Source organism: Psychrobacter sp. TWR1-1-1 (assembly GCF_049895865.1).
GTDB classification, from domain to species: Bacteria; Pseudomonadota; Gammaproteobacteria; order Pseudomonadales; family Moraxellaceae; genus Psychrobacter; species Psychrobacter immobilis_A.
Window position 1 is genome coordinate 57672 of the sequence record NZ_JAFCTE010000010.1, and the last position, 49418, is coordinate 107089.

The 49418-nt window shown below is 43.3% G+C and carries 44 protein-coding genes (1 of these 44 only partly in view); 22 read left to right on the plus strand and 22 right to left on the minus strand.

Annotated elements, in window-relative coordinates; all coding sequences use genetic code 11:
- A protein-coding gene (locus ACP69U_RS10440) for an ATP-binding protein (RefSeq protein WP_426138496.1) crosses the window boundary here: on the minus strand, window positions 1–50 show its beginning. Its footprint begins 1429 nt before the window's first position; 50 of the gene's 1479 nt are visible here — the first part of the coding sequence; it begins with the start codon at window positions 48–50; its stop codon lies off the left edge, out of view.
- Between the two features lie 494 nt (window positions 51–544).
- Here ACP69U_RS10440 and rpsP point away from each other — a divergent pair, with 494 nt between their 5' ends.
- The 4 genes from rpsP to rplS all read left to right on the plus strand — a co-directional run bounded on the left by rpsP (window position 545) and on the right by rplS (window position 2966).
- Entirely contained in the window at window positions 545–814 is a 270-nt protein-coding gene (gene rpsP, locus ACP69U_RS10445; RefSeq protein WP_193008852.1) for a 30S ribosomal protein S16, read from the plus strand.
- Window positions 815–999: 185 nt separating this feature from the next.
- Window positions 1000–1533 carry a ribosome maturation factor RimM gene (rimM, locus tag ACP69U_RS10450; RefSeq protein ID WP_045445903.1) on the plus strand — a complete coding sequence of 178 codons (534 nt, stop codon included), beginning with the start codon at window positions 1000–1002 and terminating at the stop codon, window positions 1531–1533.
- Window positions 1534–1620: 87 nt separating this feature from the next.
- Window positions 1621–2391: a tRNA (guanosine(37)-N1)-methyltransferase TrmD gene (trmD, locus tag ACP69U_RS10455; protein ID WP_193008853.1), complete on the plus strand. Its 771-nt coding sequence runs from the start codon at window positions 1621–1623 to the stop codon at window positions 2389–2391.
- 182 nt (window positions 2392–2573) lie between these two features.
- Window positions 2574–2966, plus strand: coding sequence for a 50S ribosomal protein L19 (rplS, locus tag ACP69U_RS10460; protein ID WP_045445905.1), 393 nt, complete (start codon window positions 2574–2576; stop codon window positions 2964–2966).
- 275 nt (window positions 2967–3241) lie between these two features.
- Here the strand turns inward: rplS and ACP69U_RS10465 are convergent, their stop codons facing one another.
- Window positions 3242–3799 (minus strand): DUF4442 domain-containing protein, encoded by a 558-nt coding sequence (locus ACP69U_RS10465; RefSeq protein ID WP_193008854.1) that lies wholly within the window; start codon window positions 3797–3799, stop codon window positions 3242–3244.
- 515 nt (window positions 3800–4314) lie between these two features.
- Here ACP69U_RS10465 and ACP69U_RS10470 point away from each other — a divergent pair.
- Together ACP69U_RS10470 and uvrC are read left to right on the plus strand one after the other, a co-directional pair.
- Entirely contained in the window at window positions 4315–5841 is a 1527-nt protein-coding gene (locus tag ACP69U_RS10470; RefSeq protein WP_045452432.1) for a DUF3360 family protein, read from the plus strand.
- Window positions 5842–5983: 142 nt separating this feature from the next.
- Window positions 5984–7828, plus strand: a complete 1845-nt coding sequence (gene uvrC, locus ACP69U_RS10475; protein WP_426138517.1) for an excinuclease ABC subunit UvrC — start codon at window positions 5984–5986, stop codon at window positions 7826–7828.
- A gap of 459 nt (window positions 7829–8287) precedes the next feature.
- Here uvrC and ACP69U_RS10480 read toward each other — a convergent pair whose 3' ends face one another.
- The 3 genes from ACP69U_RS10480 to lgt all read right to left on the minus strand — a co-directional run bounded on the left by ACP69U_RS10480 (window position 8288) and on the right by lgt (window position 10780).
- Entirely contained in the window at window positions 8288–8854 is a 567-nt protein-coding gene (locus tag ACP69U_RS10480) for a dihydrofolate reductase (protein ID WP_426138497.1), read from the minus strand.
- A 76-nt stretch (window positions 8855–8930) separates the two neighbouring features.
- The gene (locus tag ACP69U_RS10485) at window positions 8931–9821 is read right to left on the minus strand and encodes a thymidylate synthase (protein ID WP_426138498.1); all 891 of its coding nucleotides are present in this window, start codon (window positions 9819–9821) and stop codon (window positions 8931–8933) included.
- Between the two features lie 74 nt (window positions 9822–9895).
- Complete coding sequence (gene lgt, locus ACP69U_RS10490) at window positions 9896–10780, minus strand: prolipoprotein diacylglyceryl transferase (RefSeq protein WP_426138499.1); 885 nt, start codon at window positions 10778–10780, stop codon at window positions 9896–9898.
- 277 nt (window positions 10781–11057) lie between these two features.
- On the opposite strand from lgt, the gene ACP69U_RS10495 reads away from it, so the two are divergent.
- From ACP69U_RS10495 to ACP69U_RS10505, 3 genes are all read left to right on the plus strand, one after another.
- Entirely contained in the window at window positions 11058–12689 is a 1632-nt protein-coding gene (locus ACP69U_RS10495; RefSeq protein WP_227676698.1) for a DUF4139 domain-containing protein, read from the plus strand.
- Window positions 12690–12767: 78 nt separating this feature from the next.
- Window positions 12768–13652: an NRDE family protein gene (locus ACP69U_RS10500; RefSeq protein ID WP_426138500.1), complete on the plus strand. Its 885-nt coding sequence runs from the start codon at window positions 12768–12770 to the stop codon at window positions 13650–13652.
- 232 nt (window positions 13653–13884) lie between these two features.
- The gene (locus ACP69U_RS10505; protein WP_426138501.1) at window positions 13885–14979 is read left to right on the plus strand and encodes an NAD(P)-dependent alcohol dehydrogenase; all 1095 of its coding nucleotides are present in this window, start codon (window positions 13885–13887) and stop codon (window positions 14977–14979) included.
- Between the two features lie 96 nt (window positions 14980–15075).
- Here ACP69U_RS10505 and ACP69U_RS10510 read toward each other — a convergent pair whose 3' ends face one another.
- Entirely contained in the window at window positions 15076–15597 is a 522-nt protein-coding gene (locus ACP69U_RS10510) for an RNA pyrophosphohydrolase (protein WP_045452438.1), read from the minus strand.
- A gap of 519 nt (window positions 15598–16116) precedes the next feature.
- On the opposite strand from ACP69U_RS10510, the gene ACP69U_RS10515 reads away from it, so the two are divergent.
- Both ACP69U_RS10515 and ACP69U_RS10520 read left to right on the plus strand, forming a co-directional pair.
- On the plus strand, window positions 16117–16530 hold the full coding sequence (locus tag ACP69U_RS10515; protein WP_055125345.1) for an OsmC family protein: 414 nt from the start codon (window positions 16117–16119) through the stop codon (window positions 16528–16530).
- A gap of 14 nt (window positions 16531–16544) precedes the next feature.
- On the plus strand, window positions 16545–16970 hold the full coding sequence (locus tag ACP69U_RS10520; RefSeq protein ID WP_426138502.1) for an MAPEG family protein: 426 nt from the start codon (window positions 16545–16547) through the stop codon (window positions 16968–16970).
- Window positions 16971–17012: 42 nt separating this feature from the next.
- Here the strand turns inward: ACP69U_RS10520 and ACP69U_RS10525 are convergent, their stop codons facing one another.
- The 7 genes from ACP69U_RS10525 to ACP69U_RS10555 form a co-directional block, all read right to left on the minus strand.
- Window positions 17013–18038: a tRNA dihydrouridine synthase gene (locus tag ACP69U_RS10525; RefSeq protein WP_426138503.1), complete on the minus strand. Its 1026-nt coding sequence runs from the start codon at window positions 18036–18038 to the stop codon at window positions 17013–17015.
- Window positions 18039–18142: 104 nt separating this feature from the next.
- Window positions 18143–19642 (minus strand): UvrD-helicase domain-containing protein, encoded by a 1500-nt coding sequence (locus ACP69U_RS10530; RefSeq protein WP_055125342.1) that lies wholly within the window; start codon window positions 19640–19642, stop codon window positions 18143–18145.
- Window positions 19643–19860: 218 nt separating this feature from the next.
- Entirely contained in the window at window positions 19861–20745 is an 885-nt protein-coding gene (gene tatC / locus ACP69U_RS10535; RefSeq protein ID WP_426138504.1) for a twin-arginine translocase subunit TatC, read from the minus strand.
- A complete protein-coding gene (gene tatB / locus ACP69U_RS10540; RefSeq protein WP_426138505.1) occupies window positions 20745–21440 on the minus strand; it encodes a Sec-independent protein translocase protein TatB in 696 nt (231 codons plus the stop codon). The genes tatC and tatB overlap by 1 nt, the downstream gene beginning before the upstream one ends.
- 41 nt (window positions 21441–21481) lie before the next feature.
- The gene (tatA, locus tag ACP69U_RS10545) at window positions 21482–21724 is read right to left on the minus strand and encodes a Sec-independent protein translocase subunit TatA (protein ID WP_060491960.1); all 243 of its coding nucleotides are present in this window, start codon (window positions 21722–21724) and stop codon (window positions 21482–21484) included.
- A 209-nt stretch (window positions 21725–21933) separates the two neighbouring features.
- Window positions 21934–22782: a bifunctional phosphoribosyl-AMP cyclohydrolase/phosphoribosyl-ATP diphosphatase HisIE gene (hisIE, locus tag ACP69U_RS10550; protein WP_426138506.1), complete on the minus strand. Its 849-nt coding sequence runs from the start codon at window positions 22780–22782 to the stop codon at window positions 21934–21936.
- Window positions 22783–22895: 113 nt separating this feature from the next.
- Window positions 22896–23339 (minus strand): acyl-CoA thioesterase, encoded by a 444-nt coding sequence (locus tag ACP69U_RS10555; RefSeq protein ID WP_426138507.1) that lies wholly within the window; start codon window positions 23337–23339, stop codon window positions 22896–22898.
- A 598-nt stretch (window positions 23340–23937) separates the two neighbouring features.
- Here ACP69U_RS10555 and rpmI point away from each other — a divergent pair.
- The 5 genes from rpmI to ACP69U_RS10580 all read left to right on the plus strand — a co-directional run bounded on the left by rpmI (window position 23938) and on the right by ACP69U_RS10580 (window position 29075).
- Window positions 23938–24135, plus strand: a complete 198-nt coding sequence (gene rpmI / locus ACP69U_RS10560; protein ID WP_010197866.1) for a 50S ribosomal protein L35 — start codon at window positions 23938–23940, stop codon at window positions 24133–24135.
- Between the two features lie 150 nt (window positions 24136–24285).
- Complete coding sequence (gene rplT / locus ACP69U_RS10565; protein WP_025651520.1) at window positions 24286–24642, plus strand: 50S ribosomal protein L20; 357 nt, start codon at window positions 24286–24288, stop codon at window positions 24640–24642.
- A 344-nt stretch (window positions 24643–24986) separates the two neighbouring features.
- Entirely contained in the window at window positions 24987–26042 is a 1056-nt protein-coding gene (pheS, locus tag ACP69U_RS10570) for a phenylalanine--tRNA ligase subunit alpha (RefSeq protein ID WP_045452443.1), read from the plus strand.
- Between the two features lie 71 nt (window positions 26043–26113).
- The gene (pheT, locus tag ACP69U_RS10575; protein ID WP_426138508.1) at window positions 26114–28528 is read left to right on the plus strand and encodes a phenylalanine--tRNA ligase subunit beta; all 2415 of its coding nucleotides are present in this window, start codon (window positions 26114–26116) and stop codon (window positions 28526–28528) included.
- A 247-nt stretch (window positions 28529–28775) separates the two neighbouring features.
- On the plus strand, window positions 28776–29075 hold the full coding sequence (locus ACP69U_RS10580) for an integration host factor subunit alpha (protein WP_045445928.1): 300 nt from the start codon (window positions 28776–28778) through the stop codon (window positions 29073–29075).
- A gap of 234 nt (window positions 29076–29309) precedes the next feature.
- Here the strand turns inward: ACP69U_RS10580 and ACP69U_RS10585 are convergent, their stop codons facing one another.
- Complete coding sequence (locus ACP69U_RS10585; RefSeq protein ID WP_426138509.1) at window positions 29310–29666, minus strand: hypothetical protein; 357 nt, start codon at window positions 29664–29666, stop codon at window positions 29310–29312.
- 520 nt (window positions 29667–30186) lie between these two features.
- Between ACP69U_RS10585 and ypfJ the strand changes: the two genes are divergently transcribed.
- On the plus strand, window positions 30187–31077 hold the full coding sequence (gene ypfJ / locus ACP69U_RS10590) for a KPN_02809 family neutral zinc metallopeptidase (protein ID WP_201502829.1): 891 nt from the start codon (window positions 30187–30189) through the stop codon (window positions 31075–31077).
- A 184-nt stretch (window positions 31078–31261) separates the two neighbouring features.
- On the opposite strand, the gene ACP69U_RS10595 is transcribed toward ypfJ, so the two are convergent.
- From ACP69U_RS10595 to trxA, 3 genes are all read right to left on the minus strand, one after another.
- Window positions 31262–31501 (minus strand): hypothetical protein, encoded by a 240-nt coding sequence (locus ACP69U_RS10595; RefSeq protein WP_055125335.1) that lies wholly within the window; start codon window positions 31499–31501, stop codon window positions 31262–31264.
- Between the two features lie 579 nt (window positions 31502–32080).
- Complete coding sequence (gene rho / locus ACP69U_RS10600) at window positions 32081–33349, minus strand: transcription termination factor Rho (protein WP_055125334.1); 1269 nt, start codon at window positions 33347–33349, stop codon at window positions 32081–32083.
- A 526-nt stretch (window positions 33350–33875) separates the two neighbouring features.
- Complete coding sequence (gene trxA / locus ACP69U_RS10605) at window positions 33876–34202, minus strand: thioredoxin (protein ID WP_426138510.1); 327 nt, start codon at window positions 34200–34202, stop codon at window positions 33876–33878.
- A 424-nt stretch (window positions 34203–34626) separates the two neighbouring features.
- Between trxA and ACP69U_RS10610 the strand changes: the two genes are divergently transcribed.
- Together ACP69U_RS10610 and ACP69U_RS10615 are read left to right on the plus strand one after the other, a co-directional pair.
- Complete coding sequence (locus ACP69U_RS10610; protein ID WP_426138511.1) at window positions 34627–35340, plus strand: RluA family pseudouridine synthase; 714 nt, start codon at window positions 34627–34629, stop codon at window positions 35338–35340.
- 53 nt (window positions 35341–35393) lie between these two features.
- Window positions 35394–37034, plus strand: a complete 1641-nt coding sequence (locus ACP69U_RS10615) for a flavin-containing monooxygenase (protein ID WP_426138512.1) — start codon at window positions 35394–35396, stop codon at window positions 37032–37034.
- A 9-nt stretch (window positions 37035–37043) separates the two neighbouring features.
- Here ACP69U_RS10615 and ACP69U_RS10620 read toward each other — a convergent pair whose 3' ends face one another.
- The 3 genes from ACP69U_RS10620 to ACP69U_RS10630 all read right to left on the minus strand — a co-directional run bounded on the left by ACP69U_RS10620 (window position 37044) and on the right by ACP69U_RS10630 (window position 41533).
- The gene (locus ACP69U_RS10620) at window positions 37044–37985 is read right to left on the minus strand and encodes a D-2-hydroxyacid dehydrogenase (RefSeq protein ID WP_426138513.1); all 942 of its coding nucleotides are present in this window, start codon (window positions 37983–37985) and stop codon (window positions 37044–37046) included.
- 199 nt (window positions 37986–38184) lie between these two features.
- Window positions 38185–39141, minus strand: coding sequence for a response regulator (locus ACP69U_RS10625; protein ID WP_045445938.1), 957 nt, complete (start codon window positions 39139–39141; stop codon window positions 38185–38187).
- A gap of 79 nt (window positions 39142–39220) precedes the next feature.
- Window positions 39221–41533, minus strand: a complete 2313-nt coding sequence (locus ACP69U_RS10630) for an ATP-binding protein (protein WP_426138514.1) — start codon at window positions 41531–41533, stop codon at window positions 39221–39223.
- A gap of 655 nt (window positions 41534–42188) precedes the next feature.
- Between ACP69U_RS10630 and rapA the strand changes: the two genes are divergently transcribed.
- The gene (gene rapA, locus ACP69U_RS10635; protein WP_426138515.1) at window positions 42189–45077 is read left to right on the plus strand and encodes an RNA polymerase-associated protein RapA; all 2889 of its coding nucleotides are present in this window, start codon (window positions 42189–42191) and stop codon (window positions 45075–45077) included.
- A gap of 496 nt (window positions 45078–45573) precedes the next feature.
- The gene (locus tag ACP69U_RS10640; protein ID WP_045452453.1) at window positions 45574–46476 is read left to right on the plus strand and encodes an acyl-CoA thioesterase; all 903 of its coding nucleotides are present in this window, start codon (window positions 45574–45576) and stop codon (window positions 46474–46476) included.
- 115 nt (window positions 46477–46591) lie between these two features.
- Here ACP69U_RS10640 and mutY read toward each other — a convergent pair whose 3' ends face one another.
- On the minus strand, window positions 46592–47860 hold the full coding sequence (mutY, locus tag ACP69U_RS10645; protein ID WP_314885792.1) for an A/G-specific adenine glycosylase: 1269 nt from the start codon (window positions 47858–47860) through the stop codon (window positions 46592–46594).
- Between the two features lie 378 nt (window positions 47861–48238).
- On the opposite strand from mutY, the gene ACP69U_RS10650 reads away from it, so the two are divergent.
- On the plus strand, window positions 48239–48754 hold the full coding sequence (locus tag ACP69U_RS10650) for a GlcG/HbpS family heme-binding protein (RefSeq protein ID WP_201554934.1): 516 nt from the start codon (window positions 48239–48241) through the stop codon (window positions 48752–48754).
- A gap of 149 nt (window positions 48755–48903) precedes the next feature.
- Here ACP69U_RS10650 and ACP69U_RS10655 read toward each other — a convergent pair whose 3' ends face one another.
- On the minus strand, window positions 48904–49350 hold the full coding sequence (locus tag ACP69U_RS10655; RefSeq protein ID WP_426138516.1) for a hypothetical protein: 447 nt from the start codon (window positions 49348–49350) through the stop codon (window positions 48904–48906).
- Window positions 49351–49418: the final 68 nt, after the last annotated feature.

Here is a 49418-nt window from a genome sequence, read left to right on the forward strand (position 1 = left end):
GAGCGCGTGAACTGCCCTTTGCGACGTGGTTGCGATTTTGGTGTGGTCATATGGATCCAACATATTAAAAGATGCTTTATTGAGTTTAGTGTAAAAATGGTGCTTTCTTATGTCGTTCAAAAACAACGTGCCATACTTATGAGTAGCATAATGGTTGCGATTCTTGAGCGATGGCGCAATTCGGTAGGCGATAGCATCATTCACTCGCTGACTATGTCATAGAGTAGCATAATCAATGAATGACACGGATGGCTTTAAAACAGTAGGCAACAATTGAATACTCAAATTTGCACTAATATATTACTGAGTAATATAGCACCGAATAATACAGCGCTGAATAATATAGCAACGAGCCACTTGGACATGATGTAGAGACAGTATCTTCAGTTAAAAATCAGTGGTGATGATCAATTGTATTTTACATCGATGGGCATTTAAGCTATTGTTAATAAATAATTAAATAAGCGCAGTTTATGTTTTCAATAAATCAAGACTGTGATATAATTATGCCCTTTTTGGTATACCTGCGAAAGAGAGAATTCACATGGTTGTTATTCGTTTAGCACGGGGCGGTGCCAAGAAACGCCCATTTTATCAAGTAGTTGTTGCTGATCAACGCCGCGCGCGTGACGGTCGCTATATTGAAAACATCGGCTTTTTTAACCCACTCGCTAAAGAGTCTGAAGAAGCAGTACGCCTAAATATGGAAGCGTACAATGCGTGGATCGCAAAAGGTGCACAACCTTCAGATCGCGTTGCTTCATTGGTAAAAGCTTTCAACAAGTCTGTCTCGCAAACTGAAGCAACTGCTTAAGTTTTGTGGTCACTGAGACGCTGATAGCATGTCTATAAGCAGTCTCGATAGACTTTAGTAAAAAACATAGCGTAACTGGTCTAACTAGGTACGCCATTAACTGTTTATCGCTTTTAACTGCGTTTATCGTTTTTAATTGCTTTTTATTTATCTTCGTTGTGTTCATCATTGTTAGGTTAGCCGTTATGTCCTCTGCTCCAAACGCTAGTGCCCTTATGAAAATTGGTCAGCTCAAAAAGCCTTATGGCATCAAAGGTTGGCTTTGGGTATTTAGCGAGACAGATGATCGTACGGCGATATTTGACATTAAACCTTGGTGGATGAAAACCGCTACCGGCATGAAACCTTTAACCGTTAAGGCTTGGCGTGAGCAAGGCACAGGAATTGTGGCTCAGTTTGAGCAGATTCCTGATCGCAATGTTGCTGAGACTATGAACGGGGTAACTCTTTGGGTCGAGCAAGACATCTTGCCAGAACCAGCTGAAGATGAATATTACTGGTCGGATTTGGTCAGCCTGCGCGTTGTAAATGAGCAGGATGAGTATCTAGGCGACATTACTGAGATGTTTGAGACTGGCGCTCACGCTATTATGCGGGTTGCGGCAAACTCAGACAGCTTAGATGCCGATGAGCGCCTGATTCCATGGCACAAGCAAACTGTAGTACAGGTCAGTCTGACTGAAAAAACAGTGCTGGTGGCATGGCCGAGTGATTATTGATAATAATTTTAACTTTGCGGTTAAGCTTTATCAGTAATAACACCGACTTATTTAGCCAATATTAGCCACTGCGCAAGTAGACACCTAATGTATTTTGCCGTTATTAGTATTTTTCCTGAGATGTTTGCCACGATTCGTGAGTTTGGAATCACGGGTCGAGCAGTCACTCAGAAACAAGTGACGATTGAATGCATTAATCCGCGTGATTTTACCAGTGATAATTATCGCCGTATTGATGAACGTCCGTATGGTGGCGGTCCTGGCATGGTGATGATGGCTGAGCCATTATCCCAAGCGATTGAGGATGCGCGCCTACGAGCGATTCAGCACGGCTGCCGTGTCGACAAAGCGCACTGTCCGGTGATTTATATGTCGCCACAAGGACAGACGCTGAGTGAGAGTAGTGTGGTCGATATGACTGAGTATGACGGCATGATTATATTATGTGGTCGTTACGAAGGTATTGATGAGCGCCTACTGTCGCAATATGTCGACATGGAAATATCGCTTGGTGATTACGTACTTACCGGTGGTGAGCTACCAGCAATGGTGCTAATGGATAGTGTGATACGTCGTCTGCCTGATATTATGGGTGATGATAAGTCAGCTGAGCAAGACTCGTTCGTCGATGGCTTGCTTGATTGTCCACATTATACTAAGCCGCATGAGTTTGCGGGTATGGCAGTGCCTGAAGTGTTACTTTCAGGTCACCATGCCAATATCGCGAAGTGGCGCTTTAGTCAGCAAGTCGAACGTACGCAAGCGCGTCGTCCAGACTTATGGCAAGCGTTTACGCCAACGGTAGAGCAAGCAAAGTGGCTAAAAGCATTGGCAAAAGCAGATAAAAAACAGCGTTGATAGCGGCTAAAAAGATAAACAGTTAAGCAACAGAATTTTGAGCAACAACAAAACGAGTCATAGCATAATGGCCGTTTGTCATAACCCACTTACGTTGTGTCTCATTAAAAAGATACGATCCATTATTACAAACAGGTGATATGCGTCAAGCCTCTATTATCTAATGTGAGGAGATAACTCTCATGAGCAACAAGCATCCATTGGTTCAGGTCATCGAAAATGCTCAATTGATTGAGCGCCCAAGCTTTGCACCCGGCGATACCGTTGTGGTTCAAGTAAAAGTACGTGAAGGTGAGCGTGAGCGTTTACAGGCTTTTGAAGGCGTTGTAATTGCTAAACGTAACCGCGGTTTAAACTCAGCGTTTACCGTACGTAAAATCTCAAGCGGTGTTGGCGTTGAGCGTGCATTCCAATTGCATTCACCAATTATCGATAGCATCGAAGTGAAACGCCGTGGTGCTGTTCGCCGTGCGAAACTATACTACTTACGTGAGCGCTCTGGTAAATCAGCACGTATCCGCGAGAAGCTTGCTCCGCGTGCACCTAAAGCTGTTAAGCCAAAAGCTAACGCTTAGATTATATCCAGTATCTGCTTTTAAGCATTGTGCTTAATATCGCTTTATTGCTGAACTGTCTATTATGCGATTCGGCAATAGCGAAAAGCCAGATACAAGCCCTTATTCATAGGTTTATCATATAAATAAGCGGGTAGTACCAAAAAAGACAAAATCCCAATCTGTGCGTATGCCAGATTGGGGTTTTTGTTTCTGTTGTTTTAATTAATGCGCTTTAATTAATATGCTTTAAATCACAAATCTAGAGAAACGTTTTAAAAATTGCCTTTAAAGTTCTAACCATCGAGATTTTCGATACGGCTATTTTGGTCTTTAGATTTGCTGTACTTACGCAAGCGTATATAGAGCGTTTTAGTGACGGTAGCGACAATTTTTTGTTGATCATCGACGATATCTGCTTGGTATTCCCGAAATACCGGCTCGCCGTCTTTTGCTAATTCCTGAATCGTGGTGATTTCATTGCTAGGAATTTTTAGGCGTGCAGTGACTTTGCTATTACCAGGGGCAATAAACTCAATATGTGAGCTTTTGTCCCAGACCACGTAACTGCTGCCCAGTTGGTGCATCAGCATTATCATATAGAATGGGTCCACCATCGAATACAGGCTGCCGCCAAACTGAGTGCCCACGATGTTTTTGTTCAGCGTATTCAGTCCCATACTTACCACACACAAACCTTGATCGAGATTGAGGTGATCGATTCTGATACCAGCGCCTACGTACGGTGCATAAGTATTGATACGCAGCTTCAGTAGGTGGGGTGTCAATAAGGGCATGATACTTTGTTTGGCTCTGCGTTTTAGCGTCTCAAAATTGGTAGGTAGCAAACTCATAAATTCGTCCTATTGCTTCTTTTATATTTTTTAGTGATACCGTTTGAGTCAAATTTTTTAGTGTACTTCTATCAAAGAGCAGTCACGAAAGGGCATTTATCATAAGTAAAAAATATCAAAACCGCTAGGCTTAAAGCGTAACTGACATGGATTTTCTATAGTTACTTAAAAGTTATAATAAAATATTTATTATAACTATCTTTAATATTTAGTTATGTGATAACAAATATCTAGATACAGATAATTATTAAGAAAAAGGTCATTTATTATGATTTAAAGCCTATATTAAGTGTGTTTTTTCCTCATGGTTTTCTATTAAGTTAAATTTTGTATTAAATGGAAACTTTAATTTATATATTATAATGGTGTATGGACTTTTTTAGTGATTCTAAGTTCGCATTTCGAGTTCTCATGTCATACAATGGCTTGCAATTTTTAATGGACGCTTTAGTCACATTAAATTTCACTATCAAATTATCAGTTAAATAAAGCCTCAGTCGACATAAGGAAATGTGATGAGTAACACTCAGATCCCTTCTTCAGGGTCTAATCAGCAGTCATCAAATCCATCTAATTACGACAGCGAGCCATCAGGTAGCTACCTTGATTTACACAAACCAAGCGCAAGCTTTGACAGTCGTGACGCTTATCTAAATCATGAATTACAAATCATGCAGCCAAAACGCTGGCGTCCCAATTTGCCATTTCGTGATTATCGCTTTGAGTATGAAGATACTATTCCTGCAATGGCGGCAACGATTGGTAAAGTGGTTATGGTGGGTGCGATTGCTGCAACATTTGCAGGTCCACTTGGTTTGGGTGATGCGTTCGTTTTAGAAAACGTTCGTTATGAGCTATTAATCGTTTCATTCTTTATCATCTTATTTTCAGGATTTCTACTCCCGACAGCCAACCTTGCAGGTACTCACGGCCCCCTTATACCGCTTATTCCTATCGTTGTTGCTGCTGGTGGTCACCCGATGGCCTTTGGTCTGCTCATCGGTGCCTTCGGTTTGCTATTGGCAATCAGTAAAGGGGGCAGTCTGCTGGCAAACTTGACCAGTAAAGGCGTGTGCGGTGGCCTCTTGATTTACTTAGGGTTTATCGGTACCACCTCACAGGTCAAAAACCTCTTTGCTTGGGCAGAAGGTATTGGCATGTCGCATATTGCCTTTTTCATTATTTTGGCAACGATTTTGTTGTATGCATTGCTTGAGCATTGGCAAAAACGCTGGCTTGCGGTTCCGCTAAGCTGTGTACTAGGTGGCGGACTTGCATTTGCATTGGGTGCACCCTTTGAGTTCAAAACTGCACCAGGCTTACCAAACATGAACCCGATGTATTGGTGGGGTGAAAATACCGGTTGGATGCTAGGATTACCGACGGTTGAAAGCTTCATTGTCGTACTGCCGTTTGCTATTTTGGCCGTTGCTATGTGGTCACCAGATTTTTTAGGCCATCAGGTCTTTCAAAAAATCAGCTATCCTAAACGTACTGAAAAGGTACTCATGGATATCGATGATACAATGACCAGCGCATCGTTTCGCCAGGTCGTCGGTTCTGTATTGGGTGGTGCTAACTTTGCGTCATCGTGGGGCACCTATATTGTCCCAGCAGCGATTGCCAAACGTCCGATTCCTGCCGGTGCTTTACTGACGGCATTGTTCTGCATTATCGCAGGGGTTTGGGGCTATCCAATGGATTTGGCTATCTGGCAGCCAGTGATGTGTGTGGCATTGATCGTTGGTGTGTTTATTCCACTGCTTGAAGCTGGTATGGAAATGACGCGCGAAGGAAAAACCACTCAGTCTGCTGCGATTGTAGTCTTTGCTTCTGCACTCGTGAATCCTGCCTTTGGCTGGTCACTCACGTTGTTGCTTGATAACTTAGGCTTGATTGGCTCGAAAGAACGCAGTGCCAATTTGACTAAAATGAGCCGCTGGATCATACCGGGTATTATGTTTGTGGTGTTGACAGGTGTGATGGCTATTGTTGGTATGCTACCGGGTATTCCAGCACTGATGGCAAACTTCCGCCATTAATAGCATCTTGCTTACCTATAAAAAGTCAGCCTTAGTGCTGGCTTTTTTATGGGTGATGCTATGGCTAATAATTGGCTTGTAAAACAATGACTCCCGCCCCATAACTAGCAGTATTATAAGACTTTTAAGAGCAATGAATTCTATGGTCAATGTCTCAGAATCGAGCCCTATCGATGATAAAAAAGCCCGTCTTAAGCATTTAATTCAGCGCCTGCCAAATTTGCCAGGGGTCTATAAAATGCTGGGTAAAAATGGCGATATCTTATATGTCGGTAAAGCCAAGTCACTCAAGAGCCGTGTGAACAGCTACTTTGCTAAAACCATTGACCATCCAAAAACACGGGCGCTAGTGGCACGGATACATAATATTGAAACCATTATTACCCGTAGTGAGACCGAAGCGTTATTGCTCGAGCAAAACTTGATTAAAGAATATCGTCCGCCTTATAACGTACTGTTGCGCGATGATAAATCCTATCTCTATGTGTTTATTTCAGCAGATAAGCCTTATCCAAGATTGGCTTATGGTCGCGGTAAAGGCAATCACCAAAAAGGTCGCTTTTTCGGTCCTTTCCCCTCTGCTCATGCCGCCAAAGAGACACTGGTGCTGATGCAAAAAATGTTTCAGATGCGCCAATGTACCAATACTTTTTTTAAGCAACGTAAGCGTCCTTGTCTTGAATATCAGATTAAGCGCTGCCGTGCGCCCTGCGTGGGCTTGGTATCGCCTGAAGAATATATGGAAGACGTCAATAATACTATTCGTTTCCTAAAAGGTGACTCTAGCGATATTCATAGCGCTTTGATTGAAAAAATGGAAGCTTCTGCTGAAGAATTAGATTTTGAAAAGGCCGTGTTTTATCGCGATCAGCTGTCTATGCTGCGTGAAGTACAAGCTAAGCAAGCTGTTTATACTGTGCAAGGCGAGGCGGATGTAATTGCTATCGCTAGTCAGGCGGGCATGACATGCGTCAACGTACTGACCGTACGTGGTGGTCGTGTACTGGGTGGTAAAAACTACTTCCCTGACGTTGATAGTAGCGAGCCTCTTGCTGATAATTTATCAGCATTTATTACCTCATTTTATTTTCAGGTGACGGATGACTTGCCCGCAGAAATCATGTTGAGTCATGAATTACCGGATCAGGTGGCGGTCAGTGAAGCATTGGCGAGCCATTTTGGCAGTAAAGTCGTGATCAAAACCAGTGTCCGCGAGCACCGTGCCGAATGGTTAGATTTAGCCAAACTCAATACCAATAATGCCCTAAAAACCAAGCTTGGCGACTATTTAGAGTTGCATGCGCGCTTTGGTGCCTTAAAAGATGTCTTAGCGGACGTCACTGATAGAACCATTGATCGCATAGAGTGTTTTGATATATCTCATACGATGGGTGAGGCGACTATTGGTAGCTGCGTAGTATTTGACCAAGGTGGCTCGCGTCGGCGTGATTATCGTCAGTATGCCATTCATGATATCCAAGGCGGTGATGATTATGCCGCAATGAAACAAGTACTGACACGCCGTTATAAGAAGCAGCCGCTGCCTGATTTGCTGCTTATCGATGGCGGTAAAGGTCAGCTTGGCATCGCCAAAGAAGTGCTGACCGAGTTAGGTATTCTTGGTGACACTTTGCTGATTAGCGTGGCAAAAGGCGAGGGGCGCAAGGCTGGGCTTGAAGTGTTGCACTTTATCGATCATGAGCCGTTAGATTTACCGATGGATAGCAAGGCGCTGCATTTATTGATGCATATTCGCGATGAGGCACATCGGTTTGCGATCACTGCGCACCGTAAAAAGCGTGATAAGCGCCGTTCATCGTCAGTACTAGAAGTAATTCCAGGATTGGGTGAAAAGCGCCGTCGTGATTTACTCAATCACTTTGGTGGACTACAGCAATTGCTTGGCGCATCGCAGCAGGAATTGGCAGGCGTGCAGGGGATTGGACCAGTACTCGCAAAAACAGTTTATAAAGTATTGCATGAGTAAATTTGTTCATTATATAAAAAAGACAACAACCATTAGGCTGTTGTCTTTTTAACGTTAGAAATTCTAATCGTTAAAATCAAAACTTAACTGTTGGTTTGGATAACTGCGGCAATGCTCGCAAACGTGTTCCCAACGATTAAATCTATATCTCCAGTACCAACGTACGTGCACAGCTTTAGGATAACCGCATTGAATGGTCATTATGACCTCCATAGTTATGATGAAAATATCACAACAATGGAGACGTAGACGTTTATTAGCATTTACTATAAAATATATGAACCGTCCAAGGTAAATAAACTTTATGCTTCAGCTAACAATGGAGTCTAGCTCCATAGTTGTCTTATCTAAAAGTTTTTGAGCTCAGCAATTAATTTTGCTGAGCTTTTTTAATTTTCCATATCTGATTTCTCCTCTTAAGTGGTAGTTTGTGAAAAATAAATTTGAGATCAAGTCACATTATTCTTTTATTCTATAAGTCACAAATTTAAAATCTAGCGCGCTTTGTTCATCGTGCATTTGCTCAGATTCTTCTGCGACTGCAAACTCATTTGGCAATTCAGGATAAAAAGCATCGCCATCAGTGATTTCAGTATCGACGTGAGTCAGCTCAATACGGTCGGTATACATCAAGGCGTCGCTAAAGACGCGCTCGCCACCAATCACCCAAATCGTATCAAGATGCGCACCATGTGCCAGACTTGCTGCTTGTGTTAATGCATCATCTAAATTATGCACCACATGAGCATTGCTTTTGCCGACCAAACCTTTTTGTTCGGCATAATCTAGCTGGCTGCTGATGATGAAGCTCACACGTTTTGGCAAAGGCTTGCTGCCCATGGATTCAAAGGTCTTACGACCCATAATGACGATACCTTGAATCGCACCATCATTTTGTTTGGTCGTCATGCTTTTAAAATGCTGCAAATCTGCTGAGATATGCCACGGCAGCTCATTATCTTTGCCGATACAGCGGTTGCTACTGATAGCTGCGATTTGGGCAACTTCGGTGTGGGCATAACTCATAACGTATCCTTTTTATTGTCTTTAACATGCTACTTGCATTTGCTACTTTTATTTAAAACTTTCAATCAGACAAACGCTAGACCGCAACCTTTGCCTTAATCGCAGGATGCGACTCGTAACCATCAACGCTAATGTCTTCGTATTTGAAAACAAAAATATCATTCACATCAGGGTTGAGCGTCAGCGTTGGCAGCGTATATAGCGACCGCGTCAACTGTAATTCAACTTGCTCGCGGTGGTTTTGATAGATATGACAATCACCACCCGTCCAGATAAATTCGCCCACTTCTAATCCGCATACTTGAGCGACCATATGGGTAAGCAAAGCATAACTGGCAATGTTAAATGGCACACCTAAAAATAAATCTGCTGAACGCTGATAGAGCTGGCACGACAGTTTATTGTCTGCCACAAAGAACTGAAATAGCGTATGGCAAGGCGGCAGCGCAACTTGATCTGCTTCACCGGGATTCCAGCCAGATACAATCAAACGTCTTGAATTAGGATTGGTCTTTATTTGCTCAATGACTTGGGTGATTTGATCGACACCATCATTATTGTAGCTTCCATCTTCACGCTGGCTTGCGCCATAATTGCGCCATTGATGACCATAGACAGGCCCTAAATCACCAGCAGGGCGATTAAAGCGCGCTGTCTGTTCAGCCGTTGACCACTCATTCCAAATGCGTACGCCATTGGCTTGCAGATAATCAACATGTGTACTGCCACTTAAAAACCAAAATAGCTCATAAACGATAGATTTAAAGTGGACTTTTTTGGTGGTTAATAAGGGAAAACCATCAGCTAAATTAAAACGTAGCTGCGCGCCAAAGTGGCTCAGTGTGCCAGTGCCAGTACGATCGCCTTTTTCAGTGCCTTCAGTGAGGACAAGACGCAGCAAATCTAGATAGGCTTGCTCGTTTTTACTCTGCTTGTTGTTACTAATAATGGAGTTGCTCATGGTCATAAAATTGCTCTTCTACGCTATTAAAACGCATAGTTATATTGTTTTTTAACAGGCTACTTGATGTGAATTAGTGCTTAATAAGCCGACTGCTTACCCCAGTCATAGATGCCACGTTTATAGGCGTAGATAATTAGGAAGAGGCCAATAATAATCATGGGAGCACTGAGTATCTGACCTTTGGTCATCCAACCTAACAAAATGAATCCTTGGTCCATGTCTGGCTGACGGAAAAACTCAATGATGAAGCGGCTAAAACCATAACCCAACATGAAGACACCGGTCACCGCCATACGTGGACGAGGCTTTGATGAGTACCACCACAAGAACAGAAACAATAATAGACCTTCGGCAAAGGCTTCGTATAGTTGTGATGGGTGACGAGGTAATAAGTACTGACCATTGACCTCAGTCATAATGTCTTGCAGCGCAGGATTGGCTTGTAGTTGCTGCATATCAAAGCTAGCTGCCTGAGGGAAATATGTGAGCCAATTATAGCCACCATCAGAAACGCGACCCCACAGCTCGCCATTGATGTAGTTACCAATACGACCAAATAATAAGCCAGTCGGCACGCAAGGAACGATAAAATCGAGCACCTGAAACGGGGTCTTTTTATATTTACGAGCAAAATATAGCATACCCAGCATGACACCGATCAGGCCACCATGGAATGACATGCCGCCTTCCCAAACCTTGAATAGGTAGGCAGGGTTTTGTAGCAGCTCACCAAATTGATAAAACAACACGTAGCCGATACGACCACCCAAGATGACGCCCAGTGCGCCAAAAAACACCAAGTCGGACACCATGTCAGTGTTCCAATTGTCACGTTTGGTGCTGCGATACCATGCCAGTCCGTAGGCGGCAGCAAATGCCAGTAAATACATCAGTCCATACCAGTGGACTTCGACGGGCCCAAGTGCCAAGGCGACAGGATCGTACTGAGGGTGAATCATCATAAGGGTGTCATAATATTGATAATAAAGTGCTGACTATAATAGCAAAAATAGCCAGTTAGGCATACCAAATTACGGTGAGGCTAATCTCACGGTAACAACTTATCTGCTACGGGTAACATCTAGAAAGAAAGCCAGAAAACCGCTAAGATATAAAAAAATTGCTGAAGATAAGTATCACAAGAAATATTGCGTCGTTTTATTTTATGAAGCGTTAGATAATGTGGGCTTGCGCTAATGCACTGTATTAACGGATTAACTGTATTTTTAAGGAATGATTATGCAAGCTAAGTTATCAAAAGTAGCAATACTACCTAATTTTTTACCCTCTAAAAAACAGTTGACGCCACTGGGTTTATTTGGCTTAGCGGCTTTAGCTTTGACTCCTGCTCAGGCAGCGAACAGTAGTATTGAGCAAGTGACCATTTATCAGGGCTTAGCGAGCGTGACTCGTGCGTTACCAATCAATGGTAGCGGTGAGCAGACACTGGTTTTTTCTTGTTTGTCCCCTTATATCGATAAAGACAGTGTGAGCGTACAAGCAGCAAATGGCATCAATATTGGTGAAGTCAGTATCGAGACTTTAAGCGATGAGCAAGCAGCGCAGTGTCAGTATCAAGGTGAGGCGAGAGTGCAGACACAGCAAGATAATTTGGCAGTTATCAATGCTGAGTTAGAAGCGGCACGCTTAGCTAAAGCTTACTTGCAGAATTTAACCAAGGTCACGCAAATCAGTACAGATGGCACGCTTGCCAATAATGCGCGCGATCTGGAAACACAAGCGGTCAGTATCAATAAACGGATACTAGAAATTCAGCAGCGCCAAGCCCGTGTACAAGATGCGCTCAACCAACTAATGGCGGGCAGCGCGACTTCCACTCAAAATAGTGTAACTCAAGTGAGTGTACGTACTGCCAGTCGAGTACCAAGCAGTGTAAAACTGCACTATCAAGTACGCGGCGCGGGTTGGGAGCCAACGTATCAAGCAAGGCTGAATACTGAAACCAAGCAATTAAATATCATTGCCTCTGCGGTTATTGCCCAGCAGACAGGAGAAAACTGGCTCGATGTCCCTTTGATGCTAAGCTCTGTCAATCCCAATCAAAACACCACCAGCCAATTACCACGAGTTGAGCGCTTTTCTTTATATGAAGAAGATAGAGAAAATCGGACTATATCTGTACCACCTATGGCGGAAAACATGCCTGTTGTGGTATCTGCAAGAGACAGCTATGGCGGTGCCTCGACACCTAACATGGCACCGCTGCCAAGCTTTACCGTTAGCAGTCAGAATAAAAACGGCATTACCGAATATCGCTTACCGCAGCGTATTAGTATTCCAAGCGATGGCAGGCGCGTACGGACGGTCATTGATGAGCAGTCGGGCAGTAGCAAGCTATGGATTCGTAGTACGCCGAGCGTGGAGGCAGCTGGCTATTGGTATGCATCCGCACCGTTCTTGACACCAGCTTGGGTAGATGGTTCGCTACAGCTATACCGTGATGATAATTATGTCGGGCAGGCGCGCTATAATTATCAAGCGCTCAAAGAGCAAGGTATCGGTTTTGGTATTGACCCTAATACTATCGTAAAGCAGATAGCTGATGAAGATAAGCAGGGTGATAAAGGCGCATTTAATCGCACGCAAACCTTGACTAAAACACAAGCTTATCAATTTACCAATCAGCACAACCGATCTATGCATTTACAAGTATTGGGCAGTGAGCCGATTAGCCGTGACGATAGTCTTAAAGTAACCATCACTCATAAACCGCCAGTGACTGAGCGTGACTGGAATGACAATAAAGGTATGGTTGCGTGGGAGTTCGATTTACCAAGTAAACAATCGAAAGTCATACAGTCGACCTCTCAGATTAGTTATCCTGCTAGCAAAAACTTATCAGTGAACTAATTTGTCAGTGAACTAAGTTCACACTTAAATCAAGCTTGGCTGTTTGCTAGGCATATTTTTAGCAAAATTAGGAGTCTTATGTGTATTGTCGCCATTGCTTGGCAACTGTTTGATGAGCTGCCTTTGGTGTTATTGTCCAATCGCGATGAGTTTTTGCAGCGTCCGACAGAGCTGCTACATCAATGGGAAGATAAGCCTGTTTTTGCAGGACGCGATGTACAAAGTGGCGGTACTTGGCTAGGTATTCATCAACAGCCCCATCAAGCCAATCATCAGGACGGTCATCAAGCGCCTGAAGAATATTATCAGCAAAATGGACGTTGGGCTGCGGTATTGAATTTTCGCGATGGCGTGCAGGCAAGCTCTGATGAGTGCTCACGCGGGGCGCTAGTCACGGATTTCTTAACCAGTGATATAAGTCCGATGGAGTTTGCACGGCAGATTAGTTTGCAAAACTATGCTGGGTTCAATCTCATTATTGGTGATATGACACAAGCCGTTATTGTCAATAATCGTGGTCATGCTCCTATGCCACTATATGCAGGACTGCATATCATTTCCAATGGTCAGCCTGAGGACAGCTGGTTTAAAACTGAAAAGCTGCGAGGTAGGCTGCGCCAAGAAGTATTGCCACTAATCGCTGAGAATAGCGAACCTAAGTACTGGCAAGAAGCGGCCTTTGCGGTATTGTCTGACAATACGCAAGCGCCAGTGGATAAGCTGCCGGAGACTGGAGTGGCTGTTGAGATTGAGCAGATTCTGTCTTCTATTTATATAGAGCCTGTCACTTTTAATCATACGCAAAATAATTTGCCCACTTATGCGACACGTACCCAAAGCATTTTAACCCTGAAATGTCATTCTCAGTTGGCAGCTTCCGCAGTGGATGATATTGCTAGATTAGTAAGCCGAGAGTGTCAGCATGACAGTTATAAAGAATGTCGACATGATAGTCATAAGTAGCCTATGGGTTTCTAATCTATTAGCTTTTTCATCTACTCTTAATGAGGCTCACGTACAATTTCTATGAGAAGTTTGATACTACAGTTTTAATATCTAACAATAGAGAATCACCAATCCCTTTATTAAAGAATGGATTTCACTTTAAATTACTATTTATATGGCGTAAGATAAATATAGATATCACTAAAGTTCATACCAGCTGAGTAAATGTTTATAAAACAAGGAGTGTGAAATGAGCATGATGAAGTCACTGATATTTATTGAACCAGGTAAAATTGAAATTGTAGATAAAAAAATCCCTGATGTCGGCCCTAATGATGCCTTGATAAAAATTACCACCACGACCATTTGTGGTACTGACATCCATATCTTTAAAGGTGAGTATGCCGTTGCAAAAGGCTTAACCATTGGTCACGAGCCAGTAGGTATCATTGAAAAGCTTGGTAGCGCAGTCATGGGCTATGAAGAAGGGCAGCGAGTCATTGCTGGCGCCATTTGTCCAACGTTTACCTCCTATGCCAGTCAAGATGGTTTCCCGTCACAAGACGGTGGTTATCTTGATGCAGATGGTAGATGTTCTTGTCACGGTTATAAAGCCACAGGCGGCTGGCGCTTTGGTAATCACATTGATGGTACGCAAGCAGAGTATGTGCTAGTGCCAGATGCGCAGGCCAATCTATGTCCAGTGCCAGATGGACTGACGGATGAGCAAGTGTTGATGTGCCCTGACATTATGTCGACAGGCTTCAAAGGCGCAGAAAACGCCAATATTCAGATTGGTGATGTGGTTGCTGTATTTGCACAAGGACCTATCGGTTTATGCGCTACTGCTGGTGCAAGGATTAAAGGTGCCTCAATGATTATCGCTGTCGATGGCAATAATGACCGTTTGGCCATGGCAAAGAAACTGGGAGCAGATATTACTCTAAACTTTACAGAAGTTGACGTGGTTGATGAGATCATGAAAATCACTGGTGGTCGCGGGGTGGATAGCAGTATCGAGGGGTTAAGTTTACAGTCTACGTTTGAGCAATGTCTCAAAATATTAAAACCAGGCGGTACACTCTCAAGTTTGGGTGTGTATTCTGAAGATTTAGTCATTCCAATGGCTCATTTCGCCTCTGGTCTTGGCGATCATACGATAAGAACGGCTCTCTGCCCAGGAGGTAAAGAGCGTATGCGCCGATTGATGAATGTCATCGAGTCGGGTCGAGTAGATTTATCAGAGATGGTGACGCATACCTATGCCTTGGATGATATTGTAGAGGCCTATGACTTGTTCATGCATCAGCGTGACGGCGTACTAAAAATTGCTATCAAGCCATAATTATTCCGCAAGATATAATCGCTATATAATAGAAGAGCCTGCATCTAAAGGATACAGGCTCTTCTATTACGTGTTACTTTTAATCAAAATGTCAGTTCATCCTATCAACAAGTGATTGTCTTGTTCAGGAATAATCAGCTCTTGCCTTAGAGGTAGCTCAGGCACTAGCTCTTGCAAAGCGCGGCGGTATACCCCGCGTTTAAAGTGAATCACTTGTCCAAGTGGATACCAGTAACTGACCCATTGCCAATGATCAAATTCTGGTTTGCCCTCATCAAAGCGGATATGTTGAGTGTTCGTCTCATCTAAGCGTAGCAAAAACCATTTCTGTTTTTGCCCAATACATAAAGGGTGCTGTCCATGCCGCACATAGCGTTTTGGCAGACGATAACGCAACCAATCTTGCGTCACTGCCAATAAGTCTACATGACGCGGATGCAGGCCGACCTCTTCCCAGAGCTCGCGATACATCGCATCCATCGGCGTCTCCCCACGGTCGATACCGCCTTGTGGGAACTGCCAAGCGTTGTGACCAATACGTTTTGCCCACAGAACCTGCCCTTGTGTATTTGCCAAGATGATGCCGACATTGGCGCGAAAGCCGTCTGCATCTATCATGATTAAACCTTTTCAATTTATTTAAAATAGCTTATTTTGAGCTAGAACCGTGACAGCAATCATAATTATTATAAGGTGATGGTTGTCGATATTAGGTCAAAATAAGATTCATTACCGTTATTAAACCAAGAAACAAGCAAAATGTGTAACAGTATTTTGCTATAAAATGTTTCACGAGCTTAACTGTTTAAAATCAACCAGTTATAATTAAACTTTTGTAATGTTTTTTGGGGAACCTTACTACAAATATAGGTTTGAATAATAAGAGGATAAGTAGGAATAATAAACAGTAGGCGCTATATGAATATTAATTCACTGCTAAGAAAATTTTAGTAAAAAGGTTTAATTAAAAATAAGGCAGCAAAAGACAAATAGATGAGCCATTCATAATGATAATGATTTTGGATGATAATGGCTCGATAAAATGTGCCATTGGCTTATGCTACACTAGCCAAGTAAAACATATTGCCAGAAAATAAAAATCGGGCAACGAGCTAATTAAAATAAGGAATGGTCAAGATGTCAGAGTCAAAAGCAAGTGTAACGTGGCAAGAAAACAAAGCATTTATGGGCGTGTCACCATCAGGGCATAATGTACAGATCGATGCCGATAAAGAAAAAGGCGCAAGTCCGATGGAGCTGATTCTATTGGGGCTTGGTGGTTGTGCTAGCTATGATGTGGTAGCGATTTTACAAAAATCGCGTCAAGAGGTGACAGACGTACGCTGTGAGCTGACCGCTCAGCGTGCTGAAACTGTACCAGCTGTCTATACTGACATTCACATGCATTTTGTGGTGACAGGACAAGATGTCAAAGAAAGCCAAGTAGAGAAGGCCATAAAACTGTCCGCAGAAAAATACTGCTCGGCCAGTAGAATGTTGGTACAAGGTGGGGTGAACGTCACCCATGATTTCGAAGTGATTGCAGGGTAGGGGCAAGTATACTAATGAATGCACTTCTGGAATTAGTCTCTAATACCGCAGCGTCCGCCATTTGGGCTATGGTCGTAGCAAGTTTACTACCGCTTGCCATGGCATTGACAGCGAAAGCTATTGGCGGCTTTAATTTGGCTGACAATGCCCATCCACGTGATTTTTTACAAGGTACGACGGGCGCGGCCGCACGTGCTAACGCTGCTCAGCAAAACAGCTATGAGACGTTGCCAATATTTTTGGCAGCAGTACTGACGGCGATGCTGTTCTTTGTACCACAATCGATTATCAATATACTGGCTTGGTTGTACGTGCTGATTCGTATCGGTTTTTGCGTGGCTTATATTACTAATTTGGCGACGTTTCGCTCCATACTTTGGGTGTTATCGATTGCCTGTTGTTTGATGTTATTCTATTTAGCGATTAGAGTGAGTGTTTAATCTTATTCGTTAGACAGATTGGCTTTAAGATAAAAGCAGCTATTATTGGCGCACACTGGCTTGCAGTGCACTAATGATAGCTGCTTTATTTTTTTCTCTTTTAATACTGTCCCATAAAACTTTTGCTTCGCTATAGCCTTTGATGAGCATCGCAAGCCATTGCTTATAACGACCCACTAATATCACCTCAGTTTTAGCCCGACCTTCCAAAAATCTTATCTGATGGGTGACCATTGCTTCCCACGACAACGTTGCTGCACTTAGCATGGCATCATCTGAACCGCAATCCACGCGAGCAACCAAATCTGGACGGGTAACCGCGCCGCGACCTAACATCAGATGTTCTGTACCAGCTTGAGTCATACAGTTTTGCGCGTGCTCGGCATTCCATATTTCACCGTTGGCAATGACTGGAATATCTAGCCCATTAAAACGTTGAATCTTGTCCCAATAGGCTGGTGGTTTATAGCCTTGGGTTTTGGTTCGTGCATGAATGGTCAGCCAATCAGTACCACTGTCGCTAATTGCAGCTTTGATATCCTCCATGCGACTGGTATCGGTGTAACCTAAACGAATTTTGGCTGATACTGGAATATGAACGGGAACAGCTTGCCGCACCGCGCTGATAATCTGATACATGGTTTCGGGTTCATCCAATAATACTGAACCACCACGGTGGCTATTGACAGTCTTGGCAGGGCAACCAAAGTTGATATCAATTGCTGGTGCACCAAGCGCGGCAGCATAAGCAGCATTTTCTGCCATTAATTGCGCTTCACTACCGAGCAACTGGACATGAATAGGCGTGCCAGAGGCAGTTTTAGCATCATGACGCAGTTCTGGAACGTATTTATAAAATACATGCGCAGGCAATACGTGCTGAGTCACACGGATAAATTCGCTAACCGACCAATCATAAGGGCGACCCAAGTCCGATGCAATTTGCGTGAGGATTTGCCGCATTAATGGGTCGGTCAAGCCTTCCATTGGTGCAAGGAGGCGGACGGGATTGGCGAATAACTGACGGATGGTATTTTGACGTATTTGAAGTTGCTGATTAGTATTCATGCTTGTTGTTCACTGCTAAAAAGGTGCTATTAAAGGATTGCCATAAAGACAGGTAGACTAGAGGTTTAGAGTGGCAAATACAGAGAGTGACTAACTGAGAAAAATTAAGTATTACCAAAAATCACTTTTTTACCTGTCTGCAAACCTGATATTAAGTCTTTAATATTATGGATGTCCAAATTGCTCTGGGCACGTGTGCAAGCGACGTAGAGCAAACGCAACTCTTCAGGGCTTATTTTGACCGCATTGGTCGTCACATCATAATAAAAGTCATCGTCCAGCTGTACCTTTCCCCATTCGAGCCCTTTCGCTTTATGGGCAGTGGAGATAACATAATCAGCATTTTCGATACTGGTCAAACTATTGACCGCTTGGCTCAGGACATTGGTGCCATGATCATCGACGAGTTTCACCAGTGTTTTTAGATCACTGCCTTCATTGGTTTCAGAATACTCTTGCACATCGCCCCAATTATAAAAATATGCCAGTTCGGGTACGCCATACGCCGATTTACCATTCTTTAAATTTTCAGCTGCCTGACAAAATTTAAGCATACGATCGGTATCGGCTTGTAGCGCTACCCTATGACCTAATTTTAAACCAGTTAATAATTGCGACATTGCGGCGGCATTAGTGCGGCAAAGGATGGCATCTTTTTTACTATGTACCATACCCTTATCAGTAGAAGACTGCTTATTAGGATTGCCTTTTAACGGGACGTCTTCTTGCAATGCTTTGAGCAAAGTATTGGCAATCTCAGCAATCGGTTCGCCAAAACGAAACGACTGCGTCAATAAGGTTTGCGGTAAGGGCAGTTTTTTCATCGCATTGACTGCGCCGCGCCATTCATAAATCTGCTGATGAGCGTCACCCACATAAATCACTTGCCGTGGCTGCTGGGTCAAAATTCCCATCATCAAGGGATCGGCATCTTGGGCTTCATCAAACAAAATAAAATCAGCGGGAATACTGGGTTTAGACAGTGCCCAAAGTTTCAGATAAATATCATGCCCGATACCAGCGGGATGGCGCGCATCAATCGACTGTAGCCAACGCTGCTCGACGGCTGGATAGAGCATTTCGCGCAGCTGCTCGGCATCAGAATCATCGAGCCAGCTGGGAAATAATATATGTCTAGGTGCAGGATAACTGGCATGGGTACTACAAAAATTGCTGACAGCATCACTGACGAATCGCGACAGTCGGGCTGGGGTGAGGGTGATATATTTGTTTATACCATCCATTTGCCGACGTACTTGGACGGGCTGCAAACCCAAATCATCACCCAAACGCTTGGGTGAAAAACGCGGCAACGACAGCTTAGCAGTGATATCACGGGCGACATGCCGATAAGCAAGCGAATGAAAGGTGCGACATTCTACATGCGGTGGAAACTTTGAGCGTGCATCATTAGCAATGGTTTTGTTAAAGGCTAAGTATAAGCCGCGGCCACGCAAACGCTCACCAATCAGTTTTAAGGTCGTCGTCTTACCAGCACCCGCATAAGCCACCACTTTAAATGACTTGTGATCCATCGCCATGTTAAGCGCGCTCAGCTGCTCATCAGTGGGATCGCTCATATAAGCTGGCATAGATGCGGACATAAAAAATTACCTAAAAGAGTAAAACGGATCAAAAATGACGGGGGTAAAAAAAGCCACTGCATAGACAATGGCTGACTCATCATGTGCACTTGCAAAATTCTCGCAAGCGCACATGACAATAATACAAAAATTCATAGAAAATAAAGGTGGAAATCAGCAGGTTATAGTAACAGATTAGCGCGTTGGCTGTTTTTGGAATAAGTATCTGATAAGTGATGTTATTCTTTATTTAACCCTGTATCGCTTGCTAAAGCAGGGCTGTGCTCTTCTTTAATTAAAATTTTCGCTAAAAACAATCCTAGCTCAAACAACAACCACATCGGAATGGCGAGCATCAACATCGACACCCCATCAGGCGGTGTCACGACCGCAGCAACGGCGAAACAGCCGACAATAATATAACGGCGTTTATCTTCTAAGCTCTGAATGGAGACGACGCGAGTCAATATCAATAGCAAGGTGACGACTGGAATCTCAAAGGTTATACCAAAGACCATAAAGAGTTTGAGTGCAAAACTTAAATAACTATCGATATCGGTCATTGGCAAGACGTTCTGCGGCGCGAACATAATAAAAAATTTGAGAACGCCTTTGAGGACAATAAAATAAGAGAAAGCCACACCCGCATAAAATAAAAATATAGAGGACATCAAAACGGGAATGGCGATTTTTTTCTCTTTTTTATATAAACCGGGTGCGACAAACGACCAGATTTGATACAAAATGTAGGGCATTGCAAAGAATGCTGCGACAAAAACAGTCAGGCGTATCGGTGCCATAAAGTTGGAAGTGATATCCGTCGCGATCATCGTTGCGTTGGCAGGTAACTGAGCAACCAATGGGTTGGACAAAAAATCATAGAGCTCGCGTGAAAATCCGACCAAGGCTAAAAATATGACCAGTACGGCAACACATATCTTAATCAAATGACGACGTAGGTCAATTAAGTGCTCAGTAATAGGCATATCACCAAGTGAGCTTAAGATATCGCCAGAGTCCTCAGTATTGCTGTCGACATTACCATCAATGGTAGCTGTTGAGGTCTCAATATCTGAATCCGCGACTTTTTCTTGACGGCTTTTTTTACGTTTAAATAAGCCCACTAATGACTCTCCTGCTCATGAACAGAAGCCTGTTTAGGTAAAGGACTGTCTATATGGCTGTTTAGTAAGATATCGGCTTTATAATTTGGTAAGTAGGGCGGTTGCGGCAAACGACGCGCTTTATCATAAGCACCAAGACGAAACCACATATTTTCCCACGGTCTAGTTGTGATGGTTTGAGACACTGGATTGGCGCTATCGTTACAGTCAGTTTTTGGACTATCATTATCACCTTGTGCCGATGACTGTTCAGGGCTTTCTGGTTTCTCAGCCTGTCTATTACTGTCATAGGCGTAGTCAAACGCTTTTGGCTGCACTGGTCGATTATCATCATTCTCACTACTGGCTTGACTACTTTGACTAGGCGTATTGTCATTGCCTGGATCACGCGATGCTTTTAAATGCTGGTTTTGCGAGGATTCAAACTCTTGCATACTGCCGCGCATCTCCGCCATCTCACGCCTCATATCTGCTTCAGTCTGGCGAATTTTGGCCAGCTCTTTTTGCATAAGCTGGCGGGTCTCTGCCAAATCAAGCTCAGCTTCGATTTCAGATTGCAGGGTGGATACCGTGCGGCGAATTTTGGCATACCATTGCCCAGCGGTACGCGCTGCCTGTGGCAGTTTTTCTGGGCCCAAGACGATTAGGGCGATAACACCAAAGAGGAGTAGTTCAGAAAAGCCGATATCAAACATAATGTTCCGATGTCATTGTATAAAAGGTCACTGTCTAGAGGCTATACATTATGCGTGTCATCAACCTTGGTGGTTGTTGGGCGCTCTTCAGTGTGTGCATTGCCATCATGATCGAGCACCACATGCTTTTTAACATGCTCAGTATTTTCGTCTTTGACCGCTTCTTTGAAGCCTTTGACTGCGCCGCCCAAATCTTTGCCAGCATTTCTAAGCTTTGAGGTGCCAAATACGACCACCACTACCACCAATAAAATCAGCCAATGCGTAATAGAAAAACTACCCATAAAGGTATCCTTGTGTCTTGGTTTTCAGTCTTTGTATGCCTACTTTGGGTGTATCGAATATCGTTATACTCAATAAACAGCCTTGGCATACAATGCGAAGTAAAACAGAGCTATATTATAACCTGCACTTGTGACAAAAAGGTGAAATCAACAATAATCAAACAGGGCAATCGCCAAGCTTATAGAAACTATCGCGCCGCCTTTAGAAACTATCGCGCCGCCTTTTCATCGATACCTGATAGACCAAAACGTCGACCTAGCTCGTTTAATACCGCATCCGACTCAATATCGAACCACGCCAGTCCTACTAATGTATGAAACCAGACATCGGCCACCTCATAGATAAGCTCGTGACGAGCGTCATCATATTGCGCTTTATTACTATTTTCGTCGCAATTGGCAAAATCTTTGGCGGCAATGATACTTTCAGTACTCTCTTCACCAACTTTCTCTAGAATTTTATTTAAACCCTTTGCGTATAAGCTTGCCACGTACGAGCTATCAGCATCCGCTTGTTTACGCTCTGCCAATACACCGTCAAGCTGCTGCAAAATAGAGCGGTTAGTAGTGTCATGGTGACTGTGATTGGCATCTGAAGGGATTACATCGTGAGCCTGCGTCTCTTTAGTTTCAGGAGTGGCTTTTTCTGCGTCGCTTGAATGATAAATATCAGCAGGGTCTTTTAATACCTTATCGACGGTTTGCCATTCCGGCGTTTGGCCCGACAAATCTAAACGCTGATAGAAGCAAGATTCGCGACCAGTATGGCAAGCGATACCGCCAGCCTGAGTGACACTAAGTACAATCACGTCTGCATCACAGTCCAAGCGAATATCATGTACGGTCTGAGTATGACCCGATGACTCGCCCTTATGCCACAATTTGGCACGTGAGCGCGAAAAATAAACCGCTGTCTGTGTTTGCGCGGTTAACTGTAGTGCTTCGGCATTCATCCAAGCCATCATCAAAATACGCCCAGACTTATGATCTTGAGCAATTGCAGGAATCAAACCATCATCATTAAATTTTATGGCAGCCAGCCAAGCAGGTAAAGTCATAATATATCTGTCTTCTTATTTATATAGAAATCAAAGGGGAATAAGTGAATCGTAACGGATTCTATTTATGGTCTGAATAAAAAAGCGGTTGGTGTTAGGGCATGTCCTCAATATCAAATCCTGTAGAGATGTGGGTACAGCGCTTCTTTCATAATTTTATCAAGTGCAATCGATTTATTGAGGCGAAAGTCATAATTGACAAAATGCTGCCGCGCCTTGGCTACTGTTTCTCCATTATGCATACGGGTGATTTTTATCACTATAGTGCCACCCTTATCGTATAACGGCTCAACGCCTACTTCAAATAATAGCTCTTCACGCGCCCGTATGCGACTGACAATACTTAGCTGTAACTCATCGATAATTAAACCGTGATAATCTGCATCGATCTCTTTAATACCTTTAGAGTAAAAAAATCTTTGCCGCGCCTCACATAGCAATGCCGTCAATGATTCGAGCGTCAGGTACTGAGCCATATCAAGCTCAATATGACGCACACGCATCACTGTTTCAAAGACAAATATGTCGTTATCAAAGTCTAATTCTTGTTTTGACACGTTATCTCCTAGATTGATTACAGGCTATGAGTGCTGCTAATCATAGTGTAGGTTGGTAGCGTCATCATCGTACAGTAGACGCTCGATAAGTGTGATAAATAACTTTGTATTATTAGCGCTCAGCTTATAATAAGGTTCAGTCTCTACTTAAGCACAGCTTAAGCTGACATTCAATCTATTTGGCGGTAAATCCGCAGTTTTATGAGTGTTTTGACTAAAATCTTTATAAATGGGCTCATACCCATTATCCACTGTCATGCCTACTAGGGCGTGTCCTCATTTTAAAAATGATGATAAGAATGATATAAATTGCCGTCAAAAAGGGAAAATAGCGCAAATAATATCGAGATATGAATCAACTATTTGACTTAGCTTGGCAAAATTTAACCGTTTTCAGTCCATTTATTTGCTTTCGTTCAGATTGAGGACACGCCCTAGGCGAGGTGTAAAAGTTTCCTTGGCAAAACAGCGCATTATCTGCTAAAATACCGCCTCCCACCTCGAGGCAAATAGAGGTTTAGTGGGTGTTTTTACAGCCACTATTCGTTATTAACTATTTGACGACCAGGTTCTATCAAAGACAAAGAGGCAAATCATCATGAAAGTTAAGATGAAAACCAGAAGCGGTGCAGCTAAACGCTTCAAAAAAACAGCGAACGGCTTCAAGCGTAAGCAAGCAAACAAAAGCCATATCTTGACCAAGAAATCAGCTAAGCGTATTCGCCAGTTGCGCGGTCTAAAGATGGTGGACAAGTCTGACGAAGCAGCAGTTCGTCGCATGTGCCCATACATCTAGTAGGCTATCGTCATTTAGCTTTAATGAAGCGCTGTTTAATTTATGGCGACTGGATTAAAAATATCTGACTTTGCAATCTGATAGCGATGTCTACTATTCGATGACATCGTGATTCGTTTAATAATGATTAAAGAAATCTTGGAGTAATTTATGGCCCGTGTAAAACGTGGTGTACAGGCGAATCGTCGTCACAAAAAAATCCTAAAACGCGCAAAAGGCTACTACGGTGCCCGTTCACGTGTTTACCGCGTAGCGGTACAAGCAGTGACCAAAGCTGGTCAATATGCTTATCGTGACCGTCGCAACAAAAAACGTACTTTCCGTCGTCTTTGGATTGCACGTATCAATGCTGGTGCACGCTTAAACGGTTTAAGCTACAGCCGCTTTATCAATGGCATGAAATTGGCTAACATCACTGTCGATCGTCGCGTACTTGCTGACATCGCTATGCATGATGCAGCGACTTTCACAGCGTTGGTTGAAAAAGCAAAAGCGGCATTAGCATAAATATTAACCTTCCTTTAGGGTTGCTGCTTGTTTAGTCAGAATTTACAAGTAGTTATCTATATGGACAGGGATAATATTGATTAATAGTATGATATTAATAAAAGCTACCGCTGGTCGGTGGCTTTTTTTATATCACATCATCTAATGTTACCGCATTTTTTGAGCACTAGTGCTAAATATGCTTTGTTGAGATAGCTTTTATCATCGTCTAAATATTCAAGCCATTCATATCACTGGTATTACTTTTGAATAACTGGGTAAATGGTTTGCAATATTTGGTCAAATCCCTACAATTACCAATCACTATTATTAATAGTCCGTTTAAATCAGGAAGAATGCATCTTATGACTACCCCTGCTGCTACCACCGATTTGTCGGCGCTACCGACCTTGTCCACAGAGCTAAGCGAGCTTAATGAAGCTCAGCTAAATGAGTTGGCCAGTGCCGCTGAAGCCTTGGTTCTACAAGTAACCGATGTGCGTGCGTTGCAGGATTTGCGTGTGCAATTGACCGGTAAAAAGAGCCCATTAACTGGCTGGTCAAAGCAGATGGGTAAACTCAGCAGCGACGATAAAAAGACCTACGGCGGCTGGTTACATCAAGTCCGTAGCCGTATTCAAGAGGCGTTGACAGAGCAGCAGCAGCAGCTAGAAGTGGCTGCACTAAATGCTAAGCTTGCAAGCGAAAGTATTGATATCACCTTGCCTGCTCGCGGTGGTCAAAAAGGTCATTTGCATCCAGTGACCATGATTACCCAGCGTATGCAGCAGTATTTTATCCAAGCAGGTTTTAACGTTGCTACTGGTCCTGAAGTCGAAAGCGACTATTATAACTTTGAGGCGCTTAATATTCCGTCGCATCATCCAGCACGCGCAATGCACGATACCTTCTATTTTGATGCGCATTATCTACTGCGTACGCATACCAGTCCTGTGCAGATTCGCACCATGGAAAAGAATGAACCGCCTATTCGCATTATTTGCCCAGGTCGTGTTTATCGCAATGACTCGGATCAAACGCATTCGCCGATGTTCCATCAGCTAGAAGGTTTAATGGTCACTGAGTCGAGCACTTTTGCTGAGCTAAAGGGTCTGATTAGTGAGTTCTTGGAAGCATTTTTTGCCAAAGAGCTGACTGTACGTTTCCGCCCATCATTTTTCCCATTTACTGAGCCGTCAGCTGAAGTGGATATCCTCGATGATAATGGTAAATGGCTTGAGGTTATGGGCTGCGGTATGGTACATCCACAGGTGCTTACCAACTGCGGTATCGATGCTGAAAAATATACTGGCTTTGCTTTTGGGATGGGGATTGAGCGCTTCGCAATGTTATATTACGGCATCGATGATTTGCGCTTGTTTTTCCAAAATGACGTACGCTTTTTAAAGCAGTTTGGCTAGATTTTATTATTCAATAATACCTCTACCTTTACTCCAAAACCTTTATTATAAAATTCTGATCTGAGATATTTATGAAAATTAGCGAACAGTGGCTACGTCAATGGGTAAACCCCAACAATAGCAGTGAGCAATTGGCCGAACAACTCACGATGGCAGGACTTGAGATTGATGATCGCTATGCGGTTGCCCGTGCCTTCAGTGGTGTGGTCGTCGGTGAAGTCATCAGCGTCGAGCAGCATCCAGATGCCGATAAACTGCGCGTTACGCAGGTTAATATTGGTGCAGCTGAACCGTTACAAATCGTCTGCGGCGCACCCAATGTCACCGTTGGTATGAAAGCACCCGTTGCGACCGTTGGTGCCATTTTGCCTTCTGATAATGGTGCAGGTTTTGAAATTAGAAACGGTAACCTACGCGGTGTCGACTCTAACGGTATGCTTTGCGGCGCGTCTGAAATTGATTTAATCGATAGCATCGATGGTCTGCTCGAATTGCCAGCAGATGCACCGATTGGTATGGATATTCGTGAGTATTTAGGTTTAGACAATCAGATATTAGATATCTCTATCACCCCAAATCGCGGTGACTGCTTTAGTGTACGCGGTATTGCGCGCGAAATATCAGTTATCAATGATTTGCCAATGCAGCTGCCTGAGATTCCTACCAATGTGGTAGTTACTGATAACGGTGCTGATACTGCTACGCTAGCGGTAACGGTTAGTGCAATTGAAGCGTGCCCACGCTATTTACTACAATCAATCAGCAATATTGATCGTGGTATCGACACCCCAAAGTGGATGCAAGATGCGCTGGTTCAATCAGGATTACGCTCGCACAATTTTTTGGTTGATGTGACCAACTATGTATTGATGGAGTTGGGTCAACCGCTACATGCGTTTGATGCCGATACTATCGAGGGCGATATCGTTGTGCGTTTGGCACAACCTGAAGAAACGATTACTTTGTTGAATGAGCAAACCATTACCTTAACCGGTGATGAATTGCTCATTGCTGATGATAAAGGCGCACTTGCACTTGCCGGAATCATGGGCGGTCAGCGTAGTAGTGTCACTGATAGTACCACCAATATTATTGTAGAAAGCGCTTTCTTTGGTCAGCTTGCTATTGCCGCACGCGCACGTCGTTTTGGTTTGCATACCGATGCCTCACAACGCTTTGAGCGTGGTGTCGATTTTGAGTTACCAGAGCTTGCTTTAGCGCGTGCTGTTGATTTGATTACGAGCATTACTGGTGGGCAAGCCGGACAAATAGTAAAAGCAGAAAGCAGTGAGCATTTACCATCTCGCGCACCGATCACTTTACCAATTGCTAAAGTTCGTGATGTCATCGGTATTGAGATTGAGCCAGCAGTGATGGTTCGTATTTTGACCCAATTAGGCTTTGAGGTAGTGCAGCAAGCCGATAGCCTGATTTGCACGCCGCCATCGTATCGCTTTGACATGAGTATCAAAGAAGACCTCATCGAAGAAATTGCGCGTATCTATGGCTATGACAATATTCCAAGCGTGTTGCCGCATTTGCAAGTCAGCATGGATTATGACGATACCGCAGATTTAACCCATGAGATGAAGCTGGCATTGGTCGATAATGGCTATATGGAAGCGATCAGCTTTAGCTTTAGCGATGCCAAAATAGAAGCATTGCTCGATGATAAAGCCCTAGGAGAAGTGTTGGCACTGGCCAATCCTATCTCTAGTGACTTAGCCGTGATGCGCCGTACTTTACTATCTAGCTTATTGCCTTGCGTGCAGTACAATCTCAATCGTCAGCAGCCACGCGTTCGTTTCTTTGAAACAGGGCTTAGCTTTGTTGGTCAAAGTATTAGTGAGTTGGTGCAGACACCAAGTATTGCGTTAGTAGCAGTTGGCGATGTCTGGGACGAGCAAGCGTATCAAAACCGTGCGTTAGACTTTTATGATCTTAAGCATGATATTGAGCAGTTATTACCTGCACAAATGGATAGCGCCCGTATTCGCTATGAGCGCAGTGAGCTTGCTTTCTTGCATCCAGGTCAAAGTGCCAAGCTCTATATTGATGATGAATATATCGGTTGGTTGGGTCAATTGCATCCTAACACGGCTAAGCAGTTAGATTTGCCAGCTACGTGGGTTGCTCAATTATCACTTGCGCCATTACTGACCCTTGCCCGTGAGCAGCATACCATTACCACCCCAAGCAAATTTCCACAAGTACGCCGTGATATTGCCATTTTAGTAGACAGCGAGATCAGCTTACAGACATTAGAGTCGACGATACGCGCGGCAGCTGGTGAGCTATTGGCTGATCTGTGGTTGTTTGATGTGTATCAAGGCGACAACGTGCCAGCTGGTCAGCGCTCATTAGCTTTTGCGCTAATATGGCAAGACAATGCACAAACGCTATCTGATGACGCCATTAAAACCGCGACTGACAAAGTGGTGCAAGCACTAACTGAGCAACATGCTGCAAAGTTGCGTGACAGCTAACATATAACTCTTATCATAGACATGCTCTGTAGCCTCACTCTTCAAGAGGCTATAGGGCATTGCTATTTATAAGAATTATGATTTTATAAAATTTTTTTTCATAAAAATAGTTAAGTGGTTATTAATAAAGGATTTTAAAGCAGTCTTTGTTAAAAAGAGGTTTGAAAACCTTTATAATAACTAGCATTAACCCTCATACCGCTAAACCATGATATTCGACATCACGACATAGCATAGGAGTCGTACTGTGAGCACCTTAACCAAATCTGACATGATTGAGCATTTGATGAGTCATCTTGACCTAACACGCCAAGAAGGCCGCTGTTTGGTAGAGAATTTCTTTGATGAATTGTCAGAGAGTTTAATTGATGGCAAAGAGGTCAAGCTTTCAGGCTTTGGCAACTTCGAGCTTAAAGATAAAAATAGCCGTCCAGGTCGCAACCCTAAGACAGGGGAGCCAGTCGCCGTATCAGCACGCCGCGTGGTGACTTTCAAAACAGGGCAAAAATTCCGTCAACAAGTTGATGAGCGTCTATTTGACGAGTAGCAGTAACTGTCAATCATATAAAACTGAATATATAAATATATCATGACTTCATGATGGTTGTTAAAGTTGCGCTTTATTATTAATGTGAGATGGTTGATCTACATCTGATCAGAGACATTAAATATCATATATAACTATGAATAACCATGAACGATGGTAAATGACACGCACAAAAAAAGAGAGCTTAGGCTCTCTTTTTTTTACTACAGTATTTCTATCATATAAACGATAAAATTACTGAGCTGGTTTTTCAATAACTACAACTTCGTCAGCTGCGTCTACAGCTGGAGTTTCGCTAGCTACGTCAACGCTAGTAGTAGTACCGTCTACAGGTACTTCAGCATCGATTTCGTCAGTAGCAGTAGCAACTTGAGCATCAGCGATGTCAGCTTCAGCTTCAGCAACAGCAGCGTCAGCATCAGCAGTTACTTCGCCTTCAGCAGCAGCTTCGTTTAGCTCTTCTGATGCATTTTGCACTTCTTCTTGTGCGTCAGATAAATCTTCAGCAGCGTTTTCTTTGTTGCTGTCACAGGCAGTAAGGCCCATAGTTGCAGTCATGATACCAGCTAGAGCAAGTAATTTTAAGTTCATAAGGTTTTCTCCGGGAAAATGAAATGATCAGTAGCAGCAAAAAAGGTTGAAAGCTGAGATTTCTCAGAATTCAACTAGTCTTAGTTACAGCTACTCAGCTTTCACGCATTCTATAGGATTTCTATATAAATAGAAATAGGCTGTACAATTAAGTAACAATAAAATTGTAAATAGTGTTTTACATCACTTATTCGTTATAATTTTTAATACAACGAGCCAAATTAATAGACGTATAATCAATGACATCACCCTATTCTGATGACTTATTCGATGTCTTGATTTCTACTATGTTTTTAAGCATCTATTGTATCTATTAGGAGTTTAATAGTCATTAAATGTCTTGATTAGTGCGATATCAAGAGCCCAGTAAAGTAGAATTTATCAAAAATACTTTGGCACTACTTACGTATCAGAAATCGGATTTGATCAAAAAAATAAAGAATTGAGTCAAAATTACACTATATAAAAAATCATCAATACGAGTAGCAATATATATATCGTATATTTGAGGAATGAAACAATGAAATGGCAAGGTAGACGCGGCAGTTCCAATGTGCGCACCAGTAGTGGTGGCGGCAAAATGATAGGCGGTGGTATCGGTGGAATTATTATTGCTGGCATTTTATGGCTGGTATTTGGGGTAAACCCAATGACCGCTTTACAGACGGGTCAAGTAGTAGCAGGCGCTGGCAATAACAGTGCCGCTACCGAACCTGCGACAAGTAACGATCGAGATACGCAGTTTGTCAAAGTAGTCTTGGCTGATACTGAAGAAGTTTGGCATCAAATATTCAAAGAAGCAGGCAGCACCTATCAGGAGCCATCATTGATTCTCTTCAATGGTCAAGTTAGCTCAGCCTGCGGCAGTGCTAGCTCCGCGACGGGCCCATTTTATTGCCCAGGCGATCAGACTGTCTATCTAGACAAATCTTTCTTTGTAGAAATGCGCCAAAATCTCGGTATAACGGGTGATAAGCAAGGCTCTGGCGACCAAGATAATCAAGGTAAAGCGGGCGATTTTGCGCAAGCTTATGTTATTGCGCATGAAGTTGGTCACCACGTACAGACTTTGTTAGGCATCAGTCAGCAAGTTAATGAAGCCAGCCGTCAAGTCACTCGTGCACAAGCCAATAAGCTATCAGTACTACAAGAACTACAAGCTGATTGTTTTGCTGGGGTTTGGGCACAACGTAACCAAGAGCGTGTACAGTTTTTGGAGGCAGGTGATATCGATGAGGCCATCAATGCCGCTGGTCAAATCGGTGATGATCGTTTAGCGCGCGCTAGCGGTGGAGCAGTCGTACCTGATAATTTCACTCATGGCACCAGTCAGCAGCGTGTTCAGTGGTTCACTCGTGGTTTGGAAAGTGGCAACGTGCAGTCTTGTGATACTTTTAGCGGCGCGCTATAAGTGTACTGGATATCATGATAAGCGGATTTACTTTCAACTCATGAGTTAGAAACAAAAAAGCCTGCAATATCGATTGCAGGCTTTTTGTATTTCAGAGCGTTTTAGACATATTTAATGAATTTAAAATACACACAGTTGAAATGCTTAAAAACGGTCTTGATAGCACCAAATAATCATTTAGCGATTATCTGCTGTTGTTAAGAATGTAAGCACCAGCGCCACCTACTGCAGCACCACCAAGTGCGCCACGAGCGATGTCTTTGCTGTCGCCGCCACTTCTAATAAGTGCACCAGCAGCAGCGCCGGCAGCAGCACCTTTAGCGGTATTGCTCAAGCCACTATTGTATCCGTTAGTTGCACAGCCACCCATGATAAGGGCAGAGCTAGTAAGAGCAGTCATTGCGATAGTTTTAGCAAATTTCATAGTATCACCTGTTAGGTTATCAAGTTAGTTTATCAAAATCAAAATACGATATTTTTATTACCACTGATTTTAATACCGATAGTAAGCTGTATTAAAATATTTGGGCAAGTATCTTAGAATAATCTATTGTGCTACCGCAAGACATACAAAGGTCTGCATTAGTAAGGATTACATCAAGGATGTTAAATATCTCGAAATTATACTGCTATCAAAACGTGATAGCAGAGTATATCTATACTGGCTCCTATACTAACCCATATAATAATTTCTAGGCGTAGTAAAAGCGCTAAGCTTTGCAAATAGCCTGTAAAGGATGTTTCTCCACTGTATCGTTGGTAGGGGTTTTGCTTAGGGTTATTGTATTTATATTGATAGTAAGCTAACTGTTTTTAAAAAACGTACTTTTGGCGTTTAATCGTTAGGTATTAAGATATGTTCTCATTTTTATTGCCATTTTTAAATTCAGGACATGCCTGAATATATAAAAAATGAATACAAAACGAAAAGACCGCACGAGTGCGGTCTTTTCTACTTAAGTGGCTTATCTATTGAGTCTGAGAAAGCAGCACGGATCTATCATTAGTTCTGTGATTTACGCTTCATTTGCTCAAAGAATTCATCATTGGTTTTCGCTTCTTTTAGGCGATCCAATAAGAACTCAGTGGCTTGTACGCCATCCATCGGTTGAAGCAGTTTACGTAAAATCCATACTTTACGCAGCTTATCTTCGTCCAATAGACGCTCTTCGCGGCGTGTACCAGATTTTTTGATATTAATCGCAGGGAATACACGTTTTTCAGCCAAGTCACGCTCAAGCGTAATCTCTTGGTTACCCGTTCCCTTAAATTCTTCAAAAATAACGCTATCCATCTTACTACCAGTATCAATCAATGCACTGGCAATAATAGTCAAACTACCACCTTCTTCCACGTTACGCGCCGCACCAAAGAAACGTTTTGGACGTTCTAGAGCATTGGCATCCAGACCACCCGTCAACACTTTACCTGACGATGGTATGACCGTGTTATAAGCACGTGCTAAACGGGTAATCGAATCCAGTAAAATAACCACGTCTTGTTTGTGCTCGACTAAGCGCTTGGCTTTTTCGATGACCATTTCAGCGACTTGTACATGACGCTGTGGCGGCTCATCAAAGGTTGATGCAACCACTTCACCACGTACCGTACGCACCATCTCGGTGACTTCTTCTGGACGCTCATCAATCAATAGGACGATTAAGTAGCATTCAGGATTATTACGAGTTATCGACTGAGCGATGGTTTGTAGCAGCATCGTTTTACCCGCTTTTGGCGGCGCGACGATGATAGAACGCTGACCTTTACCAATCGGAGCGATTAGGTCGATGATACGACCAGTCAGATCCTCAGTAGTTCCATTACCAAGCTCAAGTTTTAAATGCTCAGTTGGAAATAGGGGTGTCAGGTTCTCAAAGATAAGCTTATGACGTGAACGATCTGGCGTGTCAAAGTTGATTTCACCAACTTTTAATAACGCAAAATAACGCTCAGAATCTTTTGGTGGGCGAATCGTACCAGCGATACTGTCACCCGTCTTGAGGCTAAAGCGGCGAATTTGGCTAGGGCTGACATAAATGTCATCAGGACCGGCTAAATATGAGCCTTCTGATGAGCGCAAAAAGCCAAAACCATCCGGAAGAACCTCAAGTACGCCGTCACCATAAATGGCTTCACCGTTACGCGCATGGGTTTTTAGGATGGCAAAGATGATGTCTTGTTTACGGCTACGTGCCATATTATCAAGACCCATTTCTTTGGCGATGGCCAATAGCTCAGCGATTGATTTTTTCTTTAATTCAGTAAGATTCATAGATAGGTCATTAGCAATTGATCAGATGAGAGATGCCATTAGCAGCACAAGTCACGACAGTGATTAAAACAACGATAGTGTGGCGATAGAGGGTGCGTGCACAGAGCTGGATTTATGTAGTTTGGATGTTACGTGTCAGCTTATATACGAATTGCACTCGTTTATGCAAGGTAATAAGAAATAAGGATAAAGAAGGCTACATAAGAGTCTGCGTCAAAAACTCAATATCAGTAATTGTGTTCAGTCATTTCGTTCAGCAATGGTGTTTATAACGACGATTGTGTTTTTGTTGATAAACACGAGGAGAATAGCGATAAGACACTTAAGAAAACCGTTAGTTTTCTGTTGTCAGCAGACTATACGGTTTTCATAATAGTATTGTCAATAAATTTTGCCAAAAAAGTTGTCTAATTGAGTTTTTTGCATAAAAAATAAGCAAAAAAGCCATTATCTACGTGAGATAATGGCTTCTTCGACAGTGTTACCGTCTTTGTATAATGCTCATGTAAAGCGAGCAAGTCAGAACTTATAGATGCTTATCTAGCACTTTTGCCAATTCAGCTTTTGGCTGTAGACCCATTACTGAGTCAACTTTTTCACCACCTTTGAATACAAATAGCGTTGGGATGTTACGGATACCAAAACGGCTTGCTGCTTGTGGGTTGTTATCCACATCAACTTTAACAATTTTAACTTTGCCTTGGTACTCAGTGGCTAGATCTTCTAAAATAGGGGCGATTGCTTTACAAGGACCACACCACGTTGCCCAGAAATCTACCAATACTGGCACATCTGATAGCAATACATCTTGGTCAAAGTTTGCATCGGTAGTATTAACAATAAGGTCTGACATAATTTTATCTCTCTTGTTTTATTATTTCTATCGCCATCCATCAACTTATATATTTGTTGCATAATAGAATGATGAGTGACCAAAGAAGCGTTTAGAAGTGGTCAAAATGTGCCATTATATTAACATGTTTGCTCAGGGTTAACAGATGCAGGCTGGTTAAATTGTTTAACAATTACGATTAGCACAATAAATCGACACATAACGACACAGGCATGGTTTTATCCGTCACTTGATACTACTGTCTGTATTTTTTGCTCAAGATGGCAGATGTTCTGAACTGTTGATTCATAATGCATGGTGAGTTTTTGCCCAAAATTAAGCAATCTATAACACAATATCTACAATCTAATATCTACAGCTTAATAGAGCTTTCATATAAAAGCTCATTAACCATTCAAGCCCATTCATATAAGTGCCCATTTTTATGCCTTTTACTGCTGAAGAAGTCAACGCCCTCAATGCTCAAGAAAATGCCTATCCGCTTGAGTTTTTTCAAGCATTTGCGCAAAAGATTACCGTCTATGAAGACGATGATATTTGGGTGGTTGATAAGCCTGTAGGTCTGTTGAGTGTCGATGGCAAAACGCTCAAGGTTAGTTTGCTGGCAAGACTTGAGCGTGCCAATCCAGCGGTCAAGCTGATACATCGTCTTGATATGGATACCTCAGGACTGCTCATTTTTGCTAAGAATGCCGAAGCACAAACCCATATTAGTAAGCAATTCATTGAACGTTTGCCACAAAAAAAATATCAGGCACGCGTCTTTGGACAGTGGGAAAGCGTCGGAGCAACGGGTGAGATATCAGTACCAGTGCGCTACGAGCCAGAGACGAAACCGCGCCATATCGTCGATCCTAACTGGTCAAAGCATGCGCTGACGTTATATGAAGTATTGGCGCATGAAATGTGTAATGGTCAGACAGTCACGCGCGTAATGCTCAAGCCTGTCACTGGCCGTAGTCATCAGCTGCGCGTCCATATGGTGCATGTGGGTCATGTGATGATTGGCGATCCTATTTATGCAGAAGGTACGGCTTTAGCGATTGCACCAAGACTTAATCTCCATGCCCAGCAATTGCGTCTCAAGCATCCTACGCTTGGGGCGTGGATGGATTGGGAAAGCCCAAGCCCTTTTTAAATGGATTTATATCAAATTTTTTAAACCCATCATGCAAAAACAAGGAACGTATTATGCTTGATATGACGGCAGCCAAACAGGCAGTTAAGAAACGCTTCAAACCTCAAGCGGCACTCTCAGACACACCAGTGGATTATGAAGTACTGATTATCGGTGCAGGAATTGCTGGTATTGGTATGGCGTGCCGATTGCAGCAGCAAAAACACAAAGGACTGTTTGGTCATAAAAATCCAGGTAAGCAGAAACGCAAATCATCAAAGCAACAACAGAAAAGTGCACAGCAGTTTTTGGTATTAGAAAAACGAGCAGATTTGGGTGGTACATGGGATTTATTCACCTATCCAGGCATCCGCTCTGACTCTGATGCCTTGACGTTTGGCTACAGTTTCAGACCATGGCTAAATCACAGGGTTTTGGCAAAGGGCGATGATATTAAAAGCTATATTGCTGATACAGCGCGTGAGTTTGGTATCAGCCAACATATTCGCTATCAGCACGAGGTGCAGCAGCTGTCTTGGTCAAGTAGCCATCAACAATGGACGGCGATGGTAAAAAATCATGCTAGCGGTGAGGTGTTTAAGATAACGGCAAAGTTCGTCGTTGGCGCTACGGGTTACTATGATTATGAACAAGGTTATCGTCCCTCTTTTAATAAAGAAGCAGATTTTCAAGGTGAAATCATTCATCCGCAGCATTGGCAAAATGTGGATTATGACGATAAGAAGGTAGTCATTATCGGTAGCGGTGCCACAGCGATGACATTGTTGCCAGCTTTGGTGGATGAAAAAGGTAGGCAATGCGCGCGTCACGTCACTATGCTACAGCGTTCTCCCACGTATGTGGCAAGCGTACCGGGCGATGATTATACGCTTGATTGGCTAGCAGGCAAATTTTCACCGTTGTCAAAAGAGCAAGCTTATACGCTGCTGCGTACTCGTAATGTATTGATTCAGCAAGGTACTTATCGAGCGGCTATATTGGCACCCAAGCTTATGAAAGCGTTATTAAAACGCGGTGTCAAAACAGAGCTAAAAGGTAGCGGTATCGATGTGGCGCATTTTGTACCGGACTATAATCCTTGGGATCAGCGGATATGTGCGGTGCCAGACAGTGATTTATTCAAAGCATTGCATGGCAAACGCGCCAGCGTCGTCACCGATCAAATCAGCCATTTTACCAAGAAGGGCATCATGCTCGAATCGGGTAACTCTCTCGATGCTGATATCATCGTCACAGCGACAGGACTAAAGCTACAAATGCTCGGCGGTGCCAAAGTATATATTGACGGGCAGGCGATAGATATTGGTTCGCGCATGACTTATAAAGCGGTCATGATTGAAGATATACCAAATATGGTGGCGCTATTTGGCTATACCAACGCCTCATGGACGCTAAAAATCGATTTGGCGTGTCAGTATGTAATGCGGCTGCTGGGTTATATGCATCAGCATCGCTATCAAGTGGTATTGCCACAAGCACAGACTAAAGATGCCAAAGCGCTTACGCAGACAGATACCGTGATGGGCGCGCTATCCTCAGGATATGTCAAGCGCGCTCAACACGAGCTACCCAAGCAAGGTGACATATATCCTTGGCGGGTGACAAACAACTACCTAAGCGACCGCATCATGCTCAAACATCGCAAAATAAAAGATGATTGGTTACGTTTTAGTCGTTTGCTCAATGTTTTTTAATGGCTATTTTTAATGGCTATTAATAAAATCAGTAACTTGTTTGCTTAAGATCTGCCACAAGGTTTCTTGCGCACTTTTGCTGCCCCACGCATTATGCGGGCTAAATATAACGCGCGGATGCTTGGCAATGGTCAATAAAGGGTCGTCAGCGGTGATTGGCTCTTGCTCAAAAACGTCGCTGGCGTAGCCGATGATTTGCTCATTGTTAATGGCATCAGTCAGCGCTTGGCTATCCACGATGCCACCACGAGCGACATTGACGATGAGCGGCTGTTTGACCATTTTTGCTAAAGTATCTGCATTAATCAGGTGCTGAGTTTTCTCGTTTAATGGGCAATGCAGGCTCAGTACATCAGACTGTGCCAGTACGTCGTCAAACGCGGTATAGTCGTCATTGCGCGGTGCGCGTCCTTGCTGCTCCGCCCACAATACTGTCATTCCAAAAGCGCGCGCAATATCGGTCACGCGTTTGCCAATAGTGCCAACGCCAATAATACCTAGTGTTTTATCTTCCAAATCTATCAGCGGAATATCCAGTAGGCAAAAATTACCGTTTGCTTGCCATGTGCCATCAGCGACTTTTTGATGATAATAAATACCCGCGCGCATGGCGTTGAGCATGAGCATAAAGGTATGTTCGGGCACGCTTTTGACTGCATAACCTGCGACATTATAAAGCGCCACATGGTGATCAACACAAGCGTCTTGATCGACGTTGTTCATACCAGTAGCGGTCAGTTGAATGAGCTTGAGCTTGGGCAATTTGCTTATCACTTCAGCGCTGATTTGCACTTTATTGGTGATAATGATGTCAGCGTCTTTGCAGCGCTCTACGATAACAGCAGCATCTTTTGGGGTATAATCATAAGTGAGGTAGTCGCTGATGCCGTTTGGGGCTGGCAAGTCGATGCCATTAGAAAAAGTGCCTTTATCTAAAAAAACCGCGCGCATGGTTATTCCTTATTAAATAGTTATTTTAAAATGATTTTAATAATGATCGACTTAATGTAGCACGTTGGTGATTTTAGTCAAAAAGCACGTCAAAAAATCCATCAAAAAAGTACAAAGCAAAAAACCTCTACTTCAATATTGAAATAGAGGTTTTGTTTATTGAGACAGTAGTCTTTTGTGCTTATTTGGTTTTATGCACTTATAAAGAGAAACGTTTACGCAATTTGCCAATAAGGCTACGTACGCGACTGCTTAAATCAATACGCACATCGTTTTCAGGGTCATGCTCGACTTCATAGCGTTTGACCAAATCAGGGCTGGCTTTTAGCTTCGCATGATGCTGAAACGCACGGTTGACGCTAATCTCAAGCAGGCTGGCGCGCATCGGTTTCGGCAAGCAGCGATAGACTTGACCTTTATTAATCAAATCAATCAGCAAGCCAGCGTCTTGAAATTCAGTCTGTACCAAAACCACCAAATGCGGCGCATCTTGCTTTAAGGTAAAGATAATCGGCGCGATATTCTCACCGCTGACATTGATATCGGTGATACAAACACCGATATCTTCATTCGCCAAATAATCGTACGCTTCTTCTAAACTCTCAGCGTGCAGTACTTTATAACTATGAGAAAATTGCTTACGTATTTGCTCAATCAACTCATTGGTTTCATCGATCACTAGCAGCGTTTGCTTATTACCTGAACTGTCGAATTGGTCGGCATCTTCGTCTGGATTATAGGTCAAGGCAATTTCGGTAGCGCGTCCGACCACGGTGATCAGCTCTTCAGATTTACAAGGCTTGGTCAAATAACGATAAATCTCACCATCGTTAATAGAACCAATAATGGCGTTTAAATCGGCATAGCCCGTCAATAAGATACGCATGGTAGAAGGTGAGACATCTTTTACTTCGCGTAAGATATCCACACCGACTCGCTCAGGCATCCGCTGGTCACTGACTGCCACGTGTACATGGTTGTTCTTGATATAGTCAATATACTCAGTTGGGTCGGTGGTGATAAACACGTCATGGGTCTTACGAAACAGCAGTTTCATAGACCGTAAAATGCGTTGTTCATCGTCGATAAATGCCAACTTCGGCTTTGACTCAGCGCTGGTTTCAACTGTGGTTAAGTCATTTTCTAATTCATTCATGATGATATCCTTATGATGATGAATAATAGTCGTTAAATATCTAAATATGTTCTACGTCACAGGGCAGCTGACCCAGCGCTTATGCGACTAGATTTTTCTCTGTTAAGTTATTATTAATCGGCAGTATTAACGTAAATGTGGTGCCAACACCTTCGGTCGATACGACTTTGATATCGCCATTATGTTGCTCCATAATTTGCTGACTGATTGCCATACCAATACCAGTGCCTTCGCCTGCGCCTTTGGTCGTAAAGAACGGCTCAAAGATTTGATTGAGAACTTCTGGACTCATACCTTTACCGTTGTCGAGGACATCAATATAAACATGGTGATCATCGGCACGGGTGCGCACTTCGATTTTGCCATCAGGTTTCTCTCCCATGGCTTGCGCGGCATTGTTCAGTAGATTGACCAAGACTTGGTTAATTTGCGACGGTGAGCATTTCACTTCAGGTGTGGGCGCAAAATCAGTCACAATCTCTTGATGTCTAATGGAGTTGCCAGCGATTTTAAGCGAGGCTTCGATACATTCGCGCACATCGATGGTTTTCACTTTTGACTCATCAAGACGGGCAAAGTTACGTAGGTTCAGCACCATCTCAGTGATTTGCTCGACACCAAATAACGAATCTTTAATCAGCTCTTTTAATTCAGCTGATAGGTCATCTTCTTGGATTTCATCAGAAGCGCGGATAATATCTGCTAGAAGCTTGTCAATTTTGCCATCAGTCGCCGCATCAGTTTTAACGCTTTTTAATCCTTGTACCAATTCAATCAGCTCTTCGTATTGCTCAGTTAACTGACCAATAATTTCAAGGTTATTTTGCACGTATGATAAAGGGGTGTTCACTTCATGAGCAACGCCTGCCACCATTTGTCCCAACGTTGCCATTTTTTCTGAACGAATCAATTGCAACTGCGAGTTTTTCAGCTCTTTTAGCGTTTCTTGCAGCTCAGCGGTACGTTCTTCGACTTTAATCTCTAGCTGTTGGTTAATGTTGGCAAGCTTACCTTCATTAGACTGGATTCGGTCTAGTAGGTCATTAATAGATCCGTTCACCAGTCCAATCTCGTTGCGACCTTCTGCGAATTTAACCTCGCTCAGCTTATTGTATTGCTTATTATTAATTAAGTTTTCCGCTTCAGAGATTTTATCGGTGGTCTCTTTCAAGGGTTTGAATGCTAAGAAGGTCAGCATGAAGTAAATGACGCCAGCCGTAATCAATAGTGCTAATGCAATCCAGTTAACCAAGTTTTCACTGAGATTATCAGCAATGGCGTTAATTTCAGCATCAGGTTGGACAACGATCAGCTTCCAATAAGTCTCAGGAATCTCAAAGACATAGGCTTGACTGCCGTTATAGTAACGGTCTTTTGCCAACTCAAAGCTCTGTAATAAGCGGCTGTCCATAGCGTTTTGCTTGTTTTCACCGTTATTCAGATAAGCGGCGTAGTTCACCAAATAATAACCTTTTGCCGTACCAGTCTCAGCCTTATCAAGCGTGGTCAGTACCTGCTGAACTTGTGGTGAGACGCTGGCGGCGACTTGTTCGATTATCTCATTACGTTGGACATCTAAGAAATCAAGCACGGGTTGCCAAGCAGGGTCTGAGTTGATGACTTGTTTGATATCAAGCGGCGTACCCGTTTTCTCATCAATATAGCTTAAGCGTTCAGGGTTAGAGGAGGCGATCACCTTGTCACTATTATCCAAGAGTAGGATGTAGCCTGAGCCTGAGCTTTCGCTTAACTTGACGATGTTCTCTTGTAGCTGATTCAGCGTAAAGTTAACCGTACTGGCACCCCAAAACTGGTTGTCACGCTCGATTGCCACACCGCAGCTCATCGCAAGCTCGCCTTTGGTTTGGCTGGCGCGCACATGGTTCCAAATACAGCTCTCAGGTTTGAGCAACTTTAAGACGCTAAACCAATCTTCTTGATAATAAGGATTGGTAGGATTTGGATCGCTTAACACCGCTTGATAATCGCCGTTTTGACGAACCATCAAAAATGGATGGGTCGCGGTATTTGCCCCAAGTGCACCTTTTTCAGGCCAAATGCCGCCACTACCCAATAGATTATAATCACGCTTATCAAAGGCATTGGCAGTACTGGTTTGTAAAATCGCCTCTTCTGTGGGCAAGGTTTGCGCGCTTTGCTGTAGTAGTAAGGCACTACGCATCACCCGATTGATATCGGCTGAAATACTATTTACCGCGGTATTGCCACGTTCAGCCACCAATTTTGCAGATTCAAGGCGGATTTTCTCATAGCCCTCTTTATCAACAACATAAACGACGACCGCCAGTACGACCGCAAAAGCAATAAATAAAATAGTGGTTACTTGGGTACTGACTTGATTAAAAAAGCCAACTTTTTTGGAGGCACTCATGATGGTGATAGTCCTTGGATAATAGTGACCACGAAAAAGAGTGCCAATGCTAGGTATTGGTGGCAATCAATCAGGTGGTAATGCGTAATCTTAATTAAAATAGTCTGTACATATGGCAAAAAAACTGAAATTATAATTTTACTCTTATAACTTAACCGACTTAAATATTGATAGTTTTATAACTTAAAGGACTATAAAAGGCCATACTGTGCCCGTAAACCCTGAAGGATAATTAATCATGAATACTAGGCGGCAAAAGAGTATGTGTAGACGTGCGTTTGAATAAGTCAGGTAAGAAAGAAGAAATGTTCTATTGCATTTCTTAACAATACAGAATCAATTTTATAATGACAATATTTTTTCTTTACTTGCGAGTCGTTATCTTATTGTTTTATATGACCAACTTATGCTTGGCGTTGATATAATCTTGCAATAATCTGCTCTTGAAAAGTCAACTTAGCGCACTCATCTAGCTGCTAACGTTATATAATGGTCGGCTTTATCTTGCGACCTAGCTAATGAGCTGACGCTGCCGGTATGGCCGGCGACCTCTCAGACTATTAAGTAATGACATCGCGCTAGTGATTCACGCTAGCAACTCTCATTATGAGCTATCTATTTTTTCCTATTATCTGAGTACAAAAGACATCGCCCTATGACTATCTCTATCGCTTCATTGCACAATACTGAATTTGCCGTTGGTCAACGTTATTTATCTGATACGGAGTCCGAGCTGGGCTTGGGTGTGGTCATCGATGTAGATGACCGATGTGTGCACATTCTATTTCCACAAAGTGAAGAGACGCGCGTCTACGCCAAAAACTCCGCGCCATTATCACGCGTGGTGTTTAAAGTCGGCGATAGTATTTCTGATCAAGCGGGTAAGAGCTATACCGTAACCGCGGTCGAAGAAGTGATGGGTGTACTCAAATACAGTGTCGATGAGCATGAACGAGGCATTATGGAAACCCGTCTTGCTGCCAATATCACCTTGGCTAAGCCGCTTGAGCGTCTGCTGGCTGGTCGGATTGAGCGTGGTGATTGGTATGAGCTGCGTCAAGATATCTTGCGTATGCAGTCGGCGCTAGCGGGTCATCCGCTTAAAGGTTTGATGGGTGCGCGTGTCGATATCATTGAGCATCAGCTCTATATCGCTCATGAAGTTGGCAAACGTATCGCACCGCGTGTGTTGCTTGCTGACGAAGTTGGTTTGGGCAAAACCATCGAAGCAGGTTTGATTATTCATCAACAGCTGTTAACAGGCAAAGCTGAGCGTGTACTCATTCTTGTACCAGATAGTTTGCAATATCAGTGGATGATTGAGCTGCGTCGTCGTTTTAATCTAAATTTTGCCTTATTCGATTTGGTACGTGCAGCAGCCATTAAAGAACACGATCCTGAGCAAAACGTCTTTGCCACTGAGCAATGTATCATTGCGGGTATGGATTTACTCCTTGACCACCCTGATTTGTACGACCAAGCGATGGATGCAGGGTTTGATTTATTGGTGGTTGATGAGGCGCATCACCTGCATTGGGATGAGGCACAAGGCGGCAACGATAAATATGACTTGATTGCTGACTTTGCCGAAGAAACACCAGGGGTCATGCTATTAACGGCAACGCCTGAGCAGCTTGGCGCGCAAAGTCACTTTGCTCGATTGCGTTTGCTCGATCCGGATCGCTTTGATGATTTGGATGAGTTTATTGATGGTCAAGAAGCCTTTGCTGAAACGGCTGCTGTCGCTGGTGTATTGATAGAAGATAAGCCATTAAGCGACAGTCAAATTGCCGCTTTAAGCAGCTTGTTAGACATCAGTCTTGATGAGTTGGAAACGATTAATGATGACGAAAAATTGCGCACCTATGCGCTTAATGAATTACTTGACCGTCATGGTACAGGTCGTATTCTATTCCGTAATACCCGTGAAAGTGTGAAAGGGTTTTATGGTCGTAGCAGCCAGCCGTATCCACTGGCATTGCCTGCCGCATGGAAAGACAGCTATCAAACCAATGGTAAATTGCGAGAGCAGCTATGGGGCGAAGAAAACCAACCTGATGGTGGCTGGCTAGAAGATGACCCACGTGTGCCTTGGTTGATTGATATTTTGCGCGGTGAGCTTAAGCACAAAAAAGTGCTGTTGATTGCCCGTAGTGGCGCGACGGTTGAGAGCTTGGAGGCGGTATTACGTCTGCATGCCGGTATTAAAACGGCTATCTTTACCGAGCAGATGACCTTACTTGAGCGTGACCAAGCAGCGGCGTTCTTTGCCGATAGCGAAGGCGCACAGATATTATTATGCTCAGAGATTGGCTCGGAAGGTCGTAACTTCCAGTTTGCAAGCCAGCTGATATTGTGGGATTTGCCAGCCAATCCAGATACCTTAGAGCAGCGTATTGGTCGCCTAGATCGTATTGGACAAACGCAGCAAATTATGCTCCATGTGCCTTATGTACAGGGCACAGCACAAGAGCGACTGTATCATTGGTATCACGACGCGCTGAATATGTTTAATCAAATCTCTCCAACGGCGCAGAGCGTGCAAGAGCAGTATATTCAAGAGTTAAAGCCCATGCTTGAAGGCGCGGATACTGACGAGAACCGTGCGATACTACAAGATATCATCGAAGAAGCGAAACAGACGCGATTGGGGTTAGAGGCACAGCTACAAGCGGGTCGTGATCGCCTATTAGAATACAACTCGTGTCGCCCACGTGTTGCCAAACGTATCGCTGACGCCATGCGCGATTTTGATGGTCATAATCTATTGCCGCAGTTTATTGAGCGCTTTTTTGCCTCAGCCAATATCGATCACAATATCCAGCGCGATGGCTCGTGGGTGATTGCTCCGATTGACAGCACTGAAATTAGTGATTATATCGATGGTCTGCCACTCGGTGACGAAGACGGTATGACCTTGACATTCGAGCGTGAGCAAGCACTGCAACGTGAAGATATCGAATTTATCACTCATGAGCATCCATTGATGCGCGCGATTTATGAGTTGGCGAGTACCAGCACCTTTGGTAATACCACGGTGGCGATGCTAAAAAGTTCTGCTGTACCACAAGGTATGGTACTGCTCGAAGTGAATTTCCGCGTTGAAGCCATTGCGCCAAGGTTGCTCAATTTACCAGCGACGCTGACCACGCAAAATATCCGTGTATTTATCAGTGAGCAAGGCAGTGATTTGTCCTCGCGTATCAGTGCGGAGATGATTATGCCGCATATTGAGCGTCTGGATAAAAACCGTGCTCGCCAAGTCATCAAAGTACGCGGTGATGTGATTGAGCAGCGTTATTATGAAGCGGAAGAGATTGCCCGTCAGCAGCTTGCTGAGATTGGTGAACAAGCCAGTGCCCGTTTTAGCCAGCAGTGGTCACGTGAAATCAAACGTCTAAAGCATCTACAAACGATTAATCCTAACGTACGTCCTGCTGAGATTGAGCGTTTGGAGCAGCTAAAAGCCCAAGGTGAGCAAGCACTAGGTAGTCTGTTATTAGTCCCAGACTCCATCCGTGTGTTAGTGGCAGTGAAGCCATAAATGTAAATGATCAAAAGAACGAGATGTTTAATAGCATCTCGTTTTTTTATGATTAATATCGTTTATATTAGGGCGCGCCTTAAGGCATGTTAAGCAAAAATATCAACATGATATTGCCAAGTGAGCGTCGCTCTCTAGTCAAAGCCATCGATATTGGGTAAGATGTTTATCTTTTCGATTTATAGCCCATTCGCTATAAAAGGGTAACCGCGTCTCGTGTGAAGTATCACATATACCTTTGTACTCGATTGCTTTGTACTTCTTTTAAGCTGAAACAACTATATAATAAATGCTGGTGATAGCGCTGCTATGACCGTGTTTTTTGCGCTAAAATTTTCGTGTTAAATCTCTCTTGTGCATTTTCAGCAAGTGATTTCATATTATTTTACATTCAAATGCAAAGTGTCTTTTGTCTTTCGCTATATGATATTGATATCGTTGGGTGCGTATTTTCAGATGCTTAGCGTTTTTGATAAAAATAAGGAAACCTATCGTCATGTCCGATTATTCGCAATTGATTGATGAGCTGCTAGCTACTGTAGCGCTTATTGAAGTGACCCCCGATGTCTTTGAGGGTAAGAGCCATGACTATGTTGGCAGTCGTATTTTTGGTGGACAAGTGCTCGCCCAAGCCATCATGGCGGCGGCGCATACACTGGATAAAGACAAACCCTGTCATTCACTGCACGGCTATTTTTTGCGCGGTGGTGATATCACGCAGCCAGTTATTTATCAGGTGCGCCGCTTGCGTGACGGTCGTAGTCTGTCTGCGCGTGAAGTGACGGCGATTCAGTATAAAGAAGTGCGTGGTAAAGCGCCCATTGAGCAAGTAATATTTTCAATGATAGCCTCGTTTTCGCCGATGGAAGAGGGTTTAGAGTATCAAGAAGACATGCCCGTCTATCCGCCACCAGAGGATTTACTGGCTGAGCAAGATTTAAAAGAAGAGTATGTCGGAAAAGTCCCAGACGCACTCAAAGCCCGTTTTATGCGGCGTCGCCATGTCGAAATTAAACCAGTTAAACCGCGTGATCCGATTCATCCAGAGCCAATGAAACCGAAGCAGGCGAACTGGTTGCGTATCCGCGAATTGGGCAATCAACCTGTTGCGATTCAACAAGCGCTATTGGCATTTTCGTCCGATTTTTATCTGGTTGGTACAGGGCTGATGTCACATGGTGTTAGCTTTATGACCAGCGGCTTGCAAGCGGCTAGTATTGACCACTCGATGCATTTTCATCGTAATTTTGATCTAAACGGTTGGATGCTATACGACATGTGGAGTGATACCACGTCTAATGCCAAGGGCTTAAACCATGGGCAGTTTTGGCAAGATGGTAAGCTGGTTGCTACGGTACAACAAGAAGGCCTGATGCGTTTACGTGTGCCAAAGTCCTAAGCCCTCATCTTCTGATAAATAAAAAAAGCGACTCAAGATACATTTTGAGTCGCTTTTTTAATGGCGTGTTACGTGTTTTTTTAAGCAGTTCTTTTCAACGATTGCGTTCAAAGGATTATTCTAAAATCTTGACCATTGCTCGTGGCAGTCCAAGTGTTGCCTGAGCGTCAACAGCATTTAGCCAATTAATATTAATTTGTGCTGCTTCTAAGGCTTCGGTTATTTCGGCAATTTGCTCAGTATTTAAAATCAGCGATTGCGGTGTCAAATACCAATGAAAATGGGTCAGTGAATGTTTAATAGGGGCATCGTCTAATAAAGTTTTACTGACTGCTTTTGCTGTCAATTTATGCTTGTCTAACCACTCATTGATAATTTGCTCGGCAGTGGTAAATTCTGCTTCGTATACTTTTTCATTACTGGTCACTTTTAATAATGTATCGTCAATTTCAGTCGTTTTTTCTGAGGCAGTTTTAGTATTCACTTTGCCTGCGGTTTTTTCAACAAACTGTAAAGGCAAACTCCACAGTCCGCCCCAAATGCCATTGTCAGGGCGTTGTAGCCATAGTATTTTGCCATCAATATCTTCAATCAATAACGCATTGCTAAACTTGCTGGGTTTGGGCTGCTTTTTTGCTTTGACTGGATAATCTGTTTCGCGTCCTTGCTCGTGGGCTAGGCAGTCCTCTTGAAGCGGACATAGTAGGCAGGCAGGCTTGCTACGCGTGCATAACGTCGCGCCCATATCCATCATGGCTTGCGCAAATAATCCTGAGTCATCGACAGGCGTCAAACGCTCTGCCAATGCCCACAGCTCTTTGGTCGTGGCAGATTTGGTAATATCACCATCGATAGCCGCCCAACGCGTGAGGACGCGTTTGACATTGCCATCACAAATGACGCCATAACGATGCAGTCCCATCGCCATAATCGCGCCAGCGGTCGATGGCCCGACGCCAGATATGGCTTCCCACCCTGCTAGCGTCTGCGGAAAGTCGCCCGTCTCATCAATGACCTCGACCAGTTGTTTCGCGCCTTTATGCAAATTACGCGCGCGCGCATAGTAGCCAAGCCCCGCCCAATGCCCCGCAACCGTATCCCATTCTGCGGCGGCTAAATCTTGTACCGTTGGAAACGACGCCATAAAACGGGCAAAGTAGGGCAGTACCGTCGTTACTTGCGTTTGCTGGAGCATGACTTCGGATAGCCAGACGATATAAGGATTGGGCGCGTCGGTTTGGTGCTGCTGCCAAGGTAGGTCATGGCGACCGTTTTCGGCGAACCAATCGAGTAGGCGCGGGGCGAACGAATCGAGAGAAGTAGAGTATTGAGTAAAAGTGTTTTCTATCGTTGTGAGGTTTGCAGTGGGGGTAAGCTGAGTCATATCATCAATTTGTGGCATATTAGTGTATGAATTATAACCGATTTTTGAGAGAGGTGAGTTGATATCACGGTTGTGCGCTGTCTGAAATCATAATAACGTAAGCGTCTTTTAAGTACGAGTGTCAAAAAACGACGTATGTAACAGAAACCTTAATTTAGAGTTGCAAATTTATAAAGTAAATCTTACAAAATTCAGTGAATTTTTTAGAAAAATTAACTTATTATTATTATGCTTTTTGCAAGGTGATAATTTTTATTATCGCTAGGGCGCAAGAGCATTTTTGAGTTAACGATAACTCATCGTCTGGTTTCATCAAATAAGCTTACTAAGCATTTTCAAACAACTGCTCACATGTATGAGTAATATTTAGGACTATTTATGAAGTTAATTTCGAACTACTTATCTAAAGCATTATTGGCGCTAGCAGTCGTCGGCTGTTCAGCCAACGTTTTGGCAGCTAAACCAAACCTGGTGTTACAACAGCCCAATGTTTCTTTAGAATTGGCCAATGAATTAATCGATGCCACTATGGCAGCCTGTCACGCAGAGGGCAAATCTGCCGTTGTCGCAGTTGTTGATCGTGGTGGTAATTTAATCGCGCTACAGCGTGATGATAACGTTGGCCCGCACAATACTGATGCTGCTGTTCGTAAGGCATTTACGGCATTATCTACCAAAACACCATCACGCACTTTGGCGGATAATGCTCGCGCTAATCCAGACTCAAATAACTTGAATACGGTAAATGATTTACTGCTGATCGGCGGTGGTGTGCCGTTAAAGTTTGGCAATGATGTGATCGGCGCTATTGCAGCGGGCGGCGCAGGCGGTGCAGTACAAGATGAAAGTTGTGCGCTGAAAGCTATCGAAAAAGTCATGCCTAAACAGAAGTAGTTGATGACTTAGATATCGCTAAATGATTTAGATATCATCGAATAACTTCGATATCTCGTTAGCAGTAAACATAAAAAAAGCCCTTATGGGCTTTTTTTTGCATGAGCTCTAAAAAATAGTTTTTAGGATCCTAATTCAAAGATTAATCTTTATAGTTCAGTATACATTGCGATGGGATCGATAATTATTTCATTGCTAAGCCTGCCAGTGAATGCGGATTCTAAATTAGTTATATGAGAAACCATGTTCATTATAGCTTCTTTCAAAGTTTCATAGTCATGCGCTGCTTCAGGAGGGCTAGTTTGTTCTTTTTCATATTGTGTAATTATACCGAATAAAGTAAATTGAACTTCAGTCTGTCTTGAATATTTACGAATTACTAAGTCTTCTGGTTCTCTAAGAAACTTTCGATTAAGATTAGCTGAAGCTATATGATTGGAAAGATTCATTTGTACTTCAAGTTGACCTCCTAAACCATATTCTAAAAGAAAACCTAAATCATCAAGTAACTGTTTATCAAAATTTAAGCCTTGCTCGATTGATAGTAGACCTCTTGCAAAAGTAGCAGAGGGTTTTACAATAACTAATACATTCACAACTAGCTAAGAACCATGCCAAACATAGATAAGCTACTCGAACAAAATAACGCAGGCTTCAAACGCTA

Excerpts from the sequence above, each read along its gene's own strand:
- rpsP (WP_193008852.1), top strand. The coding sequence starts at position 545 with ATGGTTGTTATTCGTTTAGCACGGGGCGGTGCCAAGAAACGCCCATTT.
- rimM (WP_045445903.1), top strand. The coding sequence starts at position 1,000 with ATGTCCTCTGCTCCAAACGCTAGTGCCCTTATGAAAATTGGTCAGCTC.
- trmD (WP_193008853.1), top strand. The coding sequence starts at position 1,621 with ATGTATTTTGCCGTTATTAGTATTTTTCCTGAGATGTTTGCCACGATT.
- rplS (WP_045445905.1), top strand. The coding sequence starts at position 2,574 with ATGAGCAACAAGCATCCATTGGTTCAGGTCATCGAAAATGCTCAATTG.
- ACP69U_RS10465 (WP_193008854.1), bottom strand. The coding sequence starts at position 3,799 with ATGAGTTTGCTACCTACCAATTTTGAGACGCTAAAACGCAGAGCCAAA.
- ACP69U_RS10470 (WP_045452432.1), top strand. The coding sequence starts at position 4,315 with ATGAGTAACACTCAGATCCCTTCTTCAGGGTCTAATCAGCAGTCATCA.
- uvrC (WP_426138517.1), top strand. The coding sequence starts at position 5,984 with ATGGTCAATGTCTCAGAATCGAGCCCTATCGATGATAAAAAAGCCCGT.
- ACP69U_RS10480 (WP_426138497.1), bottom strand. The coding sequence starts at position 8,854 with ATGAGTTATGCCCACACCGAAGTTGCCCAAATCGCAGCTATCAGTAGC.
- ACP69U_RS10485 (WP_426138498.1), bottom strand. The coding sequence starts at position 9,821 with ATGACCATGAGCAACTCCATTATTAGTAACAACAAGCAGAGTAAAAAC.
- lgt (WP_426138499.1), bottom strand. The coding sequence starts at position 10,780 with ATGATGATTCACCCTCAGTACGATCCTGTCGCCTTGGCACTTGGGCCC.
- ACP69U_RS10495 (WP_227676698.1), top strand. The coding sequence starts at position 11,058 with ATGCAAGCTAAGTTATCAAAAGTAGCAATACTACCTAATTTTTTACCC.
- ACP69U_RS10500 (WP_426138500.1), top strand. The coding sequence starts at position 12,768 with ATGTGTATTGTCGCCATTGCTTGGCAACTGTTTGATGAGCTGCCTTTG.
- ACP69U_RS10505 (WP_426138501.1), top strand. The coding sequence starts at position 13,885 with ATGAGCATGATGAAGTCACTGATATTTATTGAACCAGGTAAAATTGAA.
- ACP69U_RS10510 (WP_045452438.1), bottom strand. The coding sequence starts at position 15,597 with ATGATAGATGCAGACGGCTTTCGCGCCAATGTCGGCATCATCTTGGCA.
- ACP69U_RS10515 (WP_055125345.1), top strand. The coding sequence starts at position 16,117 with ATGTCAGAGTCAAAAGCAAGTGTAACGTGGCAAGAAAACAAAGCATTT.
- ACP69U_RS10520 (WP_426138502.1), top strand. The coding sequence starts at position 16,545 with ATGAATGCACTTCTGGAATTAGTCTCTAATACCGCAGCGTCCGCCATT.
- ACP69U_RS10525 (WP_426138503.1), bottom strand. The coding sequence starts at position 18,038 with ATGAATACTAATCAGCAACTTCAAATACGTCAAAATACCATCCGTCAG.
- ACP69U_RS10530 (WP_055125342.1), bottom strand. The coding sequence starts at position 19,642 with ATGTCCGCATCTATGCCAGCTTATATGAGCGATCCCACTGATGAGCAG.
- tatB (WP_426138505.1), bottom strand. The coding sequence starts at position 21,440 with ATGTTTGATATCGGCTTTTCTGAACTACTCCTCTTTGGTGTTATCGCC.
- tatA (WP_060491960.1), bottom strand. The coding sequence starts at position 21,724 with ATGGGTAGTTTTTCTATTACGCATTGGCTGATTTTATTGGTGGTAGTG.
- hisIE (WP_426138506.1), bottom strand. The coding sequence starts at position 22,782 with ATGACTTTACCTGCTTGGCTGGCTGCCATAAAATTTAATGATGATGGT.
- rpmI (WP_010197866.1), top strand. The coding sequence starts at position 23,938 with ATGAAAGTTAAGATGAAAACCAGAAGCGGTGCAGCTAAACGCTTCAAA.
- rplT (WP_025651520.1), top strand. The coding sequence starts at position 24,286 with ATGGCCCGTGTAAAACGTGGTGTACAGGCGAATCGTCGTCACAAAAAA.
- pheS (WP_045452443.1), top strand. The coding sequence starts at position 24,987 with ATGACTACCCCTGCTGCTACCACCGATTTGTCGGCGCTACCGACCTTG.
- pheT (WP_426138508.1), top strand. The coding sequence starts at position 26,114 with ATGAAAATTAGCGAACAGTGGCTACGTCAATGGGTAAACCCCAACAAT.
- ACP69U_RS10585 (WP_426138509.1), bottom strand. The coding sequence starts at position 29,666 with ATGAACTTAAAATTACTTGCTCTAGCTGGTATCATGACTGCAACTATG.
- ypfJ (WP_201502829.1), top strand. The coding sequence starts at position 30,187 with ATGAAATGGCAAGGTAGACGCGGCAGTTCCAATGTGCGCACCAGTAGT.
- ACP69U_RS10595 (WP_055125335.1), bottom strand. The coding sequence starts at position 31,501 with ATGAAATTTGCTAAAACTATCGCAATGACTGCTCTTACTAGCTCTGCC.
- rho (WP_055125334.1), bottom strand. The coding sequence starts at position 33,349 with ATGAATCTTACTGAATTAAAGAAAAAATCAATCGCTGAGCTATTGGCC.
- trxA (WP_426138510.1), bottom strand. The coding sequence starts at position 34,202 with ATGTCAGACCTTATTGTTAATACTACCGATGCAAACTTTGACCAAGAT.
- ACP69U_RS10610 (WP_426138511.1), top strand. The coding sequence starts at position 34,627 with ATGCCTTTTACTGCTGAAGAAGTCAACGCCCTCAATGCTCAAGAAAAT.
- ACP69U_RS10615 (WP_426138512.1), top strand. The coding sequence starts at position 35,394 with ATGCTTGATATGACGGCAGCCAAACAGGCAGTTAAGAAACGCTTCAAA.
- ACP69U_RS10620 (WP_426138513.1), bottom strand. The coding sequence starts at position 37,985 with ATGCGCGCGGTTTTTTTAGATAAAGGCACTTTTTCTAATGGCATCGAC.
- ACP69U_RS10625 (WP_045445938.1), bottom strand. The coding sequence starts at position 39,141 with ATGAATGAATTAGAAAATGACTTAACCACAGTTGAAACCAGCGCTGAG.
- ACP69U_RS10630 (WP_426138514.1), bottom strand. The coding sequence starts at position 41,533 with ATGAGTGCCTCCAAAAAAGTTGGCTTTTTTAATCAAGTCAGTACCCAA.
- rapA (WP_426138515.1), top strand. The coding sequence starts at position 42,189 with ATGACTATCTCTATCGCTTCATTGCACAATACTGAATTTGCCGTTGGT.
- ACP69U_RS10640 (WP_045452453.1), top strand. The coding sequence starts at position 45,574 with ATGTCCGATTATTCGCAATTGATTGATGAGCTGCTAGCTACTGTAGCG.
- mutY (WP_314885792.1), bottom strand. The coding sequence starts at position 47,860 with ATGACTCAGCTTACCCCCACTGCAAACCTCACAACGATAGAAAACACT.
- ACP69U_RS10650 (WP_201554934.1), top strand. The coding sequence starts at position 48,239 with ATGAAGTTAATTTCGAACTACTTATCTAAAGCATTATTGGCGCTAGCA.